Raw genomic sequence first — 54,124 nt, forward strand, 5'->3', positions numbered from 1 at the left:
GGCGGTTTCCTACGGCATGCCGCTGGCCGCGCTGGCGATAGCTGTCGCGGTCAGGGCCAGCGGGGTGTCGGTGGACGAAGGGTCGCTGGGCACCAGGATATTCATCGGCGCGCTGTCGAGCGCGATCATGTTCACCACCATTTTCGTGGTGCTCGACCACGCCGAGGCGGTGGCCAGGCGGGTAGGCGAGCCGTACGGCACGTTGGTGCTGACCATCGCGGTGACGGCAATCGAAGTGTCGATCATCGTTTCCATCATGCTGCATGGGGCCAACAACCCGACGCTTGCACGCGAATCCGTGTTCTCGACGGTGATGATCACCTCCACCGGTGTTGTCGGCATGTGCCTGACGTTTGGCGGCTGGCGCCATCGCAAGCAGGCGATCGTCCGGCAAGGGACCAGCGCCTATCTGGCGGTTCTGGTCGCGCTCAGCGTCATGACGCTTATTCTGCCGACCTACACGCGAACCACCGATCCCGGCACGTTTTCGGCGGCCCAACTTGGCTTCGTCAGCGTGCTTTCAGTGCTGCTCTATGCCGGTTTTCTGTTCGCGCAGACTGTCCGCCACCGCGACGATTTCATCGACGGGCAAGCGCATGGCGCCGCAGTGCGAACCGACGCTCACGAAAGCGTCGCCGCCGGCGCTGTTCTCCTGCTGATCGGGCTGATCGGCATCGTCATGCTGGCCGAACAGGTCGCAGCCAGCGTCGAAGATGCGCTCGTCGCCTACCAGGTGCCGCAGGCCGACGCCATTGTCGGCGCAATGATCGCCGCGCTGGTTCTGATGCCGGAGGCCATTTCGGCGGTTCGTGCCGCACTCAACAACGAGCTGCAGCGCGGCCTGAACGTCGCGATGGGCTCGGCCTGCGCGACAATCGGTTTGACAATACCGGCAATCGCCGCCGCCAGCCTGCTAACCGGAAGAGGCCTGACCCTGGGCCTGCCGGCGACCGACACGGTACTTTTGGTTCTGGCGCTTTTCATCTGCAATGTGAGCTTTAGCACGGAGAGGACGACGTTCCTGACCGGCTTGGTCCATCTGGTGGTGTTTTTTACTTGGGTGTTTTTGATATTTGTGCCGTGAGGGGGTGGGGCGGATGGGCCAGGAAACCACTATCGACAGGTTTTCGAACGAGCGGTCATCAGTTTCCGCACCGAGTTGCGAAGTAGGCAAGCCGCAGAAGTTCCGGATGAGGCGATGGTCGAGAATTGAGAGTGGTGACAGCAAAGACGGCTTGAGGGGTGGGCGCCAATTTGTATCCTTTGCGCCGTGGGCGGACGCTTAGCACCAAGGCCTTGAACGTCTCGATCTGCAGCCGATAGCGGAATGGCGGCTTTAACGTTTGAAGAAGGATTGCGGACTTTCAGCCCGACGGGACCAAGGTCTGCTCCCGGGTCTAGCCGTCCGGTCTCAATGGCGTCCCGGACTGCCCGGTGGATCTGCGTTGCCAGTGGCGGGTGGCGGGGCAGCCACAGGGTGGACATTTCAGCCCACATGGAAAATGATCATGTTGCCATGCACAACACTGCAGTGCTCTGATCTCGACGAAAAGCCTGAGCGTAGAAGCGGATCAACCGACCTCCGGGTCCAGCGAGCGAGGACGCAAATGGACACCCCAGAGAATGGGCAATTGCATCGCGACGCGGGCGGGCGACCCTGTCGATCGGCCGGCCGGCTTCCCCGCGCCGCCGTGTCGGCGGCATTCCTGCTCGGCATGGCTTTCAGCAGCACTGCGTTTGCGCAGGACCAGCAGCTACCCGTGGTGACAGCGGCCAAGCCGGTGGTCCGTGAAATCGTCGAAGACGACGAGTTCGTCGGGCGCTTCGAAGCCGTCGACCAGGTCGCCATCCGTTCGCGCGTCAGCGGCTATCTGGACAAGGTCAGCTTCCAGGACGGCGCACTGGTCAACAAGGGCGACCTGCTCTTCACCATCGACGAGCGTCCGTACCAGGCGGCTTATGATGCTGCCAAGTCGCAAGTGGACGTCGCCAAGAGTCTGCTCGAATTCTCCAAGATGCAGCTGGATCGCGCCGACGAACTCGCCAAGACCGGCAATATCTCAACCGCGACGGTCGACGACCGACGGCGGGAATACCTTTCGGCGCAGGCGCAGATGCAGGGCGCGACGGCTGCGCTGACGACGGCCAGCCTGAACATGGAATTCACTGAGATCAAGGCGCCCTTGTCCGGCCGCATCGACCGCCGGCTGGTGTCGGTCGGCAACCTCGTGCAGCCGGATTCCACCTTGCTGACGACCATCGTTACGCGCGATCCGATCGACTTCTATTTCGACGTCGATGAGCGCCTGTATTTCAGCTATGCCCGCGACGCGAAGGAGCGCGGCGGCAGCATGCAGGAAGGCGCCGGCGGGCTCGAGGTGGTAGTTCGCGTCGCCGACCGCGCGGAGGCGGTATTCAAAGGCAAGCTCGATTTTGCCGAGAACCGGATCGACAACGCGACCGGCACCATGCGGGTGCGTGCAAGGTTTCCCAACGCCGATGGCATTCTCCAGCCAGGCATGTTCGGGCGCATCAACGTGCCGGGGTCGCTGCCGCATAGCGGCGTGCTGGTGCCCGACGAGGCGATCGGCGCCGATCAGGATCGCCGCATCGTGTTCCTGGTGGATGAGGCCGGGATGGTGTCGGCGAAGCCCGTGCGCACCGGCCCGCTTCTCGACGGCTACCGGGTCATCCGCCAGGGCCTGACCGGCGACGAGACAATCATCGTCAAAGGGCTGATGCACGCCAGGCCCGGCACCAAGGTGAAGGTCGAGATGGTGACGTTGCCGCCCAAGGCCGAGACCGCCGAGTTGCAGCAATGAGGTTCGCACATTTCTTCGTCGACCGTCCGATCTTCGCATCGGTCGTTTCGATCGTCCTGCTGATCCTCGGCGGGATTGCTTATACCCAACTGCCGGTCGCGCAATATCCCGAGATCGCGCCGCCGACCATCGTCGTTCGCGCGCAGTATCCGGGTGCTGACGCCGAGACGGTCGCAGCGACGGTGGCAACGCCGATCGAGCAGGAGATCAACGGCGTCGAGGGCATGCTCTACATGTCGTCCTATTCGTCGGGCGACGGGGCGATGGCGCTGACCATCACCTTCAAGCTGGGCACCGATCTCGACCAGGCTCAGGTGCTGGTGCAGAACCGCGTGTCGGTCGCCGAGCCGCGCCTGCCCGAAGAAGTCCGCCGCCTCGGCATCACCACCACCAAGAGCTCGCCCGACCTGATGATGGTCGTGCACATGCTGTCGCCCGACAATACGTACGACCAGCTCTACGTCTCGAACTACGCCCGCTCGCGGGTGCGCGACATACTGCTCAGACTAGACGGCGTCGGCGACCTCATCATCTTCGGCGAACGCGAATATTCGCTGCGCATCTGGCTCGATCCGGAAAAACTGTCCGCCCTGGGGATGACCTCGGGCGATGTGGTGCAGGCGCTGCGCGACCAGAACGTCCAGGTGTCGGGCGGCTCGATCGGCGCGCCGCCGACCAGCACCGGCACGGCGTTCCAGTACACGGTCACCACGCAAGGCCGCTTCAACGACGCACGCGACTTCCGATACGTGATCGTCAAATCGACCGACGACGGCCGCCTGATCTCGCTGCAGGACGTGGCGCGCATCGAGCTCGGCGCCAAGGATTACGTCACCAACTCCTATCTCAACGGCAAACCGGCGGTGGCGCTCGCCATCTTCCAGCGGCCGGGCACCAATGCGCTCGCCGCAGCCGCGGAGATCCAGGACAAGATGAAGGAGCTTTCCCGCGACTTCCCGAAGGGGTTGAGCTACGACATCGTCTACAATCCGACCGAGTTCGTCGCCGAGTCGATCCAGGAGGTCTACAAGACGATTCTCGAGGCGATGCTGCTGGTCATCATCGTCATCATCGTCTTCCTGCAATCGTGGCGCATGGCGATCGTGCCGATCGTGGCGATCCCCGTGTCGCTGATCGGCACGCTGGCGGTGCTTTACGCCGCCGGCTTCTCGCTCAACATGCTGACGCTGTTCGGCCTAGTTCTGGCGATCGGCATCGTCGTCGACGATGCGATCGTCGTGGTCGAAAACGTCGAGCGCAATATCGCCAGAGGGCTGGCGCCCAATCCGGCGTCGCACCTGACCATGGACGAAGTCGGAACGGCCGTCATCGCGATCTCGCTGGTGCTGATAGCCGTGTTCGTACCGACAGCCTTCATCCCCGGCATTTCTGGGCAGTTCTATCTGCAGTTTGCGATCACCATCGCGGTGTCGACGGCGATCTCGGCATTCAATTCGCTGACGCTTTCGCCGGCGCTGGCCGCACTGCTGTTCAAGCCGCATCACGCCGCGGCGGCGCCGCCGCGCTTTTTCCTGGCGCGGTTCGGACGGGCGCTCGCCGACGGCTTCAATCGCGGCTTCGACAGGGTCGCCCATTGGTATTCGAGCATCATCCGCGTGCTGGTCGGCTCGTGGATAACGATCGCCGCCATGCTGGCCGTTTTCGCGGCCCTCATCTACGCCACGGTCTACATGGTGCAGTCGGTGCCGCGCGGTTTCATTCCGTCGCTTGACCAGGGCTATGCGATCGTCGTCATCCAGTTGCCGGACGGCGCTTCGCTGTCGAGGACCGATGCGGTCATTCAGCAGGCGTCGCAGATCATCCAGAAAACGCCAGGCGTCGACTACGCAGTCGCCTTCGCCGGCTTCTCCGGCGCGACCTTCACCAACGCCAGCAACGCGGGCGTGATCTTCGCCAGGTTCAAGCCGTTTGACGAGCGACTAAAAGCCGGCCAGTCGGCGACCCAGGTCATCGGCAATCTGTTCGGCAGCCTGCAAAGCATCAAGGAAGCCTTCATTATCGCACTGCCGCCGCCGCCGATCCGCGGCGTCGGCAATGCCGGCGGCTTCAAGCTGCAGATCCAGGAGCGCAACAGCGCCGACATGCGGCAGATCCTGGCGCTTGCCAACGAAATCGCCGGCAAGGCCAACAAGACGCCGGGGCTGACGGGCGTGTTCACCACGTTCTCCGCGTCGAGCCCGCAATTCTTCCTGGCGATCGATCGCGACAAGGCGCGCATCCTGAACGTGCCGATCCCCAACATCTTCGAGGCGCTGTCGATCAATTTGGGCACCGCCTACGTCAACGACTTCAACGCTTTCGGGCGCGTCTACCAGGTGCGGGCGCAGGCCGACCAGGCGTTCCGTCTCGATCGCGCCGACATCTTGAAACTGAAGGTGCGCTCGGCGACCGGCGCGCTGGTTCCGCTCGGCACGTTGGTCGAGATCCGCGACGTCACCGGCCCGGCGCTGGTCCAGCGCTACAACATGTACGTTTCGGTGCCGTTGCAGGGCAACGCCGCGCCCGGCGTTTCCACGGGCGACGCGCTGGCATTGATGGAAGGGATCACGGCAAAGACGCTGCCGGCCGGTACCTCCTATGAATGGACCGAGCTCGCCTATCAGGAGCGCAACACCGGCAATGCCGCTGTCTATATCTTCGGACTGTCGGTGTTGTTCGTGTTCCTGGCGCTGGCGGCGCAATATGAAAGCTGGGTGCTGCCGTTCGCCATTGTGCTGGTGGTGCCGCTCGGCGTGCTCGCGGCGTTGCTCGGCGTGTCGTTCCGAGGGCTGGACAACAACATCCTCGTGCAGATCGGCCTCATCGTGCTAATCGGGCTTGCCGCCAAGAACGCGATCCTGATCGTCGAATTCGCGCGGCAGGCGCAGGAACGCGGGCTGTCGGCCGCCGAGGCTGCCGTCGAAGCCTGCCGGCTCAGGCTGCGGCCGATCCTGATGACCGCTTTCTCGTTCATCCTCGGCGTCGTGCCGCTGATGATCGCAACGGGCCCGGGCGCAGAAATGCGCCAGTCGCTCGGCACCGCGGTATTCTCCGGCATGCTCGGCGTCACCTTCGTCGGCCTGTTCCTGACGCCGGTGTTCTACGTCACGCTCAGGTCGCTGTTTTCACGGCGCAAGCCCCGTGCCGAGGCCGAGCCTTCGGGGCCGGCAGAGGCGCCATCGGAGACGGCCGCCGAGTAGGGTTACGAATTCGCCGCGTCGGGCGCGGCTTATCACTCCAGAAAATCGGCGCGGCGCGGCAACGGCCACGATCTGCGCGACCTCGGCGTCGAGGTGCGGCGGAGACCCTGCTCCGTCTGATCCAGCCTAACAGCCGCATCCAGCTCAGCGAGACGATGCAGGGCGGCGAGGCCAATGCGATCTTCTATCTGGTCGACCGGGCGGGGCTTGAGGGCGCAACCGCGACCTCCGGAGTCCTCGCTTGCGATGTCTGCTTTCAGGACGCGGAGAAGCTGATCTCTACGGCCGAGATCGGGCGCGAAGCGGTCATCCACGATCTTCAGGTTTTGACCCAGGACGGCCTTTCCCCGGTAGTGAGCGGGAAGGGCGCGGTCGTCGAGCGAGTTGTCAGCCGCCTATTTCCGCAGCCCATTAATGTGCAACTTGGGAAGCCGCTGACATCAATTCCTCCGGATTCGGCGCCTTGGGGGTATTGAGGCCAGCCTCCAGAACTTCAGTGAAGCTCCAGCGTACAATGCCCCCTCGGTCGATGAGAAACTGACCAACCAGCAGCTCCTTAGCGGAAGCCATCATCTGCTGATCGGCTTCCGTAATCTCATACCCCTCCTTCTTGTTGAGCAACTCGTTTATTGCGATGGGGTCCATAGGCTCGGGCAACTCACCCGGGAGATCGATACGGATCCCCATGACCTTGTCCATCCCGATCTCGCGCAAGCCGAAAGCACGGTGCGAGGCCCGCTCCGGGTCGGACGCGGCGAGAAGATCGGGTGTCGGATGGTAACGGAAATAGAGCCGTGCCCGCTCTACCGGCGTATTGACGACCGCCAGGCATTCGACGCCTTTCTCAGCCAGAGCCGGCTTGAGTTGCGCCATTGCCGCGACATTGCGCCGGCAGAACGCACAGTGCAGGCCTCGAAACAAGCCGATCAACAATGGGCTACGACCTCGAAAATCAGTGAGCGCGATTTTGCCTTCGCGGGAGATCGCATCGAGAATAATATTCGGCGCCCGGTCGCCCGGCTGCAGCGGGCGTTCGACATTACTCGTGGACATGGACAACCTCCTCGCCCGGGTAAGCACACCCAGCCATCGGGGGTTGAGTCCGTGCTGGGCGACGCCAGGGCAAAAATTGCTTTCGACCTTTGTCATATTGCCGAGGTCGAGATTAGGCGCGTTGCAGGTGCATCATAACACGAAAAAAGCCTCTGCGGGTCGCCCGTTTCGCGAGTTGTCGCGAGCGCTGTGGTAAACAGTGTATCGTCTCATCCGTGCCATGGGACGACACAGCGGCGGGACCGATTGGATCTTCACATGCTTGCGGTGTTCAAGCCTTGAAACTTGGGCGGCTTCCATGTGCCCGGACGTCAAATGCCGACCGCACAGATCGCAGATCTCTGCCCTCAGCGGAACCGAGCGCCGTGCAGCCGGTTAAGTCGGCATGAAGCCACCACCAATCCAAGGCCGCATCATGAGCATTCTGCAAACCACGAAGAAAGCCGTCGAGCAGGTCACCAGTGCCGCCAGACCGGGCCGGCGAGAGGTCGCCGATCTTCTCCGGCCGCGCAAAGCGAATGAATTTCGGTTCCGGGATGATGGCCTTGTGCCCAACCATCCGTTCTGGCCGCTTGTCGTCTATCGCGGCGCCGTGACGCTGCCCGAGGAATTCGATCCGGCGGCCGTCATGGAGGCGCTTTTCGAAGCCAATGGCTGGGGCGATAGCTGGCGCAACGGCATCTACGGCTACGTCCACTACCATTCGCGCATCCACGAGGCGCTCGGCGTTGCGCGCGGCACGGCCAAGGTCCGCTTTGGCGGCAACAAGGGACGAACGCTGTCGCTGAAGGCCGGCGACGTCGCGGTTCTTCCGGCCGGCACCGGGCACCAACGTCTTTTCGCATCCGACGATTTTCTGGTTGTCGGCGCCTATCCTCCATCCGGCACCTATGACCTGTGTACGACCGCCGCCGACCATGCCAAGGCAGTCGTCACGATCCCCAGGGTTGGCCGTCCGCGCAAGGACCCTGTCTATGGAAGCAACGGCCCGTTGCTCGCAGCCTGGGAAAAGGATTGAAGCCGTTCCTTTCTTGCGGGTTGGCTTCGGGGCTAAAACCGGATCCTTGACCCGCCGCTCTACGCTGCCAGCACCGCCGCATCCAGCCCGCGGATGATCTTCGCCAGTTCGACGCATTCGTCGTGCCGAACCTTGTTGCGCCGCCAGGCGAGGCAGATCGTGCGCTGCGGCATCGGTTCCTGGAACGGCACGATCTTCAAATCGGGGATAGTGCTGGCTGGCCCGGCCGCCATTTCCGGGATGAGCGTGACGCCGAGCCCATGCGCCACCATCTGCAGCAGCGTCGTCAGGCTGGTCGCGCCATAGCTTGCCATCGCCACCGGCCGCACGTTGCCGCAGACGGCGAGCGCCTGTTCGCGCAGGCAATGGCCTTCCTCGAGCAGCATCAGCCGCTCCAGTGCCGGGCTCTCCGGTGGCACCGGCGGCGAGGCGAAGGCGGGGTCGCCGGCCGGCACGGCCAGGAAGAACCGGTCGGAGAAAAGTTCCTCGGTAACCAGGCCTGGGTAATCGAGAGGCAGCGCCGCGACGAAGGCATCGAGCTTCCCCGAGCCGGTGTCCTCGACCAGCGAGGCGGTCACGGCTTCGCGCAGTTCCAGCTGTAAGGCCGGGAAATGCCGTTTCAGCTCCGGCAGCACATGCGGCAGGAGATAGGGCGCTACCGTCGGGATGATGCCGAGCCGGAAGCGGCCTTCCAGCGCCGGGCGGCCGCGCCGGGCCGTCGCCTCGACGTCGCGGACGTCGGCAAGAATGCGCTCGATGCGCGGCAGCAGGACCTGCGCGTCGTCGGTCATCCGCACCACCTTGCCGCCGCGCTCGAACAGACGGCAATTCAGCCGCAGCTCCATCTCGGCGATCTGCGAAGACAGCGCCGGCTGGCTGACGCCGGCGAGTTTTGCGGCACGGCCGAAATGCAGCGTCTGCGCCAGCGCCTCGAAATAATGCATCTGCCGGACGGTCAAACCGATCATAAGGAAAACCTATCAGAATAAACAGCAAAGGCAATTTGTCTTTATCGGCTGGGCGGGCTAGTCTGGAACCATTCCAAGATGGCGCGGCCGCTGGCCCTGCCCGGAAAATCAACAAAATCCCGGAAAATCAACAAATCGGAGGCAAAGATGGACGCGAAAACCGACGACAATAGCGCCGGCAAATGCCCGGTCCCACATGGACCGGCCGCCAGGACCAACCGCGACTGGTGGCCGAACCAGCTCGACCTTGGCGTCCTCCACCAGCAGTCCAGCCTCTCGGATCCGATGGACGAGGACTTCGACTACGCCAAGGAATTCAAGAGCCTCGATCTCGATGCGGTGATCAGGGATCTGCACCAGGTGATGACCGATTCGCAGGATTGGTGGCCGGCCGATTTCGGTCATTACGGCCCGCTCTTCATCCGCATGGCCTGGCACAGCGCCGGCACCTATCGCATCGGCGACGGCCGTGGCGGCGCCGGCGCCGGCCAGCAGCGTTTCGCGCCACTCAACAGCTGGCCGGACAACGCCAATCTCGACAAGGCGCGCCGGCTGCTGTGGCCGGTCAAGCAGAAATACGGCAGGAAAATCTCCTGGGCCGACCTGTTGATCCTCACCGGCAACGTCGCGCTGGAATCGATGGGCTTCAAGACGTTCGGCTTCGCCGGCGGCCGCGCCGATGTCTGGGAGCCGGAGCAGGACGTCGACTGGGGATCGGAAACCAAGTGGCTCGCCGACGAGCGCTATTCCGGCGACCGCGAACTTCACGGCCATCTCGGCGCCGTGCAGATGGGGCTGATCTACGTCAACCCGGAAGGGCCGAACGGCACGCCCGATCCATTGGCCGCGGCGCGCGATATCCGCGAGACCTTCGCCCGCATGGCCATGAACGACGAGGAAACCGTGGCGCTCATCGCCGGCGGTCACACCTTCGGCAAGACCCACGGCGCCGGTGATGCATCGCTGGTCGGGGCGGAGCCGGAAGGCGCCGGCATCGAGGCGCAGGGCCTCGGCTGGTCGAGCAAGCATGCCACCGGCATTGCCGGCGACGCCATCACCTCGGGTCTCGAGGTGACCTGGACCACGACGCCGACCAAATGGAGCAACAATTTCTTCGACAATCTGTTCAACTACGAATGGGAGCTGACCAAGAGCCCGGCCGGCGCCCATCAGTGGACGCCGAAGGGCGGCGCCGGTGCAGGCACCGTACCGGACGCGCACGATCCGTCGAAGCGCCGCGCGCCGGCGATGCTGACCACCGACCTCGCGCTGCGCGTCGACCCGGCCTACGAGAAGATCTCGCGGCGCTTCCATCAGAATCCTGATCAGTTCGCCGATGCCTTCGCGCGCGCCTGGTTCAAGCTGACCCATCGCGACATGGGTCCGGCCGTCCGCTATCTCGGGCCGCTCGTGCCGAAGGAAGAGCTGATCTGGCAGGACCCGATACCGGCAATCGACCACGAGCTGGTCAGCGAACAGGACATCGCCTCGCTGAAGGCGAAGATCCTGGCCTCCGGCCTGTCCGTTTCCGAACTGGTCTCGACCGCCTGGGCCTCGGCCTCGACTTTCCGCGGCTCCGACAAGCGCGGCGGCGCCAACGGCGCCCGCATCCGCCTGGCCCCGCAGAAGGATTGGGAGGTCAACCAGCCGGCGCAGCTGGCCAAGGTGCTCGAGACACTCGAAGGCATCCAGAAGGGCTTCAATAACTCGCAGTCCGGCGGCAAGAAGATCTCGCTTGCCGACCTGATCGTTCTCGGCGGCGTCGCCGCGGTCGAGAAGGCGGCCAAGGACGGCGGCCATGACGTGGGGGTGCCGTTCACGCCGGGCCGCATGGACGCTTCACAGGAACAGACCGACGTCCAGTCCTTCGCCGCGCTCGAGCCGAAAGTCGATGGCTTCCGCAATTATGTCAGGGGTAAGCCGCCGATGTCGGTCGAAGCGATGCTGGTCGACCGGGCGCAGCTGCTGACCTTGACGGCGCCGGAGATGACGGTGCTCGTCGGCGGGTTGCGGGTGCTCGGCGCCAACAGCGGTCAGTCGAAGCACGGCGTGTTCACCGACAGGCCGGGCACGTTGACCAACGATTTCTTCGTCAATCTGCTCTCCATGAACACGGTCTGGGATCCGGCCGCCGGGTCCGATGAAGTCTACGAAGCACGCGACCGCAAGACCAGGGCGGTCAAGTGGACCGGCACCCGCGCCGACCTGATCTTCGGCTCGCACGCGCAATTGCGTGCGCTTGCCGAGGTCTACGGATCGGCCGACGCCGGGCAGAAGTTCGTCAGGGATTTCGCCGCCGCCTGGACCAAGGTGATGAACGCCGACCGTTTTGACCTCGCGGCCTGATCCGGGCATACGAATTTCTCGACGCAACAAAAAGGGCGCGGGTCTCGACCCGCGCCTTTTTCGTTGGGCTTCCGAAAAGTCAGTCTTTCTCGAAGATACCGGCCTTGGCGACCACGCCGGCAATGGCGCCGCCGATCAGCGGCGCGACGATGAACAGCCAGAGCTGGCCGATCGCCGCAGTTCCCGAAAACAGCGCCGGTCCGATCGAACGGGCCGGGTTGAGCGACGTGCCGGTCACCGGGATGATGGCGAAATGCAGGCCCGCCAGCGTCAGGCCGATGACCAGGCCGGCGAAGGCCGTGGTGTGCTTGGCGTTGGTGACGCCGAGGATCACCGTGACGAAGGTGAAGGTGCCGATCAGCTCCCACAGGAAGGCCGAGCTGACGCCCCATTTCGTCACATCCCAGCCATTGGCGCCGAAGCCGCCGGTGTGACCGCCGACCTGTCCGGAGACGATGATCCACAGCGCCAACGACGCGATGATGGCGCCGATGATCTGCGCGATCCAGTAGGGAATGACGTCCCTGGCCGGCATCCGCCCGGCGAGGAACACACCGAGCGTCACCGCCGGATTGAGATGGGCGCCGGAAATCGGGCCGATCGCATAGGCCGCCGCGATCAGGCCGATGCCGAACGCCAGACCGATGCCTTCCTGGCCAAGCGGCAGCGCGCCGCCGAAGCCGCCCGTCACCACCGAAGCCGTGCCGATGAACACCAATAGAAACGTGCCTAGAACTTCCGCCAGATAAGTTTTCATTGCCCTCTCCTCGTATCGACCCGCGGCTCCGCTTTTTCTGCGACGCGAATCACCGCGCAAAGAGTATTCGCAACCGCAAAACTTGCAAAGCAGAGCAGTTGCGCAAGCCGCTATGCTTGTGAGCGCCGGACATGCACATTAGAAACGTGTAATATATTGATCGAATTGTTTCGTTCCGCATGCCGGCGCCCGCCTGGTGGCCGCGGCTCGCTATGCACCAACCCACATTCGTCACCCCTCCGCATGGATCGTCTCGCCGTCGGCGAAACAGAACTGTTTCAATCAGGGCACGAAAAGCTCTAAGAGCAGGGCCGGAATTAATTTGCTGAGTAATGGAAGACGACAATGAGACTGGGCGGGCGGCTGGCGGCAGCCATCGAAGTGCTTGACGATATTGGCCGGCGTCACCGGCCGGTGGCCGATGCGCTGAAGGACTGGGGCCTGTCGCACCGCTTCGCCGGTGGCGGCGACCGTGCCGCGATCGGCAACATCGTCTACGACGCGCTGCGCCGCAAGCGCTCCGCAGGCTGGCTGCTCGGCGAGGACACGCCGCGCGCCATCGGCTTCGGCGCGCTGCTGCTCGAATGGGGCCAGACGGCGCAGTCGCTGAACGAGGCGCTCGAGGGCGACAAGTTCGCGCCGCCGCTGCTTACCGCCGACGAACTGACAACGCTCGGCGGTCGCCGGCTTGCCGATGCGCCGCCGGCCGTCAGGGCAGACATCCCCGACTGGTGCATGCCGCTGTTCGAACGGGCGTTCGGCACGGCCTGGGTGGAAGAGGGTGCCGCGCTGGCGACACGCCCGCCGCTCGACCTCAGGGTCAACACGCTGAAGGCCGATCGCGGCAAGGTGCTGGCGGAACTGGCGGAGACCGGCGCCAAGCCTGCCCGGATCGCGCCGCACGGTATCCGCATCCCGCCGATCGAAGGCGACGGCAGGCACCCGAACGTGCAGGCCGAGCCGGCCTTCCAGAAAGGCTGGTTCGAGGTCCAGGACGAGGGTTCGCAGATTGCGGCTGAACTGGCCGGCGCCGAGCCTGGAATGCAGGTGCTCGACTTTTGCGCCGGCGCCGGCGGCAAGACGCTGGCGCTGTCCGCGGCGATGGATAATCGAGGCCAGATCTTCGCTCACGATGCGGAGAAGGCAAGGCTGGCGCCGATCTTCGACCGCATCCGCCGCTCGGAAAACCGCAATGTGCAGATCGTCACCAAGCCGGCCGAACTCGCGCCGCTCGGCAAGCATATGGACATCGTCCTGATCGATGCGCCCTGCACCGGCAGCGGCACCTGGCGGCGCCGGCCGGATGCCAAATGGCGGCTGACGCAAAGACAGCTCGACGCCCGCAAGGGCGAGCAGGAGACGATACTCGATGCCGCCAGGGACTTCGTCAAACCCGGCGGCCTGCTGGTCTACATCACCTGTTCGGTGTTCGACGAGGAGAATGGCGACCAGGTTTCGGCCTTCCGGGACCGCCATCCCGGTTTTGTCCCGCTCGATCACCGCCAGCTTTGGGACAGCCGTTTTGCGGGCCACGAAGCGGCAATGCGGATAGGCGCTGCGGGCGGCATTTCGCTGTCGCCGTTGCTGAGCGGCACCGACGGCTTTTACTTCTGCGCGCTGCGGCGGGCCGGCTGAATCGTTGCCATCGATACAGGGCTAAGCCGAATGCTGCAGTGCAGCATTTGCGATTGCCTGCCGCCCACCCCTCTGCGATAAATGCCTTTGCAATAAGATTTGTCGAGAAACGAAGGGCGACGGCCATGGCAGCAAAGATCGTTCCTGCTCCCGATTACGAGGACCGCGTCAGGACGTCCTTCGCGCGCCAGAACGCGATGATGACGATTGGCGCCGAGCTGACGCTGGTGACGCCCGGCATCATCGAGATCGAAATGCCCTATTCTGCGGCATTGACGCAGCAGCACGGCTTTCTCCATGCCGGCGTCATTTCGACGGCTCTCGACTCGGCCTGCGGCTATGCGGCATTCTCGCTGATGCCGGAAAATTCCGGCGTGCTGACCATCGAGTTCAAGGTCAATCTGCTGGCGCCGGGCAGGGGCGAGCGTTTCCTGTTTCGCGGCTCGGTTACCAAGCCCGGCCGCACCATCATCGTCGCCGACGGCCAGGCCTATGCGTTCGCCGTCGACGGCGAGGCCAAGCTGATCGCCACGATGACCGGAACGATGATGACAGTGCTCGGCCGCGACGGCATCGAGGGCTGAGGAACGGGCAGGGGAGGATGGACGATCATGGCCGGCAAGACACCTGGTGAGCTCACCCCGATCTCCGGCAAATCCGTTCTCTTCGTCATGGCGGCCGAAGCCGAATACGGTCCACACCTGCAGCGGCTGTTCACGCCGCTGCTGACCGGCGTCGGACCGGTCGAGGCCGGCGTCGGACTCAGCGCCGAACTATCCCGGCTGCATGCCGGGATGGCGCTGCCCGATCTCGTCGTGTCGCTCGGGTCGGCGGGCAGCCGGACGCTGGAGCAGACGGAAATCTACCAGGCCGTTTCAGTCGCCTACCGCGACATGGACGCCTCGCCCCTCGGGTTCGAGAAGGGCGCCACGCCGTTCCTCGACCTGCCTGTCAGCGTGCCGCTGCCGTTCAGGATACCAGGCGTCAGACAGGCGACGCTGTCGACCGGGGCGGCAATCGTCTCCGGCGCCGCCTACGACGCGATCGCCGCCGACATGGTCGATATGGAGACCTTCGCCTGCCTGCGCGCCTGCCAGCTGTTCGACGTGCCGCTTATCGGCCTGCGCGGCATTTCCGACGGGGCAGCCGATCTGAGGCATGTCGGCGACTGGACCGAATATCTGCACGTCATCGACGAGAAGCTGGCCGCGGCGGTGCAACTGCTGGAACAGGCGATCGCCTCGGGCGCGATCGACTTCAAGCTTGTTGGGGCGGCAGCTTCTTAGCGTTGCCGAACAGCACGCCGATCATCCTGAAGCGAACGGCGTTGTCGCGATTGATGTAAGTGACTGACCCGGGCTCGTGATCGAGGGTCCAGCGTCCGGTCGCGCCGGTGTCCCAGTCGGCGACATAACCGTCATCGAGCATCCGCCAGCGCCCGCTTCGCGCCTCGCCATCGTCGAGCAGCATGTGCGCGGCACCCTCGCTTTCAAAATAGACGTAAGCCTCCTTGCCGTTTCGTTCCAACACATGGGTCATGCCCGGAATGAGCATTGCAAGGGTTTCCTTCTGAAGTGCTGCCATGATTTCCTCCTGAATTGAAGTCGCCGATTGCCTTGACCGGCATCGCCACTTAGAGTGAACTAGTAGTCAAGATGCTTGACTATGTATCGGGCGAGAAGAATTTGGTCAAGGGCCTTGACGAAAAACCTGAAGCGCTGCCGGATCACATAGGTTGGCGGCTGTGGCAGGCGAGCCGCGCCTGGCAGACCGAGTTCGCCGCTGCGATGCGCGCTGCCGGCCATCACTGGTTCACCGAAGCGCGTGCCGGCCTGCTTGGACACATCCCGCGCGGCGGCATGCGCCAGTCGGCGCTGATCGAGCGCTCGGCGATCTCAAAGCAGGCGATTCAGCAATTGCTCGATGGCCTGGAGACGGAAGGTGTGTTGCAGCGTCTGCCCGATCCGCAAGACGGTCGCGGCAAGCTTGTGCGCTACACCCGCAAGGGCCTGGACGCCCTGCGCGATGGCGACCGCATCAAGCTGCAGATCGAACGGAGCTATGTTGCCCGCCTTGGTCACGAGCGTTTCGCGGCGCTGATGGGCGCCTTGCAGTCGCTCGATACAACGCAAACGGATGCATTGGACAAAGCCTCTGGCGTTCAGGACGACACACCGGAATCGAAGTGAAAGCGCGACCTCACAACCCATTGCGCCGACTCGTTTCTTTCTCTAAACGCTCGCCATGAAAACAGCCAATCATCCCGACACCGTCCTGATTGTCGATTTCGGCAGCCAGTTCACCCAGCTGATCGCCCGCCGCATCCGCGAGGCCGGCGTCTTTTCCGAGATCGTGCCCTTCCAGTCGGCCGAGGCGGCGTTCAAGCGCGTCAATCCGAAGGCGGTGATCCTGTCCGGCGGCCCGGCCTCGACCGGCGACATCGGCAGTCCGCGCGCGCCGCAGATCGTCTTCGACGCCGGCGTGCCGGTGCTCGGCATCTGCTATGGCCAGATGGCGATGTGCGTGCAGATGGGCGGCGTCGCCGAAAGCTCCGACCACCGCGAATTCGGCCGCGCCTTCGTCGAGATCGCCAAGGACAGCCCGTTGTTCGACGGCCTGTGGGCGCCCGGCCAGCGCCACCAGGTGTGGATGAGCCATGGCGACCGCGTCATCTCCCTGCCCAAGGGGTTCGAGGTGCTCGGAAAATCGGAGGGCTCGCCCTTCGCTATCTTCGGCAATGTCGAACGCAAAATGTACGGCCTCATGTTCCACCCCGAAGTGGTGCATACGCCGGACGGCGCCAGGCTGCTCCGCAACTTCGTCCACAACATCGCCGGCATCGAAGGCGACTGGACGATGCGCGCCTACCGCGAGCACGCGGTCGAGACGATCCGCAAACAGGTCGGCAAGGGCAAGGTGATCTGCGCGCTGTCGGGCGGCGTCGATTCCTCGGTCGCGGCCTTGCTGATCCACGAGGCGGTCGGCGACCAGCTCACCTGCATCCTTGTCGACCACGGTCTGATGCGCAAGGACGAGGCATCAGGCGTGGTGGAGATGTTTCGCCAGCATTACAATCTGCCGCTGATCCTGGTCGACGCTGCGGACCGTTTCATCGGCGCGCTCGAGGGCGAGTCGGACCCCGAGAAGAAGCGCAAGACCATCGGGCGGCTGTTCATCGAAGTGTTCGAGGAGGAGGCCGAGAAGCTCGGCGGCGCCGATTTCCTGGCACAAGGCACCCTCTATCCCGACGTCATCGAAAGCGTCTCTTTCAGCGGCGGCCCGTCGGTGACCATCAAGTCGCATCACAATGTCGGCGGCTTGCCCGAACGCATGAACATGCAGCTGGTCGAGCCGCTGCGCGAATTGTTCAAGGACGAGGTGAGGGCGCTCGGCAAGGAGCTCGGCCTGCCCGACAGCTTCATTGGCCGGCATCCGTTCCCCGGTCCCGGTCTCGCCATCCGCTGTCCGGGCGGCATCACCCGCGAAAAGCTGGAGATCCTGCGCGAGGCCGACGCCATCTATCTCGACGAGATCCGCAAGGCCGGACTCTACGACGCCATCTGGCAGGCCTTCGCCGTGCTGCTGCCGGTGCAGACCGTCGGCGTGATGGGCGACGGCCGCACCTACGAGTTCGTCTGCGCGCTGCGCGCCGTCACCTCGGTCGACGGCATGACGGCCGACTTCTACCATTACGACATGGCATTCCTGGGAGCAGCCGCCACCCGCATCATCAACGAGGTACGCGGCATCAACCGCGTCGTCTACGACGTGACGAGCAAACCGCCAGGCACAATTGAGTGGGAGTGACGGATACAAATGGCGGCAATAGCGTAGTTTGAAGTAGTTACGACAAGTCTTCGTGGCACTCTTGAGCGACCTCCAATGACTCAGGATATTCCTCGTGTGATTTGATGGCGCTTTCTCGAAAAGTAAAGAGAGGTGTGGTCGGCGGAGTATATTGGCGTGCTGGAGCGTACAATTCGGCGGTTCGCTGGAGATCGGCGCAGCTGGCGTCGCAATCGGAAAATGAACGCAATCCTAGCCAGCGCAGCACGACAACTTGGCGACGTCCTTGGCAAAGCCGAGTGCCGCGAGCTTCAAGCCCTCGACAGTGGTTAAATACGGAAAGATCGCATCGGCGAGATCCTCGACATTGAGGCCTTGCCGGATCGCCAGCGCCGCGGTCTGGATACTGTCGGCTCCTTCCGGCGCGAGAATATGCGCGCCGAGCAACCGGCCACTGCTGGCATCGGCCACGAGCTTGATGAGCCCACGGGTGTCGCGAGCGGCGAGTGCGCGCGGCACCCGCTCGAGACCGATCGTCGAGACACGGACGGCATGTCCGGCGGCACGGGCCGCGGCCTCGGTGAGGCCCACGCTCGCCACTTGCGGGTCGGTGAAAACGATGGCAGGCATGGCGCTGTTGTCGTAGCGCAGGCTGTCGCCGTTGAGCGCATTCTTGGCAGCAAGCTTGGCACCATAGGCGGCCATGTAGACGAACTGGTCGCGGCCGGTGACATCGCCGGCAGCATAGATGCCGGCCCCGGAGGTGCGCATGCGGTCATCAACGACAATGCCGCCTTTCGGTGAGAGCACGATGCCGTGCTCGGCGAGCCCAAGGTCTTCGATGTTGGGCGTGCGACCGGTAGTGATCAGCACCTGATCGGCGTCGATCGTCGTATCGTGGCAGTCGATGGAAACGTCGAGCACAATGCCGTTCTCGGTCCCGCGGATAGCACGGTAGGCGATGCCAGAGACCACGGTGATCCCTTCGTCCTCGAAATACCCCGTCAGGGCCGCGCCGATCTCGGGCTCGGCCTCGGGGAGCAGCCGAGACCGGCAAACGAGCGTCACCTTGACGCCGGCGCGGGCGAACATCTGGGCGAGTTCCGCCCCGATGTAGCCGCCTCCGATGACGAGCAACGATCGTGGTAGCTCCTCAAGATCGAGCGCGGTCGTGCTGGCCAGATAGCGTACGGTCTCGATGCCAGGGATGGCGGGCACCGCCGGTCGCGCGCCGGTCGCGATTATGATCTTGCCAGCGGGAATGCGCCCGCCGTCTACCTCGACACCACCTTCCACGAGCCGCGCCGCGCCCTCGCGATAGGCGATGCCGTTATAGGCCGGCAGCAGGTCAATGTACTTGGCCTGGCGCAGATCGGAAACCAGCGCGTCCTTCTGGCGGACGGTTCCGCGCCAGTCCGTCAGCTCGGCCTCGGCCGCGATGCCGGCGAAACGTGCTGCCACGCGAGCGTTGTGAAGTGTCTCGGCAGCGCGGATCAGCGTCTTCGATGGGACGCAACCGATATTGACGCAAGTGCCGCCGATGGTGCCGTGGCCGATGAGGGCGACTTGCGCACCCTGATCGGCGGCGGTGATCGAAGCCGAGAAGCCGGCTGAGCCGGCGCCGATGACGACGAGATCGTAGGCGCCACCATTGCGACCGTTCGCGCGGAAGGGGCGGTCTGTTGCTGCAGCGCTCTTCAACGCCGCGCGGACCGACGCGTGTGGTGCCATCTCGAGGCCAGCGAGGCTGGGTCCGAAGAGAGCGCGACCCGCCTCCAGTCCTTCCTCGATCGACAGCCGAAAACCAGGCTCGTCCGCGGTACGCTCGCGGCGCCAGGCGGAGAGATGGTCTTCCGAACAGAAGAACGCGGTCGTCGCGCACAGCGAGTTCGCCGCGCACGCGCCTTCGTAATGGACACTTTGCCACATAACGGACGTCTTCGGTTCAACGCGAGCCAGCATCCTACCTTGATCCCGTGTGCTGATCCGAATTGGCGCACCACAATGGCGGCAGCGCGATGCAATCGCGATGTCGCGACCGGTCATGGCGCCGATGCCGAGCGCGTCCACTGCGCACATGGCGTTAACGACGCGTCCGTCCAAGGTGACCTGATGGTCCGCATCCCGGTCGGTAAAGGGATAGGCTCCGACGATCCGATCGCCGTTGAGCACGACGAGGTCACGACGTTGGAGTTCTTCGAGCTGCGGCTGAACGGTCGTCTCGCTCAGCCCCGCGCGCTTGGCAATCGCACTTTGGGTAGGTGCTCGCCCTGCCTCGGCGTAGAGCTTAAGCAGCGCAACGCGAACTCGATCCACGAGACGGTCGCGGTCGCTCCAACGATCGGCGGGTTGGTTGGGTCCAGCCATGATCCGCAGAACATCGTTCATGGCCAGCAGTGCGTCTTTGACGAGGGGAGATGTGACCACAGACCAGTCCGGAAACGTCACGCCGGGCCGCACGGTGTAGCTCGGCGGTGTCGCGGATGCGGAAGCTGCAAGCTTGCCCTGGGGCGAGGAGGATGCGCAGCAATCGTTCATTGCTTCATGCTTTCCTTGTGAATCTTCTTCTCGCAGCCCGCGGCTTGTGCCCGGCGATAATGGACGCCCCACGCGACGAGGCCGAGGCTCGCGCCGATCAGGGGAAGCACCACCAGACCGGCGCCTGCCAACCACGCGCCAAGGCCGGCCAGGGGCAGACCCACGGCGAGGAGCGGCGCCGCGCAGCAGATCGCGGCGAGGATGGCGCCGGCCACGCCGGCGCGGACCAGGGCGCGGTCGCTCATCTCAACTGCCCTGCTGTGTCGGATGGGCCGGATAGCCGGCATTCATGCTAGCGGTCGCGATAGTATCCGGGTTCGTCTTAGCGTCGTCGAAGGTCACGGTCGCGGTCTTGGCTTCGAAGGAGACGGCGACCTTCGCAACGCCGGGGACCGCCGCCATTGAGCTCTGCACGATGTAGGGACATGAGGCGCAGGTCATGTTGTCGACAGCGAAGGTGACGGTGCGCTCGCCAGCCCACGCGGCCGGAGCCACGATAACGGAGCCGATCAGGGCGAGCGCGCTCAAATACTTGGTCATGGATGAAACTCCTTTGTCTCAGGCGCCGAGCAGCAGCGGGGCGATGTAGTCGAAGGCGAAGGCGGCCAATACGAGCACCGTCGCGATCCAGAGCGCGAGTTGAACGAAGCGGCTAGGGATCGGGCGCGCGCAAGCGGCGTCATCGGCGCAGGCTCGCCTGGGCTTCCAGTAGACGAGGTAGAAGCCGCATCCGAGAAGGCTTGCCGTGCCGGCGACGAAGAATGGCTTGTAAGGCGCGAGCGCCGTCAGATTGCCGATCCAGGCCCCGCCGATGCCAAGGCTGAACAGAAGCAGCGGCACGATGCAGCAGGAGGAAGCCGCGAGTGCGCCGAGAATGCCGCCCACGGCGATCAGACGCTGCCGCCCGGCGTCGCCTCGTTCAGAGGCAGACAAGTCTGCAGCGGCAGTTTGGGCCGCCGTTGTTCCGGATCGCGATGCAACCATGTCCGGCCTCTCTTCCTTGCCGAAATCCCAAGCGTGCCGTAGCATGCGGTCTGTAGTCACTACAGGGTCAAGAGGGATTTTGCGATGCGCGATCATGCCGCGGTGAAGGGCCTGCAACGGGCCGAGCTCGCGCAGCGTACGGGCTGCAATCTGGAGACCGTGCGCTATTACGAGAAGGTCGGCCTTCTGCCCGAGCCGCCGCGTACGACGAGCGGCTATCGCAGCTACGACACCATGCACGAGCGGCGCCTTTGCTTCGTGCTACGCGCGCGAGAGCTAGGCTTTTCCCTCGATGAAATCCGCGAACTGCTGCGCCTCGTGGATGAACGCGATCGGCCTTGCGGCGAGGCAAGAGATGTGGCCGCCGCCCATCTTAAGGACGTGCGGACGAAAATCGCTGACCTCAAACGGATGGAGCGCATGCTGAAGGAGGTGGTCGCGCAATGCGCTGACGGCACGTTGCCGGAGTGCCCGCTGATCGAGACGCTGTTCCAGGAGCGAACTACCGCATAAGTGCGTCCGAAGGCGACTGGACGATGCGCGCCTACCGCGAGCACGCGGTCGAGACGATCCGCAAACAGGTCGGCAAGGGCAAGGTGATCTGCGCGCTGTCGGGCGGCGTTGATTCCTCGGTCGCGGCCTTGCTGATCCATGAGGCGGTCGGCGACCAGCTCACCTGCATCCTTGTCGACCACGGTCTGATGCGCAAGGACGAGGCATCAGGCGTGGTGGAGATGTTTCGCCAGCATTACAATCTGCCGCTGATCCTGGTCGACGCTTCGGACCGTTTCATCGGCGCGCTCGAGGGCGAGTCGGACCCCGAGAAGAAGCGCAAGACCATCGGGCGGCTGTTCATCGAAGTGTTCGAGGAGGAGGCCGAGAAGCTCGGCGGCGCCGATTTCCTGGCACAAGGCACCCTCTATCCCGACGTCATCGAAAGCGTCTCTTTCAGCGGCGGCCCGTCGGTGACCATCAAGTCGCATCACAATGTCGGTGGCTTGCCCGAACGCATGAACATGCAGCTGGTCGAGCCGCTGCGCGAATTGTTCAAGGACGAGGTGAGGGCGCTCGGCAAGGAGCTCGGCCTGCCCGACAGCTTCATTGGCCGGCATCCGTTCCCCGGTCCCGGTCTCGCCATCCGCTGTCCGGGCGGCATCACCCGCGAAAAGCTGGAGATCCTGCGCGAGGCCGACGCCATCTATCTCGACGAGATCCGCAAGGCCGGCCTCTACGACGCCATCTGGCAGGCCTTCGCCGTGCTGCTGCCGGTGCAGACCGTCGGCGTGATGGGCGACGGCCGCACCTACGAGTTCGTCTGCGCGCTGCGCGCCGTCACCTCGGTCGACGGCATGACGGCCGACTTCTACCATTACGACATGGCATTCCTGGGAGCAGCCGCCACCCGCATCATCAACGAGGTACGCGGCATCAACCGCGTGGTCTACGACGTGACGAGCAAGCCGCCAGGCACCATCGAGTGGGAGTGACGAGGAGTACTGCGGAGTAGAAGAGGATAGACCAGCATGTTTAAGGCGATGTTGGCTCGGCGATAATAGTCAATAGTCCCAGCCCCCGGCCACCCGGCGACGGCATAGACGAAGCATCTGGCCGATCGGCGAATGTCTGGAACGAACGTCCCACAGAGAAGGGTGGAGCAGCCTAGCCTTGCTGGGTTTGACAACCGGGGTCCGCGGCAACTGCCACCGGCGAGGCGTTGCATCTGCCGGCCACGTATCCTTTCGCTGGGTTCATCCGTCTTAGCTGTTCATGGGCACGGTCATCCTTGACATCGCCCTCCTGGACGAATTGGAGCGTGACAAATGAACAGCAAGCAGAGCCTAGCGAACAAGATACACTACGAAACGCTCGCGGAGGCTTTTCGCAGCGGTCGAGAATCGCCACAGGAAGCATCCGAGTGGTCCGTTTTGACGGCAGAACCGGGCGGCGTCGATTACGTCGAGACGACCCTCGGCGACACGACCGCGCTGTGGGTTCAGCCAAAACTGGCGGCCAAGGATCGGGTCATGCTCTACGCGCACGGCGGTGGTTATGTTGGCGGATCGATCTGGACCCATCGCAAGATGGTCGGACACCTTGCTAAGGCGATCGGCTGTTACGCTCTGCTCGCTACGTACGACTACGTTTTCCAGAGCAAGTTTCCGCGCCAGATCGAGCAGACCCTGACCGCGTTCGAATGGCTGCTCGAGCAGGGTGTCGCGCCGAAGCACACCATAGCTGCAGGCGATTCCGCTGGCGCGGGCCTGATCCTCGCGGCCTCGATTAAGCGCCGCGACGCCGGACGTCCGCTGCCGGCGGCGATCCTCAGTATCTCCGGCTGGCATGATATGTCCGCGAGCGGACTCTCCTACGAAGCGAACCGTGAGAAGGACGCCTTCTTCCAGAAGGCCAGCGTGGACATGCTCGCGTCGCAAGTCCTCGGTGAGGTCGATATCCGACATCCCTTGGCCAGCCCGATCTTTGCCGATCTCAAGGGCCTGCCGCCGATCTATTTGCAGGCGGGCGAAGAGGAAACCCTGCTCGACGACAGCCGAGCGCTCGCCGAGCGTGCAAAGGCCGCCGGCGTCGAGGTGCGCTTAGACGTATTTCCGGGGATGCTGCACTCGTTCCAGATGATGGCCGGCCGCGCTCCCGAAGCCGACGACGCGATCGCGCGGTTGGCACAATGGGTTCGCCCCAAGCTTGGTCTGGCCGCAACCGCGGCAATACGCGCTGAAGGTCAGGAGGTCGCATGACTGGCAAATTGAAACCAAGATGTGGCAGCTGAAGGACATGCCCGAGCGACCGACCGGCCTGTTCGATGCGCGATATCGCGCCTTCCTCGAGACGGTGTCAGGCGTCCGCGCCCAACTGCATCGCTACTGCGCCCGCATGACGGGCTCACGCCTCGACGGTGAGGATCTCGTGCAGGAGACGCTGTTCGAGGCCTACACGAAGATTGAGACCCTCGACGATGCCCGCCGGCTGAAGCCCTGGCTGTTTCGCATCGCTCACAATCGCTGCATCGACTTTCTGAGGCGACGCGATGTGCGCGAGCGCGCGGAGCACGCCTATTCGGACGACGTCGGCGTTGTCTCTGCAGAGCCGGCAGCGACCGATGCACGCCGCGCCATCGAACGGCTGGTTGGCCGCTTGCCGCCCAAGGAGCGCGCCTGCATCCTCCTGAAGGACGTGTTCGACTATTCGCTGGAAGAGACCGCAGAACTCGTGGACTCGACGGTTGGGGGCGTCAAATCCGCGCTCTCCCGCGGACGGGCGAAGCTCGCCGACTTGCCCCCTGAACCTGCCGGTGAACCGAACCGTCCGCTTGATCCCGACACCGCGCGGCTCTTGCAGCGCTATGTTGACCTCTTCAACCGCCATGACTGGGATGGCGTGCGGAGCCTCACCAGCGCCGATGCTCGGTTGCGGGTCGCCGACTGCTTCGACGGCCTGCTCAGAAGTTCTCCCTATTTCGTCGAATACGAGCGAAACCCGGAGACGTGGACCATGGAGTTGGGGGCGATCGACGGACAGCCTGTCCTGATCGTGCTCTTCCAGCGAGGCGACCGGTGGCAGGTCGCGTGGCCGGTTCGTGTCCATGTCGCCGGTCGCGTCATCGATCGCATCGAAGATTATTATGCCTGCCCATGGATGTTGGAAAACGCCGCGGAATCCGACCTGAAACTCATGACTGGGCCAGCCGTTTTGGGAAGAGCATAAGGCGACGATTTCTCACTTCTGGCCTGGCGGAGCTCCGCCGGCGGCCGGGCAACGGGCAATTTGAGTTCCGGAATTTTGGCGTCGGCGGCGACTTGGCCTACAACGCGCTGCAGCGGTTGCCGGATGTGCTCGCCTGTCGTCCCGACAAGGTCATCGTCTGGGTCGGCGGGAATGATGTTCTCACGCTCGTGTCACGCAAAGTGCGGCGGTTCTTTACGTTTTGGAAGCGTCTGCCCCGCACGCCTTCGCCCGATTGGTTCCACGAGAATCTGGCCGAGATAGCACGCAGGCTGAAGCGCGAGACGGCGGCGGACATCGGCCTTTGCTCGCTCCCTCCGATAGGAGAAGCGCCGGATTCGGACGACCCGTTCCAGAGCGAGTTCAACCGGCGGATCAAGGAATATTCTGCGATCGTGGCGGCCATCGCGCACGAGGAACGCTGCGGCTATGTCCCGCTCCATGAGGCGCTCACCGAGGCGGTTCGCGCCTCGCCCTGGCCGGGCCTACACGGCGTTCAACTTTCTTCCATTCTATCGCGATGCTTTTCGCGTACTGGTGCTGCGGCAGCGTCCGGATGATGTCGCCCGCGTAAATGGCTGGCTATTTCACACCGACGGCGTGCACTTGAACAGCCGGGCAGGGCTGATCGTGGCGGATCGCCTACAGAAATTCGTTCAGGCCTGAACCCTGAGCGGCAAGGCTGTATCCGATTTGCGCACCTATCTGAATGTCTTATCGCGCAGGCTGGCGGCCGGTTTATCGACCTAGCAACATCGCCACGCGCGATGCCAAAAGTTTAACGACGAACCCTAGAGGATAACCCCGGTGGCTCGGCACGTCGTCAGGAATGACATCGCTGTCCGACTTGAACTTAGTGCAAATCCGCAGCTGCAGTGGCGGGAGTTCTCCGTGAAACCGCGCTCTGTATGCCGAGACCCAATGCGGACCTCTATCGAAGTTCATTAACATCGCTGAATTGCAGCACATGGCGATGACCCTATTCGTGGCTGAAGTTTCCTTAAGCTTGTAACCCCTCAGCAATTCGGCCCCCTTGGAGCACTCGATGCGGTCCTTTCGATAGAGGATGTATGCGGTGCCGCCATCGGGATCGCGTATGGCGCCAGCACCTGGCAAAGCTTCGATCTGATCAGCTCCCTTCCGGCAGTCGTCGCAGTAGCAGGCACTGCTCACGATCGGCCTGCCAAAGGCTTTGAGTTCGACGCCACCGCAAGAGCAAGTTGCGGTCATGATAGGTGAGTGCGTCATCTGCTGGTGATCATCATGCGATTGCCCTCGCTGTCCCGAAATTCCGCGATCGTGCGCCCCGGTTGCCATGGCGCGGGGCGCGGTTCTGCTATGATCTCGGCGCCTCGCGATTTGAGTCTCTGAACGGTGACTTCGATTTCGTTGTCAACCAGCACGAGGACGGGCCCCTCAGATGGTGTTTCGTCCTTGCGCCTTAGGAAGTGGAGGGTGGTTTCGGCACCTGGAAATCCGAGTTCGATCCATCGCCACCCATCATTGCCCATTGGCTGATCGGCGACGACGCGGCAGTTCAGGTGATCGATGCAGAACGCCTTGGCGCGTTCCTGGTCGAACACCGGAAGCTCCGCGAACTGGATGTGCATTGTCGATCTCTCCCCATTGCATCTCGGTCCAAATCAAACTAGACGGTCCAGTACCATGAGTCAATCGGCAGCGGACACGCCAGGAGCATGACCACGACGCGTTCAGCAGGTGTTTCAGAAGAACTCGAACCGCACGGCCGGTCGGCGAAAAAGCGGCGGGCCATCCTCGAGGCGGCGACAGAAGTGTTTCTGCAAAAGGGCTATCTGGCCACCAATATGGACGAGATCGCGGCGCTTGCGGCGGTGTCGAAACAGACCGTCTACAAGAATTTTCCGAACAAGGAGATGCTGTTCGTGGAGATCGTGAGCAGCGTGACCAATCGAGCCAGCGATAGGGTCCACAGTAAAATGCCCGAACTCGCCGAGGGCGAAGATATTGCCGATTATCTTCAGCGCTATGCGTACCGACAGCTTACCACTGTACTCACGCCGCGCGTCATGCAGCTGCGCCGTCTGGTGATCGGCGAGGTCGGCCGCTTCCCAGAACTGGCAAAGGCGCTCTTCGATGGCGGACCCGGGCGCGCAATTGCGGCGATGGCAGTGTTGTTCGAGCGCTTGGCTGATCGCGGCCTGCTTGCGATCGATGATCCGGCCGTCGCCGCTTCCCAGTTCAATTGGTTGATTATGGGCGAGCCATTGAACAGGGCCATGCTGTTGGGTGACGAGTCGATTCCGAAACCGGCGAAGCTTCGACGGCACGCCGCGGCCGGCGTACGGGTGTTCCTTGCGTCATACGGCAAGTGAGGCACGCCACGGCGACGAGCGAATGCCGGGCGCTACCGTGCGGACCGTTCGGCCGTGTTTGACGGTCCTTTTTTGGTCCCCAGTGGGTCGCGGCTTGTTGCGGCGCGGCTGTCGAAAATCGACCGATTGTTGTCGATAGTCGCCGAAACCGAGCCGATCCCGAATCGCCGAAATTCCCTTTTGAAATCAAGAGCGCAGATTTCTGACGGATCGCAGAGTCGGTTCTTTAGGGCGTGCAGAAAAGTTTGTGCTGCCGCGTCAACGCGTTACCATGGCTCAAAACGATCGAGTGGGAATGAGGGAAACGGCGATGATAGGCGGCTCTAGCGTAGAATTTCGCAGAAAATACAATGATTTGCGGGCAGGGCAGACTGCTAGCCAGGGCACATTATCAATGGAATTGACAAACCTATCAAGTCATTGAAATCGTTAAGTTTATCGGAGCGCCTGGCGCGGCTCGCAGCTTGTAGCTGATCACTCTGACGGTACTTTTGACGGTGCTTTTGTATCCGACAGAGCATTCTAAAAAGTACCGTCATTCCTTTTTAGGGTTTGACGGTACTTTTCTGTGTGTCAACGCTTTGAAATATATAACGAAAATTACCCGTAGCATGACATTTCCGCGCTGACGGTACTTTAGTTATCGACATACATAGTTTCAGCTTTGGCTGCGGTACCGATCGATGTTCCGGACCCGATCGCATATCGTCGGATGGCACCGTCGCATCACCTATCAAATGTTGTCCCGACTGCTGCCGGATCTGCGATGGAGAGAAGCGTCGACCGCATCCAGGCGGGAGCTTGGACCGCGGTAGATGCGAGCGTCTTTTTATCGTTGGGAGAAAGATGAGGTGCCGCGATCTGTGCAAGCTCGGCCGCGCGCGCCGGCCCAATATGACGAAGCGCCTGGACGACGGTCCCGGCCAAGCTGCCCGGAGCAATCAAATGCTTATCCGCCCGCGTGGTCGTTGCCACCGTGCGCGGCGATGAACATGGCGACGGCCGACCGGCAATAGGATTCGATTTCGTTGTCGTCCTCTGCTCTCGCCTCATCGAAGTGTGCGATAATCAGGAGATCGGATCCTTTGAAAAGCGCGGCAAACAAGCGGGCGGACCGGAGAGGATCGGGCACGTTCAGAACCGCCTTCGCGTGCAACTGACGCAACAGGGCCTCGATTTGGGCGATGACATGGGCGGGGCCGGCTTCGTATTGGAGCTTGCTTAACGACTTTTGATTCGTCTTGTCGGCCATGATCATGGCTTCGACACTGCGGACGTCCGAGCTCAACAGCGTGCGAAGCAAGGATGATCCCACCGCCATGAGCTGATCTTCGGCCGAACCGTCGACGCCTTCAAAAAGGGCCTGTGGTGCAAACTGATGGCAGCGGGCCGCGATGGCCGCGCTGAACAGCGCCTCCTTGTTCTCGAAGTGCCGATAGATGCTGAGCTTGGATATCTTCGCCCGCTGGGCGACCTTGTCTAATGTCGTCGCTTGAAAACCCAATTCCACAAAGAGTTCGCACGCGGCGTCGACTATCGTTTGGCCAAGCGCCTCGTTGGCGGGCCGGCCGCGCCGGCCCTGGCTGTTTTCGGTCACGACAATTCCAGTACTTGACAGTATCCTAATTCTTGCATTACGATACCATGTAGTATCTGAAATGTGCAAGCCAATGGATAGGTTTCAACCTGTCCTCCAAATCAAGTTTCCCCGGGCCGCCCGGCGATATCGAATGCGGCATTGTCCGGCCGGTCAACACAGTGATGGGCGACTTTCTCGTCGATGCCGAAGCCCTGCTCGCTGCCCGTCTCGAGCGCGTATCGCTGGACGATATTTCGCGCCAGGCCCGGCCCAACCCCCTCCATCCACAACACGGAGCTTATCACCATGGATGACGTCATCATCATCGGCGGCAGCTTTGCCGGTCTCGCCGGCGCCCTGCAGCTCGGCCGTGCCCGCCGCAAGGTCACCGTTCTCGATACCGGCCTGCCGCGCAATCGCTTCGCCGGCCACTCGCATGGCCTGCTCGGTCACGATCACAAGCCACCGCTGGACATCCTGGCCGAGGCGCGGCAGCAGCTGGCGCGTTATCCCACGATCAGGCTGGTCAGTGCCCGGGCCGACAGCGTCTCCGGCGCCATCGACGATTTCTCCGTCCTCATTGGCGATGGCGAAAGCCTTGGGGCGCGGCGCCTGATCCTGAGCTATGGCGTCGCCGACCAGATGCCTGATGTTCCGGGCTTTGCCGAAAGCTGGGGCACGTCCATCGTACCCTGCCCCTATTGCGACGGCTTTGAAGTCGCCGGCCAGCATTGGGGCCTCGTCTGGTCCGGCCCGCAGTCGCATACTTATGTCAGGCTGTACCACGATTGGACCGACACGTTGACGCTCTTCGCCGATGGTCACGACATTCCACCCGATATCCGGGCCGATCTGGCGCGCCGCAACATACCTGTCGTCGATGGCCGGATCACCGAGATCGCCCATCACGGGGGCCATATCGCCACCGTCAATCTCGATACCGGCCGCAATGTCGCGGTCGACATCCTGTTCGCCCATCCGCGCAACAAGCCGTCCGCAAGCCTGCATGAATCACTGGGCCTCGCCACGGTCGATACGTCCCTCGGCATCGTCCTCAAGGTGGACGAGCGCCGCGAAACTAGCATTCCCGGCATCTACGCCGCCGGCGACCTCGCCAACCCCCTCATGGCCTCGGTCACCACGGCATCATCGCACGGCGCGATGGCGGGCATCTTCTCCCAGCAGTCGATGCTGGTTTGAGAGCACAGATTCCCTTCTCCGGTTGCCGCGGGCTATCATATTCTGAAGGTTGCGGGCCGGTGCCACGGAACGCGGGCCCCCTCTCCCCTGAGGGGCGTCTTTGGCCGGTCAGCCGTCTCGAAGGGGCAGTTGAGCAAAACGATTCCTAGGCTCAGGCCGGTCCGCAAACGGTCCCAAAAGACCCACAGGCTATTCAACCTCCCCCGGCCCCCTCCCGGGAAGAAGTTCAGCAAGTGAGGGCGCGACATTGCACCTTGAACCGTGCTGTCGCGCCCTCGGAGGGAGTGGGTCTTGAGGTGTCCAGTTTATACTGCCGGGAGTGTCCAGTTTGCACTGCCAGCGGTATCCAGTTCACCTACAAACGGAGAGGGATGGCGCTTGGATGACGCTGCCGCGGCGGGTCGCGTTGTGGCGCGCGCTGTGCTATGAAAGTTAGTGACGGTACTTTCTTCGTTCGCTGTGAAACCCACCTGAGTTGCCCAAAGTGGGTCCGGAAAGGCGATCGACTTCGATAGATGCCGAAACCGCACAAAAAATTTTCGTGCTATTTTTCCCTTTGAAATCAAGACTGTAACGTTTTGACGGCCCATGGGTCGGCTTCTTGCGCGGCAACGAATAAAAAACCTAGCTATATCAATGGTCTAACTAGATTTAGAACAATCGAGTGGGAGTAGGGGGCGTACGGTAGAGTAGGTTGGAGTACTGTCGGATATATTCGGAAATTGTTGGTCAACGATAGGAGGCGATAGTTCGCGGGCGATTCTGCAAGAACAAGCAGCCGTTTTGCAGGTCGGCGATAGACCTTCGATTATGTGTAGAGATGCTCAAAGGGATCGATACACCGCGCCGTTCACAGCACATGCTTTGGATTGGGATTGGAGCGCCGATCCAATTCCTCGGACAATAGACATCATGTTCCGTGGATTTGTATCATGGTCTAAGCCCCGGGGCGGGACCAACGAGACGAGCGCACGGCCGCCGAGCACAGCGGGGACGGCGCCGTAGCTGAATACGTTCTCGTGCCTCGCATAGTTTCAGAGTGCTCCCGCAATGCGTGGATCGTGCGCATGCCGTGCGGCAGATCCCTGTAGACTTAAGCGTGCCATGCTTCAGCAGCTTAGCCGACAGCGGACCCGAGTTGGCGAACGGAACAATTTGGTCGTCCTGCTACGCGACGAAGCGGACCACGCCACCATCCACCCGCAAAGCCGCGCCGGTGGTCGCCGAAGCCTGCTCCGAGCATGTGTAGATGATCATGTTGGCCACCTCATCGGTGGTCGCGAAACGGTGGATGAGGCTCGTCGGACGCATCGCCTGCAGGAAGCCCTGCTCGGCTTCGTGCTGCGTGATTCCATTTGCGTCAGCCTGTTTCGCCATGAAGTTGCCCAGGATCTCAGAGCGGGTAGGTCCCGGCAGGACGGCGTTGACGGTGACGCCCGTGCCCGCGACCGCCTCGGCAAGCCCGCGTGAGACCGCGAGTTGAGCGGTCTTGGTCATGCCATAGTCGAGCATTTCCTTAGGGATGTTGACTGCGGATTCGCTACTTATGAACACGACGCGGCCCCAGCCTTTCGCCACCATCCGCGGCAGGTAATGACGGCTCGCGCGCACGCCACTCATTACGTTCAACTGGAAGAGGTCAAGCCAGTCCTCATCGGGGATATTTGCGATATCCTCGACGCCGTTGTAGCTCCGGATGTGTGCTGTACCGACGTTGTTCACAAGGATATCGGCGTCTGGCGCATGCGCGATCAAGGCCTTTGCCCCCTCCGCTGTCGCAAGATCAGCGGCGATACCCGAGATGTCGCTGCCGGGGAAGGCCTGCCGCATCTGCCGCACCGCCTCATCGACCCGAGCGTTTCCACGGCCGTTGACGACGACCGATGCACCGGCACGCGCCAACCCCTCCGCCGTCGCGCGGCCGATACCGGCGGTGGATCCGGTAACAATGGCCTTGCGGCCTTTGAGTTCGATATTCATCTCATTCATCTCCAAAATTAAATAGGAAGCGCAATCAATCCACTGTCGTCTTCGCTGTTTCCGCCTCCGCTGCGTGGGCGAGGCTTTCGACCCAGTCTTGGTGATACCGGTAGAGTGCGCCGGGATGTTTGCGCCCGAGCTCATCGAGGAAGAAGGGGCCCTGCTGCGTTTCCTCGGTCAGCACATGGCAGCCATGGTCCGTAGGCGTGATGACCCAGCCATGGTATGCGCTTGAGCCGGTCTCGTCGCCATCAACTGTCGTCGCCCATGCGAGCCTGCGAAGGGGCTCGCATTCCGTCACGACCAGACTCATCGGAAATCCAACCGTCACACGGCTGTATCGCGTTCCGAGCGCCAGTTCCGGCTCCCCCGTCAGGATCTTGACCTGATCCTCGGCGGGAAAGTAGCTCGACCAATTCTCGGCTTCGACGAGCAGCTTCCAGACCGCTTCAGGCGGCGCCTTCACGTCAATGTCGTTGAGTGCGTAGATGGCCGACGTTTTCGGATCATATCGCTGGGGCCAGGTCACATGGTCGTACATCGATTACTGCTCCTTCTTGAACAAATCCTGGAAGATGAGCTGGCCCCAAGTGCGGCCGCGTGCGTGCACCAGCGCGCCACCCTCGTTGAGCTTTCCCAGCTTGACGGGTGCGAACCCGAGTTGTTTGGCCAAGGCCGCCACGGGAGCGATCGCGTCCTCGTCGTCGCTCGACAGAAAGACGACCCGGTGCCCGCCCTCGACGATCGGATCGGCAGCCAGGGTTGCCGCAACCAGGTGATTGAAACCTTTCACGAATTTGGCGCCGGTGAACGTCTTCGCGACGAAGGCGGAGGACGGGAGACCGTCCAGCTCTTCAGGCACTGGAAACACGTTCGTCGCGTCGATGACCGTCTTGCCTTTCCAACTCGGCAGGGCTTTCGCAACCTCGCGATGCTCCTCGAACGGGACCGCCAAGATAATTGTGTCGGCCTCAAGTGCATCCCGCAGCGACTTGGCGACGACCGTGGGTCCAATCGCCCGAGCCTGCGGCGCCAACGCCTCGGGCGGCCGGCGGCTCGCGACGGCCACGTCGATGTTTTTACGGGCGAAGGCGTGGGCGAGGGCCTGGCCTATCTTACCGAATCCTACAATTGCGTAGCTCATAATGCTTCTCCGATCGGTGTTCGTATTGATTTCCCCGGCCTTCAACGGCGCTGGGTTATTCGTTCCGCTGTGTGGCGACCTTTGCGTGGTCGTTCCACCATGGACACGCTAGTTCCCGCCGGTCAGCCGCTTCCCGCGATCCGGCGCGATTTCAGATGGCCGAGAAGCCGCCATCGACAGACAACTCCACCCCATTCACGAAGCTCGAATCGTCGGAAGCAAGAAACAGCGCGGCCGTCGCAATTTCCTCAGGACGCCCCATCTTTCCCCGCGGGATCAGGGATTCGAACATCTGCTTCGCCTCCTCGGTGAGAACTTGGTCCTGCATCGGTGTGGCGATCGGCCCCGGGTGCAGCACGTTCACCCGGATATTCCTGCCCTTGAGTTCGTTGAGCCACCCGCGTGCGAATGCGTGCAGCGCCGCCTTGCTCGCCGCATACACGCTGTAACCAGGAAAACCTTTCACCGAAGCAACTGACCCGGTCATGAAGATCGATCCGCCATCGTTGAACAGCGGCAACGCCTTCTGAACCGTAAACAGCGTGCCGCGCGTATTCAGGCCGAAGGCCGCATCGAAGTGCTGCTCGGTAATCTCGCCCAGTGGGACGGCTTCGCCCGTGCCGGCGCTCGCGTACAGGACGTCGATCCTGCCCTTTTCCCGCTTGACTGTATCGAACAGGCGGTCGAGGTCGTCGAGATTGGCCGCGTCGCCGCGCACGCCGGTCACGTTCCGGCCGATCAGCTTGACGGCCTCGTCCAGCGCCTCCTGTCTCCGGCCCGTGATGAAAACATAGGCGCCTTCTTCAACGAACCGCTTGGCGCTCGCCAGCGCCATGCCGCTCGATCCACCCGTGATGACTGCAACCTTACCCTCAAGTTTTCCCATGACTTCTCCTTTCGTGGTGTCGGGACGGCATCTGCCTCCGAGAACCTCGAAATGGGTCCGCCAGCGTCAGTTGTTGAGTGCGGAAGCGCGCACATCGGTGGTGCGAAATTGATCCGGCTGGACGACTGACGCCAGCCGCGACGATCGGCGTTCGCCGTTCGGAATTGAGCCGCGCTCGTCGACATAGGCTATAATGACCGCCCGTACTGCTGTTCGATGTGTTAGATACGGGCTTTGGAAGGCGCACCGCGCGGTGCCGGATTGCACCATGATCGACTGGGATGACGTTCGCTACTTTCTTGCCGTCGCGCGCGGAGGCTCGGTGCGGGCCGCCGCCGAGCGCCTCGGTGTGAACCACTCGACCGTGCTGCGACGTGTCGCCCAGCTCGAGGAACGCCTCGGGGTGCAGATGTTCGAAAAGCTGCCTTCGGGCTACCGCCTGACGGCTGCGGGCGAGGAGGTCCTCGAGTTCGCGGACCAGATGGAAGTGTCGTCGCACCTGCTGGAGACGCGCGTCTTCGGGCGCGACCAAAGCGTGCGCGGGCTTCTGCGGGTGACGCTGGCACCGCCCCTCGCGACACACCTGCTCATGCCGGACTTCGCCGATTTCGCGCGTCTGCATCCGGACATCGAGATGGAAATCTTGTCGTCCGGCGAGCTGGCAAATCTGACCAACCGAGAGGCCGACGTCGCGATCCGCGTCGTCTACGACCGCAAAACCCTGCCGCTCAATCTTCACGGCCTGAAGGGACCGGAGCTGTTCGGCGGCGTCTACATGTCTCGCGATCGACTAGCCGCATGGCGTGCGGGTGCGCCTGATCCCATCCGGTGGATCGTCATAAGCATTCATGGCATCCCGAACTGGGCCCGCGAGGGTGAGGTTCGTACCACGGGGGTTCCCTTCAGGACCACGGACGGCGAGGCGCAGATCGTTGCAGTACGGCAAGGGCTCGGGATGACGACACTGCCGTGCTTCGTCGGAGATGCCGACCCCCTACTGGTGAGGGTGCCGGGCACCGACCTGCACATGTACGGAACGCTCTGGCTTCTCACACAGGGGGAGACACGCAAGACGAAGCGCGTGCGGCTCTTCACGGAGTTCGTATCCCGCAGGCTCGCCGCGTACGCGCCGCTTCTCGCGGGGCTGTCCATATCGCGCGACTGACGCCTGGCAGGTCACCGATGGCGCTGTCTCGAGCGTACCGCTGTAGAAGGGCCATTCTCGGCGTCGAAAACAATTGCTCTTTGAAGACTGTGGCGCGTACAGCTATTTCGAAATCCATGATTGGTATGAGAAGCTTTGCCCGAGCACCGCGCCGCACGAATGATGACGCGGAGCGCAACCAAATTGGGGAGGATTCAAATATTGGTATGCGATGTTTGATTGTCACGGCTCATCCACTCAATCCAAGCCTTTGCCAAACGCTTTCGAACGCAGCTATCGACACCCTGATGGATGCGAAGCACCAGTGCCGACATGTTGATCTGTATCGATCTGGCTTCTTCCCGGCTCTTACACCGGCGGAGCGCGCGAGCTACTATTCCGGATTCGAGACTACAGAGGTAGCTAAAGAGATTGAGGATCTTCTCTGGGCCGAGACTATCGTCTTGATTTTTCCCACGTGGTGGTTCGGACCTCCAGCTATATTGAAGGGCTGGTTCGACAGGGTATGGGTGCCTGGTATTGCATACGATCACGCAGCCGATCTTGGTGCCATACAACCGCGACTTCGCCAGTTAAGGAAGGTGGTTGCAATAACCACTTTGGGCTCACCTTGGTGGGTCGATTGGCTGATCCTCAGGCGGCCAGTGCGGCGTGTTCTCAAGACAGCTATTCTGAATACCTGTGCTCCTCAAGCCTCGCTTACGTTCCTTTCATTTTACAAGGTTGAAAGTCTGCCTAGGCAAGGTGTCGATGCTGCGATAAATCGCATTAGATCAATGCTACAGCATCTATAGCTAAGCCCCGTCACAATGCTCCTTTTCTTTGAAGGGCGCAGGTAGAGCAATGCCCGTGGGGACAGCGCGGCTCGTGACCGCTGCCCTTATCGGTATGTACGCGCATACGCGCCGAAAGCGTCACCATCGGTAGATGGCAGCACCGCGGATATCTACCGTCACGACATGGCATTCCTGGGCGCCGCCGCCACCGGCATCATTAACGAGGTGCGCGGCATCAACCGCGTCGACTATGACGTGACGAGCAAACCGCCAGGCACCATCGAGTGGGAATGAGCTCAAATTCGGTCCGACGGACGTTAGGGTGTCGGGTGGGTTGTGATCAGGCGGGAACGTACGTCACTCTGATCGCGTCCTCGCCAACCCGGTCGCTGGCCACGAGACGCAGCGGTGGCCGGGGGCCGGCGAAGAATGGCTTGCCGCGACCAAGCACGATGGGACGCAAGTAGAGCCGGTACTCATCGATAAGGCCCAGCTCGGTCAGACTACCCGCCAGCTCCGGTCCGGCCACTTCGATCTCGCCCTCGTGTGCGGCTTTAAGCGCCCTAACGAACCCTTTGAGATCGTCGTCCACCAGCGTGGCGTTCGGCCCGACCGACTTCAGGGTGCGAGAGACGACCCATTTCGGCTGCGCCCGCCAGGCCGCCGCAAAGTCGCGCCCGACCTGGTCCTGTCCCGGCTGATCCTCGTCCCAATAGCGCATTACCTCGTACATGCGCCGGCCGTAGAGGCTGCCGGCGATCCCGCGCACATGGGCGTTGAAGTGGCGATGGAGCGCCTCGCCCGGCATCGGCAGCCCGGGCCCGCCCTCGGCGCCAGCGACATAGCCGTCGAGCGACTGCATCATTCCGAACACAAGCTTCGCCATGCACGGGCTCCTATCGATCGACGACGATCCGAAGGGATCGCATTCATTTATACCTCGCCCTCACTTCGTCGGTTCGTTGGCTGCACACATTCTCTGACGTGTTCACGTTGGCCGGTAAATCTGCGCCACCGCGCCCCCCGGGAAGGCTTTCGAGCTCACCAGCTTGAGAGACATCGGCGCGGCGAGTTCGGAGAACAGCGGCAGGCCTTTGCCCAGCGCCACGGGGGCCACCATCAGGGCGAGCTGGTCGACCAGTCCTTGGGCGACGAGACTGCGGGCGAAGCTCACTCCGCCGTGGGCGATGATCGGCTTGCCCTCTTGGGCTTTCAACTTCGCGACTTCCTCCGCCAAGTCACCGCTCGCCACATAGGCCTCCGCCCAACTTTCACCACCGGGCTGCAACTTCGCCGGCTGTCCGGTTCCCGCGTTGACGGCGCGAGCCTCATCGAGCGCCGCCGACTTGCTCACCTCCCTCAGGATCTCCGGTCCCCGTCGTGAGAAGACGGCCTTGGGGATCTGGTTCATCGGCGCCGCGAACTGCTCGCAGGAGGTCGGCCACCAGGCGGCCATGTCACGGAAGCTGCGGCTGCCCATGATGTGCAGGCTCGAGTTCCATATGAACTCTACGCCCCAGGCCTTCCCCTCTTGATCGGCGCCGAACATCCATGTGTTTCGGCCATCCAGGTCACTCACGAAGCCGTCGATCGATATGGACATCTTCAAGATCAGGTCTCTCATCGCTTCTTCCTTGCGCTGGTGAGACCCAAGGACGGGCCAGATCGGTCAGTTCCGACAATTCGTTGCGGGATAGTCGGACAACGCTTGCGTGCCGCCGAGGAAGGGATACCGAGCTTCCTTGCCTAGTCGGCGAGGGTGTCGTTGATGCCGCGCCAAATTCTGGTTCAGCGCCGTTTGTCAAAGCAGCGCACCTGAAGGTTGCGGCTGAGGCAACTGCCGTCCGCCAGGTGGCGAGAGGCATGTGAGACGAAGCCGGTGCACGCCGACTGATTTGATTCCCAAAACCGGATACGGGCCTTTCCGTAACGGCGTCAATCAGCTTGTCGATTTTTCTCGGCCGGGTTCTCCTTCCGTGGCGCCGAGGCGGGTAAGCAGATTGAGCGTGATCCTGCCGACGTCGTTCATGGCGCCTGCGGCCGGCAGCGCGCCGCACCAGGCAACCGAGCTTGCGGAAAAGATCAAGCCGCCTGCTGCGAGCTTTCGCAGGGTCATTTCGGCGCAGCGGCGGGCGATGCGTTGCCTATCCCCGCCCTCATACCAGCGCGTCGGATCCTGGAAGAAGCTGTCGGGAAATCCCGTCGCCCGCGCGATCACGACGGTGTCAGCGGAAGTGCCGAGGGCTGGATCCGTCGCATCCACTTCGTAGCCCGCGGCACCGCCCAGCACGATGCCGTCGGTGCCGAAGGTCGCATTTTCAACGCCTTCGAACAGCCATGCGCATCCTGCTTCATGGCTTTCCTCAGTGCGCGTGAAGGGGCGTGCGCCATCGAAACCCATCAGTGAGATCGCGCCACCGATCAGCGTGAATTCGCCTCGGCCGCGGCAACGGAGATAGCCGCCTGGTTCGTTGGTGATCGACAGCGCCTGTTCGGCGACCGGGCCGTCCCAGGTTCGGCCGGCCTCCAGCGGCGAGCGCCGCAACTCCATCAGATCGTCCTTGAAAGCCACAGTGGCAGCAAAGCCGTTTCCGCCGAGATAGGCGATGCTGCCGCCTTCGGCCACAAACTGCCGCAGCGCCTGCTCCATCTCGATCGACATATATTCGGGATGACTGCCGGTGACGACGGCTTGATGTCGACGCAAACCGTCTATGCCGCATTCGTGCAAATCGTGATCGGTCATGACGTCAAACACGATTCCATTGTCGTGGCAGAATCGGAGGAAGTGCAGATCGACCGGCAAATTGTGTGGGCAGCCGCAGAGCGGATAATCGTAATCGTCCCTGAGCGTCACTTTCGGCTTTTTGTAGGAGCAGATGGAAACACCGCTAAGGTCGGAATGGTAGTCGTAAAGGGATTTCAGATTGTTGGAGATCGCGAAGCGATGTCCCCGGTCGTCGCCTTTCCATTCATAAAGATGATCCGGGAGATATTCGTCCGCATAAGCGAGATAGGTGGCCGTCGGCACGAGATACAACAGCGGCGACGAAACCTGTGAAGAGGTGACGAAGAACACCACGCGTTCGTAGCCACCCTCCCATTCGACCTGGAACGCGTAGACGCCTGGGTGTGCGTTTTCGGGGATCGTCGCGCGGTGCGAGACCGGCCACTCAAGCGGGCCGATGTCGTCGTCGTGGCAATGGATAGCGTCGTAGTGCGACGGCACCAAGCGAGGCTCGAAGCTCGATCCGTCCCAGCGTGCCGAAGTCACGCAGAAGGCTGGCTGATTGATCACGTCGAGGAGCAACGGATCTGCTCCGCCCGACGACAGGATCGGCTGCGTTGGTAACAGCGTCGGGAAATCCCAGGCAATGGTCCCCTGTGGGGTGTCGAGCCGGATCGCAGCAAATTTCGCGTTGAGGGTAGGTTCGTGGTTGGTGGCACTTGCGCCGAAATGGATGTCGTGCGCCTGGAGGGTCCGCTCAGGGCTGGCAAAACCTTCGTGGAGTTCGTAAGGCGCGAGACGGTCATGGGATTTGATGCGCAGGCGCAACTGCTCCTGCCGCAGGTCCAACTCGACAGTGAGCCACACACCAGTTGGCGCCTTCTTCTCGACAGGGGTTTCGCCGCCGATTTCCACGACAAATGCGCCGTCGCGGAGGCGCAGCCCGAGGGCGCCTGCCTCCAGGATCGTGCGCGCACCTTCGTTGCGCGTGAGGAACAGCTCAAAACGTATGCCGTGGACGGCTTGTACTTTGGCCAGTTCGCCGGCTCGCACGAACAGGAACGACCCTTGGTCGAAATGCCGACGCCGTGCTTCACCTACCGTTTCGATGGGCCAGGCGAGAAATTCCGGAGCCGGCTTGTCGAGCCGGCAAATTCGTGTGGCCTTTATCGGCCGATCGCATGACAGGCTGAGCTTGATCCGCTGGCCTGCTTTGGCACTCCAGGGGGTGGTATAGCCAACCACGCTCATCGCGTCGTGGTCTACTGCGCGCTTCATCTATCCCTCCCGATGAACTCCAGATGGGCTGGGGCGAACCGTCCGGTCCGGTGTCGGCCAATGCGCTGCCGCTCTGACAAGCAAAGTTCCGCATGGCGCACTACAGCCATGATGTACATGCTTGTATAGATAAGCTGCATTCGGATAGTCTCGACGCGATCGGTCCAAGCGCGACATTACCAAGGAGGATGACATGCGCAACGCATCTCTCTTCGATCTGTCAGGCAGGAAGGCGCTTGTAACCGGCGCAAGCCGTGGCATCGGGCGCAGCATCGCCGAGGCGCTCAGCGCGGCCGGCGCCGACGTCGCGGTCACGGCGCGCAGCGTGGCCTCGCTCGAGAAGACGATGGCCGCCATCCGCACCGCCGGCGGGGTCGCGCATGCCATCGCCCTGGATGTCACCGATGTCGACCGCTGCCGGGCGGCGACAGCCGAGGCCGGCAGCCTGCTCGGAGGTCTCGATATTCTCGTCAACAATGCAGGGGTGGAAGAGGTCCGGCCTTCACTCGATGTCGACGAGGCCTTGTGGGACCGGATTGTCGATACGAATCTCAAAGGCGCCTTCTTCTGCGCCCAAGCCGCCGCGCGGCAGATGAGAGACGCCGGACGGCCCGGCGTCATTATCAATCTCTGCTCGCTGACCTCCGAGGTTGGGGTTCCCACGGCGGTGCCGTACGGCTCGTCGAAATCAGGCCTCCTCGGCATGACGCGGGCGCTTGCAGCGGAGTGGGCCGATCTCGGGATCCGGGTCAACGCCATTGCGCCTGGCTATTTCAGGACAGCGATGACAGACGTGTTCTACAGCAACGAGGCATGGCAGCAATCGATGCTCGCCAAGATTCCGCAGCGCCGTTTTGGTGATCTCTCGGACCTGCACGGAATCGCGGTGTTCCTCGCTTCGGATGCGGCAGCCTACATAACCGGCCAGTCCATTCCCGTGGATGGAGGCTTTCTCGCATCGATTTGAAGGCTTCAGGGGCCGGAGACGTGTCCCAGAAGTGATCGACAAGCGCTAATCGTAATTGCGTTCTAAGAAAAGGAGCCGCCATGTCTGACGTCAGCTTCCACCGCCTGTCATCCCTCAGTGTCGATCAGCGGGCCAGTTTACTGAAACGCGCCGAAGGAGATCTGTCTTCCTTCATCGAAAAGGTCCGTCCAATCATCCAGGCCGTCAAGGATGAAGGTGACGCGGCATTGCTCCGGTTTGCACGCGAACTCGACAAAGCCGATGTTGCCGACGGTGGACTGAAAGTTTCGGAAGCGGAGTTCGACGCGGCATTCGACAAGGTCGAGAAGGATGTCGTGGAGAGTATCCGGTTCGGCATCGAGAACATAATGCATTTCCACGAGGAGCAGCGCCCGGAAACGATGTGGCTCAAGGAAGTTCGGCCAGGCGCCTATGCGGGCGACCGATACACACCGATTGCTTCCGTTGCGCTTTATGTTCCGCGCGGCAAAGGCGCCTTTCCCTCGGTGACGATGATGACCTCGGTTCCGGCGGTGATTGCCGGGGTTCCCCAGATCGCGATCGTGACGCCTGCGACTTCGGATGGTTCCGTCGACGCCGCGACGCTGGTTGCTGCCCGCCTCGCCGGCGTGGAGACCGTGTACAAGTGCGGCGGCGCCCATGCGGTCGCCGCCGTCGCCTATGGAACCGAGACCGTGAAGCCTGCCGTCAAGATCGTCGGGCCGGGGAGCCCGTGGGTGGTGGCGGCAAAGAGCGTGTTGTCCCCGATCATCAACACAGGCCTCCCTGCTGGTCCGTCCGAAGCGATCATTTTTGCCGATCACAGCGTCGACGGCGGCCTGGCTGCTCTTGACCTGTTGATCGAGGCCGAGCACGGGCCGGATTCCTCGGCCTACCTGGTGACGCACAGCCGCAAGGTCGCCGAAGCCGCGTTGATTGCGATACCGGAACACTGGTCCCGGATGAGCGAACAGCGTGTGGAGTTCTCACGCGCGGTGCTGACTGGGAAGCGCGGCGGCATCGTGCTGACCGAGTCGCTGGAGGACAGCTACCGCTTCATCAACGACTATGCGCCGGAGCACCTCGAGATTCTGTCAACGGAGCCATTTGCGCATCTCGGACGTATCACGGAAGCTGCCGAGATCCTCATGGGTCCGCATACGCCGGTGACCCTCGCCAACTTCGTCCTGGGACCCAATGCGGTGCTGCCGACCAGCCGGTGGGCGCGAACCTTTGGACCGCTTTCCGTGACGGATTTCGTCAAGAGATCGTCGGTCGGCTATGTGACCTCGGCGGCCTATCCGGAACTCGCCCTGCATGCCCGCAGGCTCGCCCGCTACGAAGGATTCAGCTCGCATGAGAACGCGGTTTCGGAGATCCGCGATCGCTATCTCGCCGGCTGAGCGGAAACGATGACGATGAGGGCGGCGCGACTCTATGGACCCGGCGACTTGCGCGTCGAGGATATCGCCGCGCCAGGCGCTCCCGAGCCAGGCTGGGTGAAGCTGAGGGTCGATGCCGCAGGCATTTGCGGTTCCGATCTCCACAACTTCCGCACGGGCCAATGGATAAGCCGGTCGCCTTCGACGGCTGGCCATGAGCTGACAGGCACGGTGATCGCCATCGGCGAGGGCGTGGACACCGTCGGTGTTGGCGACCGCGTGGTCGCCGATTCCCGTTTCTGGTGTGGAGAATGCGCGCAATGCCATGCAGGCAGGCGGCATCTTTGCACGTCGCTGGGCTTTGTCGGCGAGATATGCGACGGCGGATTTGCCGAACAGGCGGTCCTGCCCGCGCGCCTGCTGCACATCGTCGATGCCGTGCTTGACGAACGGGTCGCGGCGATGGCCGAGCCGCTGGCTGTAGCGTTGCACGCAGTGCGGCGTCTGCCGAAAACGGCCGGCTCCGTTCTTGTCGTCGGCTGCGGGACTATCGGCGGGCTTGCCGCACTGCTGCTTTCCCGGACATTCGCAGGTACCGTGCTCGTCGCCGATCGCAACCCTGGCCGCTGCGCCCGCGTGGCGCGTGTGACCGGCGCCAGCATCGTCGATTTGAACCGGGACGCCATTGCCGCCGCCACCGCGGATGCCCCCTTGCTCGCTGCCGTCGAAGCAACCGGCAGCGTCGCAGCACTCGGCCAGTTGCTCGGCGTTCTCGATGCCGGCGGCACCGTTGCGATGGTCGGCATATTCCATGGCCGCCTCGATATCGATCCCAACATCCTGGTTGAACGCGAAATAGCATTGCTGGGATGCCACGCCTTTGCCGATGAGCTTCCCGACGCCATTCGGATGCTCGGCGAATTGACCGAGCCCATGGTCGAACTGATCGACCGCGAGATCTGCCTGGATGATGTTCCCGCAGCCTATGAGCGGCTGTTGGCGGGGCAGGGCGACGGCTTGAAAACAATCATCCGGATGCGGTCTGCCGGGCGCGTGTGATTTCCGAACCTTGCCGGAGAGGATTTTTGAAATGATAACTTTGCCCGACACCGCCAGCCCTCTTTACGAGAAGGTCAAGGACTACATCCTGACGAACATCGGAACGGGGCGATGGAGCAAGGACCGCAAGCTGCCGTCCGAAAATGAATTCGTGGCGACACTCGGCGTGTCTCGGATGACGGTCCATCGTGCCTTGCGGGAGTTGACCTCTGCGGGTTTTCTGATCCGGCTCCAGGGCGTCGGCACATTCATCGCGCCACCTCGACCGCAATCCGCACTGATCGAGATCAACAACATCGCGGCGGAAATTGTCGCGCGGGGAAACAGGCATCGCTCGGAGGTTATCGTGCTCGAAAAGATCATGCCGACAAAGGAGCTCGCGCTTTCGTTCGAGTTTGCAAAGCGCGTGTCGGTCTATCATTCCATCGTCGTTAACTTCGAGAACGACCTGCCTGTGCAACTGGAAGAGCGCTTCGTCAACCCGGGCCTGATACCCGACTATGACAAGCAGGATTTTTCCAGGACAGCGACCTACGACTATCTCATGCAGAAAACCCCGGTGACGGAGGTCGAGCACATCATCTCGGCGACCCCTGCCGATGCCGAGACGGCGCGGTATCTGGGCATCGACGTCGGCAGCTGCTGCCTGTTTCTGCATCGCCGGACATGGACGGGCGCCGTCGTTGCCACGATCAGCAAGCTGACTTACGTTGGCAGCCGCTACTCGCTTGGCAGTCGATATTCTCCATCCAAAAAAACCTGATCGCAGTGAAGCGAATCAGAGTCGGAAGGAGGGGGCTAACTTGTATATGCATGTATGTATTTAGCCTTGACATCCGCTGTTGCTGACGTTGAAGTGTCGTCGCAATTTCGTTGAACGGACAGCTAAGATGCCGAGGCACGGTGCCGCAAGAGCAGAAGCCCGCATTCTCACCAGGCCGGATGTTTGGTTCAAAAAAGCGGCCTGATCATCAAGGGGAACAAGATGATGCGTAACCTAGCAGGACAATTTCGGGCACTCGTTATGGCTGCTGCCGTCGGGTTTGCCCCGGCGGTCTACGCGGCCGACACGACAATTCCGGCGACGCCTGAGGCAGGAACATTCAAGATCGGCATCGAGCCATGGCTTGGCTACGGCCAGTGGCACGTCGCCGAAGCCAAGGGTCTGTTCAAGGCAAGCGGGCTGTCCGACGTACAGATCGTGAACTTCGCCGAGGACAAGGACATCAACGCCGCCCTGGCGAGCGGCCAGCTCGATGCCGCCAACATCGCGACCCACACGGCTATGGGCATGGTAGCGGCCGGCCTGCCGGTGAAGATCGTGCTTCTGCTCGACGTCAGCATGACGGCGGACGCCATGATCGCCGGCAAGGACATCGCCTCCGTCGCCGACCTCAAGGGCAAACAGGTCGCTTTTGAGGAAGGCACGACGAGCGACATCCTGCTCAAATACGCGCTCGCCAAGAATGGCATGTCCATCGCCGATGTCCAGCCGGTTCCAATGCCGGCGGCGGATGCCGGCAGCGCGTTGATCGCCGGCCAGGTCCCGGTCGCGGTTACCTATGAGCCTTATCTCACCGCGGCCAGGGCACAGAACAAGGACGTCAAGCTGCTCTTCACCGCAGGCGAAGATCCCGGCCTGATCAGTGACGTGTTCGTGGTGCGCGATGAGGTGATCAAGTCGCGTCCCGGCCAGGTGCTTGCCATGATCAAGACCTGGGATGCGGCCCTGAAGGCTTACAATGCCGACACGCCCGACGGCCGGGCGATCATCTCCAAGGCAGTCGGTTCGAGCGTCGAAGACCTCAACACCGCCTTTGATGGCGTGCGTTACTATACTCTCGCCGAAAACAAGGATGCGCTGACGGGCGAATTTTCCACCAAGACATTCGCCGATGTCGAGGCAGCCGCCAAGAACGCCGGGCTGCTTCAGGCGGACGTGACGCCGGAGCAGATGATCGACCCGTCATTCGTCAAGGCCGCGAAATGACGAGGGCCGGCTCGCGGTGGTGACGCAAATGTCCGAGCAGCGTGCGACCAAGCCGAGCCCGTCTCACGCAGCGCCGGGGCCGGTGATCAAACAGCCGATGCGCCGTCGCCCAACCGCCGGGATCGGCGCGCCCATCGCACGCTCGCGCTTCCTGATGATAGCAGTGGCGGTTTTTGCCGGCCTCGGTCTCGCCTGGTGGGCGGCAACGGGGCTGGGGCTGGTGAAGCCGATTTTCCTGCCCTCGCCGGGGAGCGTGGTGACCCAGCTCGGCAAGCTCTCGGGTGACGGCACGCTGTGGCTGGATCTCAGGACCTCGATATACCGTATTTCTGTTGGCTTCCTCATCGCCTCGGCATTGGCGATTCCGATTGGCGTGCTGATCGGCAGCTTCAGGACCTGGGAAGCGGCGATCGAGCCGCTTGTGGATTTTATCCGTTACATGCCGGTGGTCGCTTTCGTGCCCCTCTCCATCCTGTGGTCGGGGACCGGCGATGCCCAGAAGTTCCTGATCATCTTCATCGGCACCTTCTTCCAGCAGGTGCTGATGATCATGGACAATGTGAAGCGGGTTCCCGCTGATTTCATTGGCCTTGGCAGGACGCTCGGGCTGCCGGATCGCAGGATCTTGACCCGCATCGTGGTTCCCAGCGCCTTGCCAGGCATCTGGGACACGTTGCGCATCAGTCTCGGCTGGGCATGGACCTGGCTGGTGTTGGCGGAACTTGTCGCAGCGACATCAGGGCTCGGCTACCGCATCACCGTGTCCCAGCGTTATTTCCAGACAAACACCATCATCGGCTACATCCTGCTGCTGGGCGTGCTTGGCCTCATTACCGACCAGGTCATGAAGGCACTGGGAAAAGTGCTGTTCCGGCAGGAGGGCCACGTGCAATGAGGCCGGGCCGATGAGTTTGCCCAAACTGCGGATCGAGGGTCTCCACAAGAGCTTCGGCACGGGCGCGCGGCGCACGGAAGTGCTGCGCGATATCAACCTCGATCTTGCCGACAACGAGTTCGTCTCGCTGGTGGGCACGTCGGGTTGCGGCAAGAGCACGCTGCTGTCGATCGTTGCCGGACTGCAGGATTTCGACGCGGGAGATATTGCCATCGATGGCGCGCCGATCCTGCAGCCGGGCCTCGACCGCGGCGTCGTCTTCCAGTCCTACACCCTGCTTCCCTGGCTGACGGCGCAGCAGAATATCGAGTTCGCCCTCAAGGCCGCGGGTCATGATCGCGCGACCTGCCGTAGGATAGCACGCGAGCATCTCGATCTGGTCAAGCTCCCGCACAGCGCCAATCGTTATCCGTCTGAGCTTTCGGGCGGCATGAAGCAACGGGTGGCCATAGCGCGTGCTCTTTCCTATCGACCCAAAATGCTTCTGATGGACGAGCCCTTTGGCGCGCTCGATGCCCTGACCAGGCATCAGATGCAGGAACTCCTGACGCAGATCTGGGAGGAGCACAGGCTCACCGTGCTCTTCGTCACCCATGATGTGGAAGAAGCCGTCTACCTGTCGGACCGCATCGTCGTGATGGGGATCGGCCCGGGACGCATCATGCAGACCTTCAATGTCGACATCGAGCGCCCGCGCCGGGAAGAGGTCATGGAAACCCCGGCCTTCATGGATTTGCAGCGCAGCGTACACAAGGCGATCCGCGAGGCTTCAAAACGTCCCGAAATGGTTTAGGCGGGCCACTCAATTACTTACAATCGGCGACCAGCGTTGCGCCCAATCTCGATATCGCGCCATCGCGATTCCTGACCAGGGGAGCCGCGATCGGCGGCTTTCTCCTCAACCTCGAAAAAAATTTGCAGGACAATGTCGATTTCCTAAACTCCGTTCGTCGTTTCGATGCCGGCCGGTGAGTCCGGCTCAACAAGGAGACAGACGATGCGTGTGATGGTGCTCGTGAAGGCTACCGAAGACAGCGAAAAGGGCTTTGTCCCCACGCCCGAGGCGAAGGAGGCGATGGAGGCGATGGGCAGGTTCAACGACGAGCTGCGCAATGCCGGCATCTTGCTCGACGCCGATGGCCTCAAGCCCTCCTCGCAGGGCAAGCGAGTTGCGTTCGATGGTCCCCGCCGGACGGTCATCGACGGGCCTTTCGCCGAGACCCGAGAACTGGTCGCCGGTTTTTGGCTCTGGGAAGTCAAGGACATGGACGAGGCGGTCGCCTGGGTGAAGCGCTGCCCCAATCCCATGCCGGGACCGAGCGAGATTGAAATCCGGCCGCTGTACGAGATGGCTGATTGGCAATGGGAATCTGACGCCGGAGGTCACGCAAATCCATGACCGGACGCGCGAGAAGCTCAGCGGCAACTGAACCTGTTGGCCGCAACCTGTTTTGCCTTCGTTATGGCTTTGGCCGATAAGGCAGCATGACGGCAGGCGAGACGCAGCAGGCGATCGAGGCGATTTTTCGCATTGAACGTGCCCGGCTCATCGCGGGCCTGGCCCGCCTCGTGCGCAATGTCGATCTTGCAGAGGAACTGGTGCAGGACGCCCTCGTCATAGCCCTATCCGAATGGTCCAGGACCGGCGTTCCGGCCAATCCCGGCGCTTGGCTGATGACGGTCGCCAAACGCCGCGCCATCGACGCGATCCGTCACGACAAGATGCGCGAGCGCAAGCATGAGGAGATCGCGCGGGAGCTGGACGGCGAGTGCGATGGTACGGCCGAGGGAAACGAAATGGCCATGAACGACGATCTTGGCGACGAGCTGCTGGGCCTCATCTTCACAGCCTGCCACCCCATACTTTCGGCCGACGCCCGCGCGGCCCTCACGCTGCGTGTCATCGGCGGCCTGACGACGGACGAGATCGCCCGTGCTTTCCTGTCGAGCGAGGTGACGATCGCCCAGCGCATCGTCCGCGCAAAGAGGACGATCGGAAAGGCCGGGCTCAGCTTCGAGGTGCCGCGCGGCGCCGAGCGTGCGGCGCGTCTGTCCTCGGTGCTGGAGGTCATCTACCTCATCTTCAATGAAGGCTATGCTGCCACGGCAGGCGACGACCTTGTCCGGCCGAGCCTGTGCCTGGAGGCACAACGGCTCGGCCGCATGCTGGCGGGGTTGATGGCCGAGGATGCCGAGGTGTTCGGCCTGCTGGCTCTGATGGAAATCCAGGCATCGCGCCTGCCGGCACGCATCGGGCCGGACGGCGCCCTCTTGACCCTGACCGAGCAAAACCGCGCGCGCTGGGACCAGCTGCTGATCCGCCGAGGCCTTGACGCGCTGGCCCGTGCCGAAGCCCTCGGGGGCGATGGCCCCTATGTGTTGCAGGCCGCGCTTGCAGCCTGTCACGCGCGGGCGCGCAGTCCGGCCGATACCGACTGGCCCCGTATCGCAGCGCTCTACGACCGGCTGCGTGCAGTGATGCCCTCGCCGGTGGTCGATCTCAATCGAGCGGTCGCGCACAGCATGGCCTTCGGGCCCGAAGCGGGCCTGCGGCTGGTAGACGAGATTGCCGACGCCGCCGCCTTGCGCAATTATGCGCCATTGCCGGCGGCGAGGGGCGATTTTCTGTTTCGGGCCGGCCGGCTGGCCGAGGCCCGCGCCGAATTCGAGGCTGCGGCCAAGCTCACCCGCAACGTGCGCGAAGCGGCCTTTCTCCTCGCCCGCGCAGACGCTTGTGGTTGACAGCATCGCTCTCCGTGCCCGACGCGCCGCTCGGCAACATCGAAAGCCGCCAGTTCGCTCCCGGCCAGCTCCCTTCAATGAGCGTGATCAGCTCGCAACGCGAAAGGGATTAACGATGCGCAAGCCTTCGTCGAGCGCCATTCCGTGCTGCATGTCCTCCGACCAAAGTGTATCGCAGCCAGCGTGAACCGCCGCGGAGGCGATCATCGCGTCATAGGTGGAAAGGCCGTACCGCTCGGCGAGCCTCAATCCTGTTTCGTGGGTCTCGAGCGTGAGCGGATGAACCGTCAACAGGCCGCGCAGCGTGGTCAGCAGCGCATGCGTGTCGTCCCATGACATTTGCATCTTCCGACGCGCGACATTGGTGAGTTCATTGAGAACCTGCACGCTGATCGCCCCGCCATCGGCGATGACCGCCTCGGCCCGATCCGCCTTCGCCGTGTCGCCTGACGCGATATAAAGAAGGACATTGGTATCGAAAAAACTAACGGGCATTTGCCTCGTCCCGATCGAATTTGAAGTCAGCGGGAAGCCGACCGCGGAAGGCGCGGAGACGCTTCAGCAACTCCTCACGCCCGGGCTTCCGCGCGACGCCAAGCTGGCGGGCGTCAGCGACATGGATTTCGATCTCATCGCCTTCCCTGAGTTCAAGCGCTTCGACCACAGCGGCGGGAAGGCGGACCGCAAGACTGTTTCCCCATTTGGCGACCTGCATGCCACTTCCTCTCTTAGATATACGCTGGAAGAAATGTATATCCACAAGTCGTCAAGGTCAAGAATTGCAGCCAATCGGTTTATTCATTTTGGAGGAGAGGGCCTCGATCATGCCAGCAACTGCGTCCGCACGCCGAGAATCGGTCCTGCCTCGGCGAGCCGCTGGTCGAGGGTCCACACCGTGGCGCCATGCTCCGATGCCGTCGCGAGGTGCAGGGCGTCGCCAGCACGAAGCCCGAGGATATGCTGATCGGCGAATTTCGCGGCGACCCGAAAATGCCCGCCCGTCACCGGCAGCACGGTGAAGCTCTCAGCGACAAGCCTATTGAACATCGCGAGCGCTGCCGCGCGTTGCTCCAGGTCGATCTGTCCGGTCCGAAGCTTGATCGCCATGGCGGAGGACATCTCGGTGATGGTCCAGTCGCTGATCACAAGTTGCGCTGGGTCCTGCTCCGCCAGCCAGCCCTGAACGCGCGCGGTCATGGCTTCGTTGGATAGCGCCGCGATGATCAGCGAAGTATCGAGATAGGACGTCAATAGCGATCGCCATCTCGCATCGATCGCACCAGATCGGCGGCAGCCTGAGCCTGCAGAGGCATGGTTGCGGTCAGGGATTGGAGCAGGACGGCGTCGATCCGTTTGCGAGGGCGGGCCACGGCCGTGAGCCTGGCGACCGGCTTGCCACGCCGGGTTATGTCGATCGAGTCTCCAGCTTCAACCCGGTCGACGAGCTCACTCAGATGTGCCTTGGCGTCCGCCAGATTGACCGCGTCCATGTCACGCTCCTGACCATGTAGATGGTCATGTAGCGTATAACGCGTGACAATTCCAGTGCAGAGCACGGCGAATAAGCAACTGGCTGCGTGAGCGAAGCAGGTGACCTGCAACGAGAAACATGCCGCTTCCCACTTGACTCATACATATCCCGGTGGTTATACATCGACCAATAGCCGAAGGGTTATCGATCCCAATGCCAAACGCTCACGATGTGCTCTTCAGAACGCTTGCCGATCCGACTCGGCGCGCTATTTTTGAGCGGCTGTGTCGCGAAGGAGAGCAGACGGTCGGGGCTCTGACGGCTCAGGCCGGGATCTCGCAACCGGCCGTGTCAAAACATCTCGGCGTTTTGAGGCAGGCCGGGCTCGTGCGCGACCGCCATGCAGGGCGACAGACCCATTATAGCGCGCAGCTTGCTGCGCTTGCCCCCCTGATTGACTGGACAAGCCAGATGACCGGGTTCTGGCAGAGCCGGTTCGACGACCTCGAAGACCTGCTCAAAAGGATGGACCAGTGAACGAAATGGCGACCGAAACGCTCTCCGTCGTTGTCGAACGGGAAATCGCTTATCCGCCCGAGAAGATCTGGCGCGCGCTCACGCAACCACACTTGATCGAGGAGTGGCTCATGAAAAATGACTTCAAACCTGTCGCGGACCACCGTTTCAATTTTCACGCAGACTGGGGCGCTGTCGAATGTCAGGTGCAGACGGTCGAGCCGAACAGAACACTGACTTACACGTGGGATACCAAGGATCTCAAGAGTGTCGTCTCCTGGACCCTCACCCCCACGAGCACCGGAGCCCGCTTGCGCATGGAACAGTCGGGCTTCCGGCCGGATCAGCAGCCTTACTTCCGGGGTGCCAAAGTCGGCTGGCCGAGGTTCTTTGACGATCTGGAGCAGGTTCTGGCGCGGACGGACTGAGATCCGCTGGGCTATCCAAGCAAGGGCTCTGTTACAGAGCGACATCACGAGGCGATAATGGAGGCAAGCCAATGAAGATCAAGTTGGCCAAAGTATACGTGGACGACCAGGAAAAGGCACTGGGCTTTTACACCGAAACGCTCGGCTTTACCAAGAAGGCCGATTTCAGCAATGGGCCGTTTCGCTGGCTGACCGTCGCATCACCCGACGAGCCGGACGGTGCCGAGCTGCAACTCGCGCTCAATGACAACCCGGCGGCCAAGGCCTACCAGCAAGCCATTTTCCAGCAGGGCCAGCCCGCGGTCATGTTCTTCACCGATAACGTCAAGGGCGACTACGAGCGCATAAAAGCGCGCGGCGCCGAGTTCACGATGCCGCCGACCGAAGTAACCGGCTCGACCATCGCCCAGCTGAACGACAACTGCGGCAACCTCGTTCAAATCACCCAACTGGCGCGCTGGTAAAGCATGCGCTCAGTGGCGTGGCTGCCCGGCGGGAGTCGCCAAACGGGCCGCCCGATCCGCTTCGTCTTCAGAGGAGGTCTCAATGGATTGGAACAAATGGGTTCGGCAGATCCACCGCTGGCTGTCGATTATCTTTGCGGCGGTCGTCGCCGCCATCTTCATCAGCCTGGGAGTAGGCAAGGAGCCCGCCTACTGGGTATACCTCTTGCCGCTGTTTCCACTCGGCTTGCTCCTGCTTACCGGTCTGTACATGTTCGTGCTGCCTTACGCTCCCAAGTGGCGCAACGCAGGGGGCGCCGGCGCATTGGAGTGAACGCATGGCCAACAAGACGTCCATCAAGTCAGCGGCGGTCGCGAAGAAGCCCGCCGCCAAGCCTGCAGCCGCCAAGCCGGTCCTCCTCGCAGGCGGCAACCCGCAGATCCCGAAGGGTGATGGTGACGCTCCTGTGCAGGCCTACATCGCGGCCATGCCGGGCTGGAAACGCGACGTCGGCCGCCGCCTCGACGCACTCATCGAGCGCAACGTTCCCAACCTGCGCAAGGCCGTCAAATGGAACTCGCCCTTCTATGGCGTAGAGGGTCAAGGCTGGTTCCTCAACTTCCATTGCTTCACAAAGTACATCAAGCTGGCTTTCTTCCGCGGCACGTCGCTGCATCCTGTCCCTCCAGGCGAGTCCAAGCACAAGGACGTGCGCTACTTCGACATCCGCGAGGACGACCAGCTCGACGAAGCTCAACTCACCGACTGGGTAAAGCAAGCCAGCCAGTTGCCTGGCGAGCGAATGTGAGTGGAATGCGAGTCATTCCCGCAAACCCGGTGCCGACTAGCGGTATTCATGTGACGGGCGAGCGGCAACAACCCTAGGGAAAGCGACAATGATGATGAAGAGTGGCTCTATGGAAGGAAATGCAGAGAGCTCTCCCTCTCAGCTGATAGATGCGAGGATCAGTGAGCTGGGCGATTGGCGAGGCAAGACGCTTTCCCATGTCCGCGCTCTCGTCAAGCAGGCTGACCCGGAAGTGGTCGAGGAGTGGAAGTGGCGAGGCGTTCCGGTGTGGTCGCACGCCGGAATAATCTGCACCGGCGAGACCTACAAGAACGTCGTGAAGGTGACCTTCGCAAAGGGCGCCTCCCTGCCGGATCCTTCAGGCCTGTTCAACTCCAGTCTCGAAGGCAACACCAGGCGCGCCATCGATATCCGTGAGGGCGAAGATATAGATGAGAATGCGTTCAAGGCGCTGATACGCGCTGCTGCCGCCCTGAACACGGCCCGATAGTCAGCTCCGGCCGATATGGTCGGCTAGCGGGCCGAGAGCGGCGAGCAAAGCTTCGCCGGTGGCTTGCGTCGCGTTCTCATGCGGCGCGCGCAGGTTCAGCCAGCGTCTGTCGCCGGACCGTACCGCCAGCACTGCCTTCATCGCGGAGATGAGGCCGGCGTCCTGGATGATTTTGCGGAACGCCTTGATGGCGGCATCCGCGTCAGTAATGTCCTCTCCCGCCAGTGCTGCGTCGTAGAGGGCCCGGATCGCTGGGGCATTCAGATTGACCGTCGCCGAGATGCACCCCGCAGCACCGTTGGCGAGGCCTTTCGTCAGCTGTGCTTCCGAGCTCGGGAACACCGCGACCCTTGGGGCTGCCGCAATGACCGCCGCGGTGTTGTTCCAATCGCCGGCGCTGTCCTTGTAAGCCACCACGACATCCGGAAACGCTTGGCTCAAGCGGGCGGTCAGCGCCGGGCTCACCGGTACGCCGGAATTCTGCGGGATGTGGTAGAGGATCATCCTCATCGCCGGGTTCGCCACCCGTTCGATCAGCTCGCCATAGTAGCGGGCCTGTCCGTTGTCGCCGGCGGCCGTATAGAAGAACGACGGCAGCACCATCACCCCGGCACAGCCGAGCCCGACGGCATGCGCCGTCAGCTCGACGGTTTCGGCAAGTGCTGTGACACCGGTGCCGGGCATCAGACGGCCTGGCGAAATGCCGGCCTCGACCAGCCACTCCAGCGCTTGCATGCGCTCGCGCAACGAGACGGACAAGGCCTCGCCCGTGGTGCCGAACGGCGACAGGAAGTGCGCTCCCTGATCCAGCACCCATTTGGCGTGTGACATCCAGAGGTCGCGGGCAATGCGGCCGTCGTTTTCGAACGGCGTCAGGATCGGTGCGATGGTTCCTTGTGGGCGGATCATGTGCGTCCTTCTAAAGCCGGCATCAAAAATGTCGAGCAAGCTACATGAAGCAATGTTGCTGAGTACCGGCCGTTCGACCTCGAAAGCA

The 54,124-nt window shown here is 62.5% G+C and carries 58 protein-coding genes and 4 pseudogenes (1 of these 62 only partly in view); 36 read left to right on the forward strand and 26 right to left on the reverse strand.

Annotated features, from left to right (window positions below):
- From NKI70_RS00265 to NKI70_RS00280, 4 genes are all read left to right on the forward strand, one after another.
- Positions 1 to 1,084, forward strand: the 3' portion of a protein-coding gene (locus tag NKI70_RS00265; protein ID WP_352698044.1) for a calcium:cation antiporter. The gene continues 20 nt to the left of window position 1, outside the view; the window shows 1,084 of its 1,104 coding nt (coding positions 21–1,104); the start codon falls outside the window, past its left edge; its stop codon occupies positions 1,082 to 1,084.
- 631 nt (positions 1,085 to 1,715) lie between these two features.
- Entirely contained in the window at positions 1,716 to 2,822 is a 1,107-nt protein-coding gene (locus NKI70_RS00270; protein WP_051406143.1) for an efflux RND transporter periplasmic adaptor subunit, read from the forward strand.
- Complete coding sequence (locus tag NKI70_RS00275) at positions 2,819 to 6,022, forward strand: efflux RND transporter permease subunit (RefSeq protein ID WP_352577564.1); 3,204 nt, start codon at positions 2,819 to 2,821, stop codon at positions 6,020 to 6,022. The genes NKI70_RS00270 and NKI70_RS00275 overlap by 4 nt, the downstream gene beginning before the upstream one ends.
- Positions 6,023 to 6,177: 155 nt before the next feature.
- Positions 6,178 to 6,498 carry a hypothetical protein gene (locus NKI70_RS00280; protein WP_352723964.1) on the forward strand — a complete coding sequence of 107 codons (321 nt, stop codon included), beginning with the start codon at positions 6,178 to 6,180 and terminating at the stop codon, positions 6,496 to 6,498.
- On the opposite strand, the gene NKI70_RS00285 is transcribed toward NKI70_RS00280, so the two are convergent.
- Complete coding sequence (locus tag NKI70_RS00285; RefSeq protein ID WP_352593740.1) at positions 6,434 to 7,075, reverse strand: peroxiredoxin-like family protein; 642 nt, start codon at positions 7,073 to 7,075, stop codon at positions 6,434 to 6,436. The genes NKI70_RS00280 and NKI70_RS00285 overlap by 65 nt on opposite strands.
- A gap of 415 nt (positions 7,076 to 7,490) precedes the next feature.
- Between NKI70_RS00285 and NKI70_RS00290 the strand changes: the two genes are divergently transcribed.
- Entirely contained in the window at positions 7,491 to 8,093 is a 603-nt protein-coding gene (locus tag NKI70_RS00290) for a cupin (RefSeq protein WP_352698042.1), read from the forward strand.
- A 59-nt stretch (positions 8,094 to 8,152) separates the two neighbouring features.
- Here the strand turns inward: NKI70_RS00290 and NKI70_RS00295 are convergent, their stop codons facing one another.
- Positions 8,153 to 9,061 carry a hydrogen peroxide-inducible genes activator gene (locus NKI70_RS00295; protein ID WP_352698040.1) on the reverse strand — a complete coding sequence of 303 codons (909 nt, stop codon included), beginning with the start codon at positions 9,059 to 9,061 and terminating at the stop codon, positions 8,153 to 8,155.
- A gap of 147 nt (positions 9,062 to 9,208) precedes the next feature.
- On the opposite strand from NKI70_RS00295, the gene katG reads away from it, so the two are divergent.
- Entirely contained in the window at positions 9,209 to 11,407 is a 2,199-nt protein-coding gene (gene katG, locus NKI70_RS00300) for a catalase/peroxidase HPI (protein WP_352698038.1), read from the forward strand.
- 79 nt (positions 11,408 to 11,486) lie between these two features.
- Here the strand turns inward: katG and NKI70_RS00305 are convergent, their stop codons facing one another.
- Positions 11,487 to 12,164, reverse strand: a complete 678-nt coding sequence (locus tag NKI70_RS00305; protein ID WP_352641539.1) for an MIP family channel protein — start codon at positions 12,162 to 12,164, stop codon at positions 11,487 to 11,489.
- A 345-nt stretch (positions 12,165 to 12,509) separates the two neighbouring features.
- On the opposite strand from NKI70_RS00305, the gene NKI70_RS00310 reads away from it, so the two are divergent.
- From NKI70_RS00310 to NKI70_RS00320, 3 genes are all read left to right on the forward strand, one after another.
- Positions 12,510 to 13,799 carry an RsmB/NOP family class I SAM-dependent RNA methyltransferase gene (locus tag NKI70_RS00310; protein ID WP_352571592.1) on the forward strand — a complete coding sequence of 430 codons (1,290 nt, stop codon included), beginning with the start codon at positions 12,510 to 12,512 and terminating at the stop codon, positions 13,797 to 13,799.
- 125 nt (positions 13,800 to 13,924) lie between these two features.
- The gene (locus NKI70_RS00315; protein WP_023677140.1) at positions 13,925 to 14,383 is read left to right on the forward strand and encodes a PaaI family thioesterase; all 459 of its coding nucleotides are present in this window, start codon (positions 13,925 to 13,927) and stop codon (positions 14,381 to 14,383) included.
- A gap of 27 nt (positions 14,384 to 14,410) precedes the next feature.
- Positions 14,411 to 15,085: a 5'-methylthioadenosine/S-adenosylhomocysteine nucleosidase gene (locus NKI70_RS00320; RefSeq protein ID WP_352634597.1), complete on the forward strand. Its 675-nt coding sequence runs from the start codon at positions 14,411 to 14,413 to the stop codon at positions 15,083 to 15,085.
- On the opposite strand, the gene NKI70_RS00325 is transcribed toward NKI70_RS00320, so the two are convergent.
- Positions 15,057 to 15,383, reverse strand: coding sequence for a hypothetical protein (locus NKI70_RS00325; RefSeq protein WP_023677142.1), 327 nt, complete (start codon positions 15,381 to 15,383; stop codon positions 15,057 to 15,059). The two genes, NKI70_RS00320 and NKI70_RS00325, sit on opposite strands and share 29 nt — an antisense overlap.
- 71 nt (positions 15,384 to 15,454) lie before the next feature.
- Here NKI70_RS00325 and NKI70_RS00330 point away from each other — a divergent pair, with 71 nt between their 5' ends.
- Both NKI70_RS00330 and guaA (NKI70_RS00335) read left to right on the forward strand, forming a co-directional pair.
- Positions 15,455 to 15,988, forward strand: coding sequence for a MarR family winged helix-turn-helix transcriptional regulator (locus NKI70_RS00330; protein WP_245274715.1), 534 nt, complete (start codon positions 15,455 to 15,457; stop codon positions 15,986 to 15,988).
- A 55-nt stretch (positions 15,989 to 16,043) separates the two neighbouring features.
- The gene (gene guaA, locus NKI70_RS00335; protein ID WP_352634594.1) at positions 16,044 to 17,606 is read left to right on the forward strand and encodes a glutamine-hydrolyzing GMP synthase; all 1,563 of its coding nucleotides are present in this window, start codon (positions 16,044 to 16,046) and stop codon (positions 17,604 to 17,606) included.
- 231 nt (positions 17,607 to 17,837) lie between these two features.
- Here the strand turns inward: guaA (NKI70_RS00335) and merBA are convergent, their stop codons facing one another.
- Genes merBA through NKI70_RS00355 form a run of 4 tightly spaced genes read right to left on the reverse strand, consistent with a single transcriptional unit; the run spans position 17,838 to position 21,107 of the window.
- Positions 17,838 to 20,123 (reverse strand): bifunctional organomercurial lyase/mercury(II) reductase MerBA, encoded by a 2,286-nt coding sequence (merBA, locus tag NKI70_RS00340; RefSeq protein ID WP_352698035.1) that lies wholly within the window; start codon positions 20,121 to 20,123, stop codon positions 17,838 to 17,840.
- Complete coding sequence (locus tag NKI70_RS00345; protein WP_352649143.1) at positions 20,120 to 20,368, reverse strand: mercury transport protein; 249 nt, start codon at positions 20,366 to 20,368, stop codon at positions 20,120 to 20,122. The genes merBA and NKI70_RS00345 overlap by 4 nt, the downstream gene beginning before the upstream one ends.
- A gap of 1 nt (position 20,369) precedes the next feature.
- On the reverse strand, positions 20,370 to 20,663 hold the full coding sequence (locus NKI70_RS00350; RefSeq protein WP_023680911.1) for a cation transporter: 294 nt from the start codon (positions 20,661 to 20,663) through the stop codon (positions 20,370 to 20,372).
- A gap of 18 nt (positions 20,664 to 20,681) precedes the next feature.
- A complete protein-coding gene (locus NKI70_RS00355) occupies positions 20,682 to 21,107 on the reverse strand; it encodes a mercuric transporter MerT family protein (RefSeq protein WP_031213451.1) in 426 nt (141 codons plus the stop codon).
- 84 nt (positions 21,108 to 21,191) lie between these two features.
- On the opposite strand from NKI70_RS00355, the gene NKI70_RS00360 reads away from it, so the two are divergent.
- The 5 genes and pseudogenes from NKI70_RS00360 to NKI70_RS00380 all read left to right on the forward strand — a co-directional run bounded on the left by NKI70_RS00360 (position 21,192) and on the right by NKI70_RS00380 (position 25,405).
- Positions 21,192 to 21,620, forward strand: coding sequence for a MerR family transcriptional regulator (locus NKI70_RS00360; protein ID WP_023680913.1), 429 nt, complete (start codon positions 21,192 to 21,194; stop codon positions 21,618 to 21,620).
- Between the two features lie 14 nt (positions 21,621 to 21,634).
- Positions 21,635 to 22,594, forward strand: a pseudogene (gene guaA, locus NKI70_RS00365) (glutamine-hydrolyzing GMP synthase); the annotation flags it as partial.
- Positions 22,595 to 22,927: 333 nt separating this feature from the next.
- Positions 22,928 to 23,860, forward strand: a complete 933-nt coding sequence (locus NKI70_RS00370) for an alpha/beta hydrolase (RefSeq protein ID WP_352569210.1) — start codon at positions 22,928 to 22,930, stop codon at positions 23,858 to 23,860.
- Between the two features lie 19 nt (positions 23,861 to 23,879).
- Complete coding sequence (locus NKI70_RS00375; RefSeq protein ID WP_352569211.1) at positions 23,880 to 24,827, forward strand: sigma-70 family RNA polymerase sigma factor; 948 nt, start codon at positions 23,880 to 23,882, stop codon at positions 24,825 to 24,827.
- Positions 24,755 to 25,405, forward strand: coding sequence for an SGNH/GDSL hydrolase family protein (locus tag NKI70_RS00380; RefSeq protein ID WP_352634590.1), 651 nt, complete (start codon positions 24,755 to 24,757; stop codon positions 25,403 to 25,405). Before NKI70_RS00375 ends, NKI70_RS00380 begins: the two co-directional genes overlap by 73 nt.
- Before the next feature lie 178 nt (positions 25,406 to 25,583).
- On the opposite strand, the gene NKI70_RS33940 is transcribed toward NKI70_RS00380, so the two are convergent.
- Positions 25,584 to 26,162 carry a GFA family protein gene (locus NKI70_RS33940; RefSeq protein ID WP_502897618.1) on the reverse strand — a complete coding sequence of 193 codons (579 nt, stop codon included), beginning with the start codon at positions 26,160 to 26,162 and terminating at the stop codon, positions 25,584 to 25,586.
- Entirely contained in the window at positions 26,090 to 26,455 is a 366-nt protein-coding gene (locus tag NKI70_RS00385; RefSeq protein WP_352569213.1) for a VOC family protein, read from the reverse strand. Before NKI70_RS00385 ends, NKI70_RS33940 begins: the two co-directional genes overlap by 73 nt.
- Positions 26,456 to 26,542: 87 nt before the next feature.
- On the opposite strand from NKI70_RS00385, the gene NKI70_RS00390 reads away from it, so the two are divergent.
- Positions 26,543 to 27,199 (forward strand): TetR/AcrR family transcriptional regulator, encoded by a 657-nt coding sequence (locus NKI70_RS00390; RefSeq protein WP_023676206.1) that lies wholly within the window; start codon positions 26,543 to 26,545, stop codon positions 27,197 to 27,199.
- 726 nt (positions 27,200 to 27,925) lie between these two features.
- Here the strand turns inward: NKI70_RS00390 and NKI70_RS00395 are convergent.
- The 3 genes and pseudogenes from NKI70_RS00395 to NKI70_RS00405 form a co-directional block, all read right to left on the reverse strand.
- Positions 27,926 to 28,153 (reverse strand): annotated as a pseudogene (locus NKI70_RS00395) (hypothetical protein); the annotation flags it as partial.
- A complete protein-coding gene (locus NKI70_RS00400; protein ID WP_352698029.1) occupies positions 28,149 to 28,796 on the reverse strand; it encodes a TetR/AcrR family transcriptional regulator in 648 nt (215 codons plus the stop codon). The gene NKI70_RS00400 and the pseudogene NKI70_RS00395, both read right to left, overlap by 5 nt.
- A gap of 101 nt (positions 28,797 to 28,897) precedes the next feature.
- Positions 28,898 to 29,086, reverse strand: coding sequence for a hypothetical protein (locus NKI70_RS00405; RefSeq protein ID WP_023676204.1), 189 nt, complete (start codon positions 29,084 to 29,086; stop codon positions 28,898 to 28,900).
- On the opposite strand from NKI70_RS00405, the gene NKI70_RS00410 reads away from it, so the two are divergent.
- Positions 29,085 to 29,978: an NAD(P)/FAD-dependent oxidoreductase gene (locus NKI70_RS00410; RefSeq protein ID WP_023676203.1), complete on the forward strand. Its 894-nt coding sequence runs from the start codon at positions 29,085 to 29,087 to the stop codon at positions 29,976 to 29,978. The two genes, NKI70_RS00405 and NKI70_RS00410, sit on opposite strands and share 2 nt — an antisense overlap.
- Positions 29,979 to 31,029: 1,051 nt before the next feature.
- Here NKI70_RS00410 and NKI70_RS00415 read toward each other — a convergent pair.
- The 5 genes and pseudogenes from NKI70_RS00415 to NKI70_RS00435 form a co-directional block, all read right to left on the reverse strand.
- A pseudogene (locus tag NKI70_RS00415) lies at positions 31,030 to 31,142 on the reverse strand (alpha/beta fold hydrolase); the annotation flags it as partial.
- A gap of 3 nt (positions 31,143 to 31,145) precedes the next feature.
- A complete protein-coding gene (locus NKI70_RS00420; RefSeq protein ID WP_352569204.1) occupies positions 31,146 to 31,958 on the reverse strand; it encodes an SDR family NAD(P)-dependent oxidoreductase in 813 nt (270 codons plus the stop codon).
- 34 nt (positions 31,959 to 31,992) lie between these two features.
- A complete protein-coding gene (locus NKI70_RS00425) occupies positions 31,993 to 32,499 on the reverse strand; it encodes an SRPBCC domain-containing protein (protein WP_352698027.1) in 507 nt (168 codons plus the stop codon).
- A 3-nt stretch (positions 32,500 to 32,502) separates the two neighbouring features.
- Positions 32,503 to 33,102: an NADPH-dependent F420 reductase gene (locus tag NKI70_RS00430; RefSeq protein WP_352698025.1), complete on the reverse strand. Its 600-nt coding sequence runs from the start codon at positions 33,100 to 33,102 to the stop codon at positions 32,503 to 32,505.
- 151 nt (positions 33,103 to 33,253) lie between these two features.
- Entirely contained in the window at positions 33,254 to 33,988 is a 735-nt protein-coding gene (locus NKI70_RS00435) for an SDR family NAD(P)-dependent oxidoreductase (protein ID WP_023676197.1), read from the reverse strand.
- A 268-nt stretch (positions 33,989 to 34,256) separates the two neighbouring features.
- Between NKI70_RS00435 and NKI70_RS00440 the strand changes: the two genes are divergently transcribed.
- The 3 genes and pseudogenes from NKI70_RS00440 to NKI70_RS00450 form a co-directional block, all read left to right on the forward strand.
- The gene (locus NKI70_RS00440; protein ID WP_352698023.1) at positions 34,257 to 35,153 is read left to right on the forward strand and encodes a LysR family transcriptional regulator; all 897 of its coding nucleotides are present in this window, start codon (positions 34,257 to 34,259) and stop codon (positions 35,151 to 35,153) included.
- Between the two features lie 206 nt (positions 35,154 to 35,359).
- Entirely contained in the window at positions 35,360 to 35,947 is a 588-nt protein-coding gene (locus NKI70_RS00445; protein WP_352451024.1) for an NAD(P)H-dependent oxidoreductase, read from the forward strand.
- Positions 35,948 to 36,055: 108 nt separating this feature from the next.
- Positions 36,056 to 36,223, forward strand: a pseudogene (locus tag NKI70_RS00450) (GMP synthase (glutamine-hydrolyzing)); the annotation flags it as partial.
- Positions 36,224 to 36,269: 46 nt separating this feature from the next.
- On the opposite strand, the gene NKI70_RS00455 reads toward NKI70_RS00450, so the two are convergent.
- The 3 genes from NKI70_RS00455 to NKI70_RS00465 all read right to left on the reverse strand — a co-directional run bounded on the left by NKI70_RS00455 (position 36,270) and on the right by NKI70_RS00465 (position 39,935).
- Positions 36,270 to 36,815, reverse strand: coding sequence for a dihydrofolate reductase family protein (locus tag NKI70_RS00455; RefSeq protein ID WP_352698019.1), 546 nt, complete (start codon positions 36,813 to 36,815; stop codon positions 36,270 to 36,272).
- Between the two features lie 102 nt (positions 36,816 to 36,917).
- Positions 36,918 to 37,553 (reverse strand): dihydrofolate reductase family protein, encoded by a 636-nt coding sequence (locus tag NKI70_RS00460; RefSeq protein WP_352723966.1) that lies wholly within the window; start codon positions 37,551 to 37,553, stop codon positions 36,918 to 36,920.
- Positions 37,554 to 37,868: 315 nt separating this feature from the next.
- Positions 37,869 to 39,935, reverse strand: a complete 2,067-nt coding sequence (locus NKI70_RS00465) for a N,N-dimethylformamidase beta subunit family domain-containing protein (protein WP_352698015.1) — start codon at positions 39,933 to 39,935, stop codon at positions 37,869 to 37,871.
- A 193-nt stretch (positions 39,936 to 40,128) separates the two neighbouring features.
- On the opposite strand from NKI70_RS00465, the gene NKI70_RS00470 reads away from it, so the two are divergent.
- The 9 genes from NKI70_RS00470 (at position 40,129) to NKI70_RS00510 (ending at position 48,970) form a co-directional block, all read left to right on the forward strand.
- On the forward strand, positions 40,129 to 40,902 hold the full coding sequence (locus tag NKI70_RS00470) for an SDR family NAD(P)-dependent oxidoreductase (protein WP_352451001.1): 774 nt from the start codon (positions 40,129 to 40,131) through the stop codon (positions 40,900 to 40,902).
- An 80-nt stretch (positions 40,903 to 40,982) separates the two neighbouring features.
- Positions 40,983 to 42,305 (forward strand): histidinol dehydrogenase, encoded by a 1,323-nt coding sequence (gene hisD / locus NKI70_RS00475; protein ID WP_023676190.1) that lies wholly within the window; start codon positions 40,983 to 40,985, stop codon positions 42,303 to 42,305.
- A 15-nt stretch (positions 42,306 to 42,320) separates the two neighbouring features.
- Complete coding sequence (locus NKI70_RS00480; RefSeq protein WP_352698013.1) at positions 42,321 to 43,343, forward strand: zinc-dependent alcohol dehydrogenase; 1,023 nt, start codon at positions 42,321 to 42,323, stop codon at positions 43,341 to 43,343.
- Between the two features lie 31 nt (positions 43,344 to 43,374).
- On the forward strand, positions 43,375 to 44,106 hold the full coding sequence (gene hutC / locus NKI70_RS00485) for a histidine utilization transcriptional repressor HutC (protein ID WP_023676188.1): 732 nt from the start codon (positions 43,375 to 43,377) through the stop codon (positions 44,104 to 44,106).
- A 225-nt stretch (positions 44,107 to 44,331) separates the two neighbouring features.
- Positions 44,332 to 45,333, forward strand: coding sequence for an ABC transporter substrate-binding protein (locus NKI70_RS00490; protein ID WP_023676187.1), 1,002 nt, complete (start codon positions 44,332 to 44,334; stop codon positions 45,331 to 45,333).
- 97 nt (positions 45,334 to 45,430) lie between these two features.
- A complete protein-coding gene (locus tag NKI70_RS00495) occupies positions 45,431 to 46,228 on the forward strand; it encodes an ABC transporter permease (protein ID WP_352724300.1) in 798 nt (265 codons plus the stop codon).
- A gap of 10 nt (positions 46,229 to 46,238) precedes the next feature.
- Positions 46,239 to 47,021: an ABC transporter ATP-binding protein gene (locus NKI70_RS00500; RefSeq protein WP_352634583.1), complete on the forward strand. Its 783-nt coding sequence runs from the start codon at positions 46,239 to 46,241 to the stop codon at positions 47,019 to 47,021.
- A 204-nt stretch (positions 47,022 to 47,225) separates the two neighbouring features.
- Positions 47,226 to 47,627 (forward strand): YciI family protein, encoded by a 402-nt coding sequence (locus NKI70_RS00505; protein WP_352578795.1) that lies wholly within the window; start codon positions 47,226 to 47,228, stop codon positions 47,625 to 47,627.
- 86 nt (positions 47,628 to 47,713) lie between these two features.
- A complete protein-coding gene (locus NKI70_RS00510) occupies positions 47,714 to 48,970 on the forward strand; it encodes an RNA polymerase sigma factor (protein ID WP_352634581.1) in 1,257 nt (418 codons plus the stop codon).
- 87 nt (positions 48,971 to 49,057) lie between these two features.
- Here NKI70_RS00510 and NKI70_RS00515 read toward each other — a convergent pair whose 3' ends face one another.
- The 4 genes from NKI70_RS00515 to NKI70_RS00530 form a co-directional block, all read right to left on the reverse strand.
- Positions 49,058 to 49,465, reverse strand: coding sequence for a PIN domain-containing protein (locus tag NKI70_RS00515; protein WP_352578797.1), 408 nt, complete (start codon positions 49,463 to 49,465; stop codon positions 49,058 to 49,060).
- Complete coding sequence (locus tag NKI70_RS00520) at positions 49,455 to 49,685, reverse strand: AbrB/MazE/SpoVT family DNA-binding domain-containing protein (RefSeq protein WP_023676182.1); 231 nt, start codon at positions 49,683 to 49,685, stop codon at positions 49,455 to 49,457. The genes NKI70_RS00515 and NKI70_RS00520 overlap by 11 nt, the downstream gene beginning before the upstream one ends.
- A gap of 107 nt (positions 49,686 to 49,792) precedes the next feature.
- The gene (locus tag NKI70_RS00525) at positions 49,793 to 50,221 is read right to left on the reverse strand and encodes a type II toxin-antitoxin system VapC family toxin (protein WP_352723968.1); all 429 of its coding nucleotides are present in this window, start codon (positions 50,219 to 50,221) and stop codon (positions 49,793 to 49,795) included.
- A complete protein-coding gene (locus NKI70_RS00530) occupies positions 50,218 to 50,460 on the reverse strand; it encodes a type II toxin-antitoxin system Phd/YefM family antitoxin (RefSeq protein ID WP_352468031.1) in 243 nt (80 codons plus the stop codon). The genes NKI70_RS00525 and NKI70_RS00530 overlap by 4 nt, the downstream gene beginning before the upstream one ends.
- A 194-nt stretch (positions 50,461 to 50,654) precedes the next feature.
- On the opposite strand from NKI70_RS00530, the gene NKI70_RS00535 reads away from it, so the two are divergent.
- From NKI70_RS00535 to NKI70_RS00560, 6 genes are all read left to right on the forward strand, one after another.
- On the forward strand, positions 50,655 to 50,978 hold the full coding sequence (locus tag NKI70_RS00535) for an ArsR/SmtB family transcription factor (RefSeq protein ID WP_023716560.1): 324 nt from the start codon (positions 50,655 to 50,657) through the stop codon (positions 50,976 to 50,978).
- Positions 50,975 to 51,385: an SRPBCC family protein gene (locus tag NKI70_RS00540; protein WP_352578799.1), complete on the forward strand. Its 411-nt coding sequence runs from the start codon at positions 50,975 to 50,977 to the stop codon at positions 51,383 to 51,385. The genes NKI70_RS00535 and NKI70_RS00540 overlap by 4 nt, the downstream gene beginning before the upstream one ends.
- 71 nt (positions 51,386 to 51,456) lie before the next feature.
- Positions 51,457 to 51,849, forward strand: a complete 393-nt coding sequence (locus NKI70_RS00545; RefSeq protein ID WP_352451012.1) for a VOC family protein — start codon at positions 51,457 to 51,459, stop codon at positions 51,847 to 51,849.
- Positions 51,850 to 51,931: 82 nt separating this feature from the next.
- A complete protein-coding gene (locus NKI70_RS00550) occupies positions 51,932 to 52,162 on the forward strand; it encodes a hypothetical protein (protein ID WP_352578800.1) in 231 nt (76 codons plus the stop codon).
- 4 nt (positions 52,163 to 52,166) lie between these two features.
- Positions 52,167 to 52,637: a DUF1801 domain-containing protein gene (locus NKI70_RS00555; protein ID WP_352691124.1), complete on the forward strand. Its 471-nt coding sequence runs from the start codon at positions 52,167 to 52,169 to the stop codon at positions 52,635 to 52,637.
- Between the two features lie 91 nt (positions 52,638 to 52,728).
- Positions 52,729 to 53,127: a DUF1801 domain-containing protein gene (locus NKI70_RS00560; RefSeq protein ID WP_292654454.1), complete on the forward strand. Its 399-nt coding sequence runs from the start codon at positions 52,729 to 52,731 to the stop codon at positions 53,125 to 53,127.
- Here NKI70_RS00560 and NKI70_RS00565 read toward each other — a convergent pair whose 3' ends face one another.
- Positions 53,128 to 54,036 carry a dihydrodipicolinate synthase family protein gene (locus NKI70_RS00565; RefSeq protein ID WP_352578802.1) on the reverse strand — a complete coding sequence of 303 codons (909 nt, stop codon included), beginning with the start codon at positions 54,034 to 54,036 and terminating at the stop codon, positions 53,128 to 53,130. It abuts the gene before it with no gap.
- Between the last annotated feature and the right edge of the window lie 88 nt (positions 54,037 to 54,124).

The sequence above is a fragment of the Mesorhizobium sp. M0500 genome (assembly GCF_040321165.1).
Taxonomy (GTDB): Bacteria; Pseudomonadota; Alphaproteobacteria; order Rhizobiales; family Rhizobiaceae; genus Mesorhizobium.

Excerpts from the sequence above, each read along its gene's own strand:
- NKI70_RS00270 (WP_051406143.1), top strand. The coding sequence starts at position 1,716 with ATGGCTTTCAGCAGCACTGCGTTTGCGCAGGACCAGCAGCTACCCGTG.
- NKI70_RS00275 (WP_352577564.1), top strand. The coding sequence starts at position 2,819 with ATGAGGTTCGCACATTTCTTCGTCGACCGTCCGATCTTCGCATCGGTC.
- NKI70_RS00280 (WP_352723964.1), top strand. The coding sequence starts at position 6,178 with ATGCAGGGCGGCGAGGCCAATGCGATCTTCTATCTGGTCGACCGGGCG.
- NKI70_RS00285 (WP_352593740.1), bottom strand. The coding sequence starts at position 7,075 with ATGTCCACGAGTAATGTCGAACGCCCGCTGCAGCCGGGCGACCGGGCG.
- NKI70_RS00290 (WP_352698042.1), top strand. The coding sequence starts at position 7,491 with ATGAGCATTCTGCAAACCACGAAGAAAGCCGTCGAGCAGGTCACCAGT.
- NKI70_RS00295 (WP_352698040.1), bottom strand. The coding sequence starts at position 9,061 with ATGATCGGTTTGACCGTCCGGCAGATGCATTATTTCGAGGCGCTGGCG.
- katG (WP_352698038.1), top strand. The coding sequence starts at position 9,209 with ATGGACGCGAAAACCGACGACAATAGCGCCGGCAAATGCCCGGTCCCA.
- NKI70_RS00305 (WP_352641539.1), bottom strand. The coding sequence starts at position 12,164 with ATGAAAACTTATCTGGCGGAAGTTCTAGGCACGTTTCTATTGGTGTTC.
- NKI70_RS00310 (WP_352571592.1), top strand. The coding sequence starts at position 12,510 with ATGAGACTGGGCGGGCGGCTGGCGGCAGCCATCGAAGTGCTTGACGAT.
- NKI70_RS00315 (WP_023677140.1), top strand. The coding sequence starts at position 13,925 with ATGGCAGCAAAGATCGTTCCTGCTCCCGATTACGAGGACCGCGTCAGG.
- NKI70_RS00320 (WP_352634597.1), top strand. The coding sequence starts at position 14,411 with ATGGCCGGCAAGACACCTGGTGAGCTCACCCCGATCTCCGGCAAATCC.
- NKI70_RS00325 (WP_023677142.1), bottom strand. The coding sequence starts at position 15,383 with ATGGCAGCACTTCAGAAGGAAACCCTTGCAATGCTCATTCCGGGCATG.
- NKI70_RS00330 (WP_245274715.1), top strand. The coding sequence starts at position 15,455 with ATGCTTGACTATGTATCGGGCGAGAAGAATTTGGTCAAGGGCCTTGAC.
- guaA (WP_352634594.1), top strand. The coding sequence starts at position 16,044 with ATGAAAACAGCCAATCATCCCGACACCGTCCTGATTGTCGATTTCGGC.
- merBA (WP_352698035.1), bottom strand. The coding sequence starts at position 20,123 with ATGAACGATTGCTGCGCATCCTCCTCGCCCCAGGGCAAGCTTGCAGCT.
- NKI70_RS00345 (WP_352649143.1), bottom strand. The coding sequence starts at position 20,368 with ATGAGCGACCGCGCCCTGGTCCGCGCCGGCGTGGCCGGCGCCATCCTC.
- NKI70_RS00350 (WP_023680911.1), bottom strand. The coding sequence starts at position 20,663 with ATGACCAAGTATTTGAGCGCGCTCGCCCTGATCGGCTCCGTTATCGTG.
- NKI70_RS00355 (WP_031213451.1), bottom strand. The coding sequence starts at position 21,107 with ATGGTTGCATCGCGATCCGGAACAACGGCGGCCCAAACTGCCGCTGCA.
- NKI70_RS00360 (WP_023680913.1), top strand. The coding sequence starts at position 21,192 with ATGCGCGATCATGCCGCGGTGAAGGGCCTGCAACGGGCCGAGCTCGCG.
- NKI70_RS00370 (WP_352569210.1), top strand. The coding sequence starts at position 22,928 with ATGAACAGCAAGCAGAGCCTAGCGAACAAGATACACTACGAAACGCTC.
- NKI70_RS00375 (WP_352569211.1), top strand. The coding sequence starts at position 23,880 with ATGTGGCAGCTGAAGGACATGCCCGAGCGACCGACCGGCCTGTTCGAT.
- NKI70_RS00380 (WP_352634590.1), top strand. The coding sequence starts at position 24,755 with ATGGATGTTGGAAAACGCCGCGGAATCCGACCTGAAACTCATGACTGG.
- NKI70_RS33940 (WP_502897618.1), bottom strand. The coding sequence starts at position 26,162 with ATGGCAACCGGGGCGCACGATCGCGGAATTTCGGGACAGCGAGGGCAA.
- NKI70_RS00385 (WP_352569213.1), bottom strand. The coding sequence starts at position 26,455 with ATGCACATCCAGTTCGCGGAGCTTCCGGTGTTCGACCAGGAACGCGCC.
- NKI70_RS00390 (WP_023676206.1), top strand. The coding sequence starts at position 26,543 with ATGACCACGACGCGTTCAGCAGGTGTTTCAGAAGAACTCGAACCGCAC.
- NKI70_RS00410 (WP_023676203.1), top strand. The coding sequence starts at position 29,085 with ATGGATGACGTCATCATCATCGGCGGCAGCTTTGCCGGTCTCGCCGGC.
- NKI70_RS00405 (WP_023676204.1), bottom strand. The coding sequence starts at position 29,086 with ATGGTGATAAGCTCCGTGTTGTGGATGGAGGGGGTTGGGCCGGGCCTG.
- NKI70_RS00420 (WP_352569204.1), bottom strand. The coding sequence starts at position 31,958 with ATGAATATCGAACTCAAAGGCCGCAAGGCCATTGTTACCGGATCCACC.
- NKI70_RS00425 (WP_352698027.1), bottom strand. The coding sequence starts at position 32,499 with ATGTACGACCATGTGACCTGGCCCCAGCGATATGATCCGAAAACGTCG.
- NKI70_RS00430 (WP_352698025.1), bottom strand. The coding sequence starts at position 33,102 with ATGAGCTACGCAATTGTAGGATTCGGTAAGATAGGCCAGGCCCTCGCC.
- NKI70_RS00435 (WP_023676197.1), bottom strand. The coding sequence starts at position 33,988 with ATGGGAAAACTTGAGGGTAAGGTTGCAGTCATCACGGGTGGATCGAGC.
- NKI70_RS00440 (WP_352698023.1), top strand. The coding sequence starts at position 34,257 with ATGATCGACTGGGATGACGTTCGCTACTTTCTTGCCGTCGCGCGCGGA.
- NKI70_RS00445 (WP_352451024.1), top strand. The coding sequence starts at position 35,360 with ATGCGATGTTTGATTGTCACGGCTCATCCACTCAATCCAAGCCTTTGC.
- NKI70_RS00455 (WP_352698019.1), bottom strand. The coding sequence starts at position 36,815 with ATGGCGAAGCTTGTGTTCGGAATGATGCAGTCGCTCGACGGCTATGTC.
- NKI70_RS00460 (WP_352723966.1), bottom strand. The coding sequence starts at position 37,553 with ATGAGAGACCTGATCTTGAAGATGTCCATATCGATCGACGGCTTCGTG.
- NKI70_RS00465 (WP_352698015.1), bottom strand. The coding sequence starts at position 39,935 with ATGAAGCGCGCAGTAGACCACGACGCGATGAGCGTGGTTGGCTATACC.
- NKI70_RS00470 (WP_352451001.1), top strand. The coding sequence starts at position 40,129 with ATGCGCAACGCATCTCTCTTCGATCTGTCAGGCAGGAAGGCGCTTGTA.
- hisD (WP_023676190.1), top strand. The coding sequence starts at position 40,983 with ATGTCTGACGTCAGCTTCCACCGCCTGTCATCCCTCAGTGTCGATCAG.
- NKI70_RS00480 (WP_352698013.1), top strand. The coding sequence starts at position 42,321 with ATGAGGGCGGCGCGACTCTATGGACCCGGCGACTTGCGCGTCGAGGAT.
- hutC (WP_023676188.1), top strand. The coding sequence starts at position 43,375 with ATGATAACTTTGCCCGACACCGCCAGCCCTCTTTACGAGAAGGTCAAG.
- NKI70_RS00490 (WP_023676187.1), top strand. The coding sequence starts at position 44,332 with ATGCGTAACCTAGCAGGACAATTTCGGGCACTCGTTATGGCTGCTGCC.
- NKI70_RS00495 (WP_352724300.1), top strand. The coding sequence starts at position 45,431 with ATGCGCCGTCGCCCAACCGCCGGGATCGGCGCGCCCATCGCACGCTCG.
- NKI70_RS00500 (WP_352634583.1), top strand. The coding sequence starts at position 46,239 with ATGAGTTTGCCCAAACTGCGGATCGAGGGTCTCCACAAGAGCTTCGGC.
- NKI70_RS00505 (WP_352578795.1), top strand. The coding sequence starts at position 47,226 with ATGCGTGTGATGGTGCTCGTGAAGGCTACCGAAGACAGCGAAAAGGGC.
- NKI70_RS00510 (WP_352634581.1), top strand. The coding sequence starts at position 47,714 with ATGACGGCAGGCGAGACGCAGCAGGCGATCGAGGCGATTTTTCGCATT.
- NKI70_RS00515 (WP_352578797.1), bottom strand. The coding sequence starts at position 49,465 with ATGCCCGTTAGTTTTTTCGATACCAATGTCCTTCTTTATATCGCGTCA.
- NKI70_RS00520 (WP_023676182.1), bottom strand. The coding sequence starts at position 49,685 with ATGCAGGTCGCCAAATGGGGAAACAGTCTTGCGGTCCGCCTTCCCGCC.
- NKI70_RS00530 (WP_352468031.1), bottom strand. The coding sequence starts at position 50,460 with ATGGACGCGGTCAATCTGGCGGACGCCAAGGCACATCTGAGTGAGCTC.
- NKI70_RS00535 (WP_023716560.1), top strand. The coding sequence starts at position 50,655 with ATGCCAAACGCTCACGATGTGCTCTTCAGAACGCTTGCCGATCCGACT.
- NKI70_RS00545 (WP_352451012.1), top strand. The coding sequence starts at position 51,457 with ATGAAGATCAAGTTGGCCAAAGTATACGTGGACGACCAGGAAAAGGCA.
- NKI70_RS00550 (WP_352578800.1), top strand. The coding sequence starts at position 51,932 with ATGGATTGGAACAAATGGGTTCGGCAGATCCACCGCTGGCTGTCGATT.
- NKI70_RS00555 (WP_352691124.1), top strand. The coding sequence starts at position 52,167 with ATGGCCAACAAGACGTCCATCAAGTCAGCGGCGGTCGCGAAGAAGCCC.
- NKI70_RS00560 (WP_292654454.1), top strand. The coding sequence starts at position 52,729 with ATGATGAAGAGTGGCTCTATGGAAGGAAATGCAGAGAGCTCTCCCTCT.
- NKI70_RS00565 (WP_352578802.1), bottom strand. The coding sequence starts at position 54,036 with ATGATCCGCCCACAAGGAACCATCGCACCGATCCTGACGCCGTTCGAA.